The following is a 43,813-nucleotide window of genomic DNA, read 5'->3' as shown; positions in this document are numbered from 1 at the left end:
CCTCCGTCGTTGCATTCCCGCTCTCCAGTCCCGTTGATCACCTTATCTCGGTGTCCACGAAACCGGCAGCAGGCCACATCCGCCATTTCGCGAGGTTCCGAACCAACCGGAAGCGCTGAGGCAAGGTCGATCAGTTTCTCTACCGCTTGAAAGATCGGACTGCTGCGCCGAATACTCTTGCTGATATTGGAATCCCATGGCTGCCCCTGGGGAAATCCAGGGGAATCCAGAATGCTTGCGTTTGTTATCGTTCATATTTTGTTCTATGAAAAGACCTATGACTGACTCAAACGCATCGATGACGTTACCGGCACCCGCACCACCGGAGTTGGCGGGAGGGGCCGGATACTCATTTGAAGACGCAGTTGCGGCATTCTATCTCGTAGCGTTGCTCGGCGAGCAATCCAGCCCTGGATTGCTGCATTTCACCGTTACGCGGGTAGCCGTTCAGCAAACGACTCAGGGTGAGCCGCTCGACGATCTTGTTGTCGATGGCGTTCGCACCGACGGCATGCAGGCTCGCCTGCGCTTGCAGACCAAGCGCTCTCTTACCGTTGGTGCCACCGCAGGGGGTGATTTCCGCGATATTGTTTTGCGCGCTTGGGCGACGGTGGAAAAGCCGGACTTCCGCGAGGATGTCGATCGTGTGGGCGCGGCGACAGGGTCTATCACCGAGAGTACAAGGCGAGCCCTGGTTGAGATCTGCGAGTGGGCGCGGGCAAGTGAGTCGGCAGCAACCTTCTTTGCGCGGTTCGCCGCGAAAGGGGTTGCGGGTGCTGATCGCCAGCGGGTCCTGAAGGTTTTTCGCGACATTCTCGACGGTGGACATGACGTTGCCCCTTCCACCTAATCCAGCTTGAAGTTCGTTCTGGCCCAATGAGAGGACCAGAACATGAGGCGCAGCCGCTTCACCGAGGAGCAGATCATCGGGATCCTGAAGGAGCACGAGGCCGGGGTGCCGGTCTCGGACCTGTGTCGCAAGCACGGGGTCAGCGACGCCAGCATCTACAAGTGGAAGGCCAGCTTCGGCGGCATGGAGGTGTCCGAGGCCAAGCGGCTGCGGGCGCTGGAGGATGAGAATGCCAAGCTGAAGCGCATGCTCGCTGATGCCATGCTGGACAACGTGGCGCTGAAGGATCTCTTGGGAAAGAAGTGGTGACGCCCGCTGCCGAGCGCATCCGCGCAGGTTACAGCCGGCGAACCGCGCGCCAGATGGGAGCCGAGAACCTGTCAAAACCTTACATCGCTCAGGCGATCGCCGAAGCGATGGAACGCCGAGCGGAGGCAGCGGGGGGTGGAAGCGATCCGCGTCTTGCGGGAACTGGCCCGCATCGCGTTTGCGGATATCGGGCAGCTCTTTGACGCAGAAGGGAAATTGAAACCCTTAAACCTGCTCGATCCCGATGACCGTGCAGCTATCCGCTCCCTGCAAATCACGATGCGCGAGGCGGACGACGGAACGCTCGAGCGCAAGATCGCGGTGCAGATCTGGGACAAGCTCTCCGCCCTCGAAAAACTGGCGCGGCACTTGGGATTGTTCTCGACACATGCGCGAGACCAAGAGAAATCAGCCAATCCCGTGCAGGTATTGCTCTCGGAATTTCAGAACCATGACCGATAAGGGGCCCCATATGGGCCTTCGCGGAATTCGGACCTATTGCGCATCACTCTGAGGTTGGCCACCGCTTCGATCCTCTAGGCGGCAAGCGATAGGCCCCAGGGCGTCGGCATCCAGTTCGGAAGAGCCCATTGAACGCATGATTGAGGCATTATGGGCTCTCCGCACCCTCGGGTCGCAGAGGCATGAAATCTAACTCCAATCCAGTTTGCGGGGATCAGATCAATTCTCTACTGTCTTCCGCTAGGAACGATCGGGGCGCAGCGTTGTCGGTGAACTTCGACCATTTACGGGAGATCAGCCCCGAGCTGCATCGCCTCGGAATTCTCGCCGAGCGCTTTTTTGCTGAGGACGCCAACACCTCCCTGATCAAGAGCCGTCAGTTCGGCGAATATATGGTCAAGGAGATCGCGGCGCGCGCAGGCGTCTATGACCCCACCGCGCGGGAGACAACGAACGATCTTCTACGGCACCTGACGACGCAGCAAATTGTGCCGCGCGAGGTCGCGGACGTTTTCCATGCCGTGCGCAAAAGGGGTAACGCGGCCGCCCATAGCCTAGCCGGTTCGCCTGCGGAGGCGCTGTCCGCGCTCAAATTCTGCCGCGCTCTTGGCGTTTGGTATCGGCGCACCTATGGGCGTGATCCGGGTTTCAAGCCAGGTCCTTTTGTCCCGCCACGGGCATCTGCGGAAGTCGATAAGGCCACGCAGGCCGAGCTAGCCGCGTTAAGGGCAGAGGCCCAGGAAGCGGCGGAAAAGCTAGCCGCCGCCCATGCTTCCGCCGATGAACTGGCAAAGGCCCGGGCTGCCGCCGAGGAGCTGGCGAGGCAGGCGGCGGCAGATAGCGCGATCTGGGAAAGGACGGCCGTCGAGGCGGAGGCTAATCAAGCGGCCTTGGCGCGGAAGCTTGCCGAACTGCAGAAGGCGGCCGAGGCCCAGCCTGAACTGGTGCAGATGCAGTTCAGGCAGGCAGGCCAGCACGCCGCAAGCCGGCTGGAGCTTGATGAACGCCAGACGCGCCGCCTGATCGATGTCCAGCTTGGAGAGGCCGGCTGGGAGGCGGACAGTGATGACCTGACCTACCAGAAGGGCGCGCGACCCGAAGAGAACCGCAACCGGGCCATCGCCGAATGGCCCGCCGAGGGCGGCCGTGCGGATTATGCCCTCTTCATCGGTCTGACCTGTGTCGGCGTCATCGAGGCGAAGCGCGAGAGCGCTGACGTACCATCAACGCTCCATCAGGCCGAACGCTATGCCCGCAAGCTTGTGCTGGAGCACGACCATATCCACCGGCACGGCCCGTGGAAGCACGGTTTGGACGATCCGTTCCGCGTGCCTTTCGTCTTCGCCACCAACGGACGGCCTTATGTGCGCCAGTGGCTCACGAAATCCGGGATCTGGTACCGCGACGTCCGGCGAGCGACGAACCACGCCATTGCCATGACCAGTTGGTTTTCACCGAAGGACCTTCTGGCGAAGCTGGCGACGGACGTCGACACCGCGGCGGAAGGGCTCGCCGAGGAAGGCTTCGGCAAGGGCAAGATGCGCCCCTATCAGGAAGATGCGATCGCAGAGATCGAAGATGCCGTGGTTGCAGGGCAGCGGGACATTCTCGTGTCCATGGCCACCGGCACCGGCAAGACGCGCACGGCTATCGCGCTGATGTATCGCCTGCTGAAGCACAAGCGCTTCCGCCGCATCCTCTTCCTCGTCGATCGCAAGGCGCTCGGCAAGCAGACGAGCGATGCCCTGGAAACCACCGAGATCGAGGGCATGCTCAACTTCGCCCAGATCTATAAGGTGGCGGGGCTGGAGCAGAAGCTGCCAGAGGACGAGGATCAGGTGCAGGTCGCGACCGTCCAGTCGCTCATCGCCCGCGTCCTCAACGAGCCGGACCCTGCCAAGCGGCCGACGCCGGGAACCTTCGACTGCATCATCGTGGACGAGGCCCATCGTGGCTACACGCTGGATGCGGAGCTGCGCGAGAGCGACATCGGTTTCCGAAACATCGACGACTACCAGTCCGCCTACCGCCAGATCCTCGACTACTTTGATGCCGTGAAGGTGGCGCTCACGGCGACGCCCGCGCTGCACACCCGCGAGATCTTCGGCCATCCAGTTTTCCATTATGGCTATCGACAGGCGGTGGTCGAAGGCTATCTGAACGATCACCTGCCTCCGAAGCGCATCACCACTGCACTGTCTGAAGCCGGGATCCATTTCGATGGCGGTGAGGAAGTGGAGATCATCGATCGCCGAACGGGCCAGGTGGATCTCTTCGAGCTCCCCGACGATGTCTCGCTGGATTACGACCTCGCCGATTTCAACAAACGCGTCTATTCAGAATCCTTCAACCGCATTGTCTGCCGGGCCATCGCCACCGAGATCCCCCCGTCCAAGCCGGGCAAGACGCTGATCTTCGCGGCGCGCGACACCCATGCAGATGACATCGTGCGCCTGCTCGAGAACGAACTGAAGGAGGAGTACGGCGCGGAAGCTGTGCCCCACGGCATGGTCATGAAGATCACCGGTACCGTCGAAAAGGCCGATGACCTGATCCTCAAGTTCAAGAACGACCCTTATCCGAAATATGTCGTCACCGTGGATCTGCTCACCACCGGGGTGGACATCCCCTCCATCTGCAATCTCGTCTTCGTCCGCCGGGTGAAAAGTCGCATCCTCTATGACCAGATGATCGGCCGAGCCACGCGTCTTTGCCCGGAGATTGGCAAGGAGCATTTCCGCATCTTCGATGCCGTCAATCTCTATGCCGAATTGCAGGAGATGACGGACATGCGCCCCGTCGTCGTCAAGCCGGACATCGCGCTGGGCCAGCTTGTTACCGATCTGCAGAAGGCAGAAACGGAGGAGGACAAGAGCTGGGTCGCCGGCCAGGTGGTCGTGCGCATGCGGGCGATGGTGAAGCGCATGGATGCCGAGACGCGCGAAAGCTTCGAGCGTCACACCGGCGAAAGCCCGGACATGGCCCTGCAGCGGCTCTCCACCCGCTCCGGCGCCGAGCTCCAGGCCTGGCTCGCCGCCCATCCGCGCGCCGTGGACCTGTTGGAGCGCCGCCCGGCGCGCGCCAACAGGAATGATGGCGTCGTCATCTCCAACCATGAGGACGAGCTGCTCCGCATCGAGGAGATCTTCGGCAAGAACACGACGCCGGAGGACTACATCACCGGCTTCGAGCGTTTCGTGCGCGAGAACATGAACCGCGTGCCGGCGTTGATTGCCGTGACCCAACGCCCGCGGGATCTCACCCGCAAGGAATTGTCGGAGCTGGCGGGGCTGCTGGACGAAGAGAATTATTCCGAAGCCATGCTGCGGGCCGCCTATGGCCGCGCGCGCAATGCGGACATCGCCGCCCATATCATCGGCTTCGTCCGACAGGCCGCCCTTGGCGATCCGCTGGTGCCCTATGCCACCCGCGTGGACAAGGCGATCGCCAAGATGGAGGCATCCCGGCCCTGGACGCAGAAGCAGAAGGAATGGCTGCGCCGCATCGGCCGGGCGCTCAAGGACAAGCCCGTGGCCGACCCCACCTTGCTCGACCAGGGCGCGTTTGCCGACAAGGGAGGCTTCCAGCGCATCTCGCAGGAATTTGACGGCGCGCTCGATGAGGTTCTGCACGCCTTCAACGAGGCCATCTGGGCACCGCCGGCCGCCTGAGACGCCCCGCACATTGACCAACACCCTGCGCCCGCTACAAGCGCAGTCACGATCCCTGATCCTCAGAGACTCATGCCATGAACGCCAATGCCATCGTCCAGAAACTCTGGCGCCTCTGCACGGTCTTGCGCAAGGATGGCATCACCTACCAGCAATATGTCACCGAACTGACCTACCTCTTGTTCCTCAAGATGATGGCCGAGCGCAACCGCGAGACGGGCACCTTGCCGAAGGGCATGCGCTGGGCGGATCTGGTGGCGGCGAACGGGCTCTCCAAGCTGGAGCATTATCGCAACGTCCTCGTGACCCTCGGCGCCACCAGCACGCGCATCGGCAAGGAGGATGCGCTGGTGCGACCGCCGGGCGAGACCGCGACGCCGGAGGAGCGCAAGCGCTATGCCGATGCCCGGCCGCTGCCGGACATGGTGCAGAAGATTTTCGACAGCGCCTCAACCATCATCCGCGAGCCGCAGAACCTGACCACGCTGGTCACGGCCATCGACGAGCTGGACTGGTTCTCCGAGGAGCGCGACCAGTTCGGCGATCTCTATGAAGGCCTGCTGCAGAAGAACGCGGAGGAAACCAAGCGCGGCGCGGGGCAATATTTCACCCCCCGCGTGCTCATCGAGCTTCTGGTGCGCCTTATGCAGCCGCAGCCTGGCGAGGTGATCCAGGATCCCGCCGCCGGCACCGGCGGCTTCCTCATCGCCGCCGACCGCTACATGCGCGCCAACACGGGCGATTATTTCGACCTGAGCGAGAAGGAACAGGCCTTCCAGAAGCGCGAGGCCATTCACGGCATGGAGAACGTGGCGGGCACGCTGCGCCTGCTGCTGATGAATCTCTATCTGCACAATATCGACGGGGACCATGTGGACCTCGGCGATACGCTCTCCGACAAGGGCAAGACACTGGGCCGGGCCAACCTCATCCTCACCAATCCGCCCTTCGGCCCGGCGGGCGGGGCGCCCACGCGGGATGACCTGTCCGTCACCGCCACCGTCTCGTCCTATCAGCTTCCCTTCGTTGAACATTGCATCCGCGCGCTGCAGCCCGGTGGCCGCGCCGCCATCGTGGTGCCGGACAATGTGCTGTTCGAGGATGGGCGCGGCCGGGAATTGCGCCGGATGATGATGGACTGGTGCGACCTGCACACCATCCTGCGCCTGCCCACCGGCATCTTCTATGCGCAGGGCGTGAAGACCAACGTCATTTTCCTGACGCGGGCCAAGACCGAGACGGGCAACACCAAGGCCGTCTGGATCTACGACCTGCGCGCCCAGATGCCCAAATTCGGCAAGACCACGCCGCTGACGGCGGCCCATTTCGAAGGCTTTGAACGGGCCTTCGGCACGAGCCCCCATGGCGCGAAGCGCGGCCCAGATGAAGGCGAGGCCGGCCGCTGGCGCAAATTCACCCGCGCCGAGATCGCCGCCCGCAGCGACAATCTCGACCTCTCCTGGCTGCGCGAGGCGGAGGACGAGGCGGAAGAAGGCTTGATCGAACTTGACGATATCGCTGCCGCCATCCTCGGCCATCTGCAGGCCGCGACGCTGGAGATCGAGGCGCTGATGGCGGAACTGGGGGATGAGCTTGTGGAGGCGGCGGAATGAGTGGGCTGCCGAAGGGATGGGTTGAGGCGACGCTTGGGGAAATCACGACAAAAATCGGGAGCGGCGCCACTCCAACAGGAGGTGAACAATCATATAAGCCTTCAGGCATCCCGCTTGTCCGCTCCCTCAACGTTCACTTTGATGGAGTTCGATCGGAAGGTCTGGCTTTCCTGGACGAACGGCAGGCTGCAAAGCTGGATAACGTTATCGTTGAGGCAGAGGATGTTCTGCTCAACATCACGGGCGCCTCCATCGGACGCGTGGCGGTTGCGCCAAATGCATACGCCGGTGCAAGGGTCAATCAACACGTCAGCATTATTCGCCTCGCTCAAGGCGTTCTGCCGCGATACGTCCGTGGTTTCCTGGCATCCCCTGTCGCGCAAGAATTCATAACGCGCGAAAATTACGGTGCTACACGGCAGGCGCTTACCAAGTCGATGATTGAGGATTTTGCGTTTCCCCTCCCCCCCTTGGCCGAGCAAAAGCGCATCGTGGCCAAGCTGGATGCGCTGAACGCGAAATCCGCCCGCGCCCGCACCGAACTCGCCCGCATCGAAACCCTCGTCTCCCGCTACAAACAGGCCATGCTCAGCAAGGCGTTTAGCGGGGAGTTGGGCCGCAAGGAGTTGAGTGAACTTGTGGTTCGCATCAAAGCCGGAAAGAACCTGCGTTGCGAAGAAAGACCGCCACATTCCGATGAAAAAGGCGTTGTGAAGGTGAGCGCGGTAACATGGGGGGAATTTCGCCCAGATCAGTCGAAGACGCTTCCGTCAGATTTTGACCCCGAAGAGGACACCCGCATAAAGTCGGGGGATTTTCTGTTTTCCCGAGCGAACACCATCGATTTGGTAGGCGCTGTGGTCATCGTGGCAGATACACCGGACAACCTGTACCTGAGCGACAAAATCCTCAGACTTGAGTTCCGCGAGCCGGTGGACACGTGGCTACTATGGTATTTTCGATCGCCCATGGGGCGTGAGGCCCTTATGAACATTTCGTCTGGCAATCAGCTTTCCATGCGAAACATCGGTCAGAAAAGTCTCCTGTCCCTTTCCATTCCGTATGCGGACTTTGAATTGCGTGACGAAATCGTCCGCCGCATCGAATCCGCCTTCGCCAAGATTGACCGGTTGGCGAAAGAGGCGAAGCGCGCGCTGGAACTGGTGGGCAAGCTGGAGGAGGCGATCCTCACCAAGGCCTTCCGCGGCGAACTGGTGCCGCAAGATGAGACCGACGAGCCCGCCGACCGCCTGCTCGCTCGGATCCGCGCCGAACGGGAGGCGGCACCGAAGGCCCGGCGCGGGCGGCGCGCAAAGGCATGAGGGTATCTCTGCGCGCCCTGCGGGGTGGACTGCAAACCGCGTTCTCTTTGGGGAAGCCCCCCCCTATCATCGCAGCCTGTTGCTCAAGAAAGGCGCGGGGAGGATGACCACAGCATGAAACCCGTCAGCGAATGGGACAACAAGCAACTGGCCACCCTGATTGAGAATTATCAACGCCAGGGCAAGGTGGGCGACGCCTATTATCTGGACCTCCTCTCCGAGATGGCCCGCCGCAAGGGAAGCGGGCTTAATTTCGACAAGACCTTCCGCGCGGTGCTGAAGGCCGCGAGGGAACGCCGGTTCCTGTCGTATAAGCAGCTTGCGGATGAAAGCGGAGTGGAATGGTCCAAGGTGCGCTATGCGGCCGGCCAGCACCTGGGGGATCTCCTCGAATTCGCGCATCGCAAGGGCTGGCCGCTGCTCAGCGCCATCGTCGTGAACCAGCAGAACCTGGAACACGGCCATATGGAGCCTTCGACCCTCAAGGGCTTCTGCGAGGCGGCCCGCGCGCTGGGCTACGTGGTCACCGACCAGGAAACGTTTCTGAAGGACCAGCAGAACCGGGTCTTCGAATGGGCCGCGACATCTGCGGGGGACCGATGACCATTCCCGACTACCAGACCCTCATGCTTCCCGTCCTGCGCCTCGCCGCCGAGAGCGAGACACGGGTGGCCGACGTTGCGGAGCGCATCGCCGATGATCTGGGCCTGACGCAGGAGGAGCGCGAGGAGCTTCTGCCAAGCGGCCGCCAGCGCGTGCTGCACAATCGCATCCATTGGGCAAAGTTCTACATGGGCAAGGCCGGGCTCATTGGCTCGCCTGCCCGCGGCAGGTTTGTGGCGACCGCCAAGGGCAAGGCCTTGCTGGCAACGGCGCCGGAGCGGATCGACGTGGCGCGCCTGATGCAGGAGCCGGAGTTCCGCGAGTTCTACAGAAATGAGGGCACGCCGGCCCAACAGGACGGCACCATCACCACGCTGCCGGACACAGCCTCCCCCCGCACGACGCCGGAAGAACAGATCGATGCCGCCCACGCGGCCCTGCAAGCCGTCCTGCGCGACGAGCTGCTTCAGCGCATCCTCGCCAACAGTCCGGCCTTTTTCGAGCAACTGATCGTCGATCTCTTGGTGGCCATGGGCTATGGCGGCAGCCACAAGGACGCCGCCGCCCAGCTCGGCCGTTCGGGTGATGGCGGTGTCGACGGCATCGTCAACGAAGACCGCCTTGGGCTCGATCGCATCTATGTCCAGGCCAAGCGCTATGCGCCCGGCAACCCCGTTGGTCGCCCGGATGTGAATGGGTTCGTCGGCAGCCTCGTCGGCCTCGGCGCCACCAAGGGCGTCTTCGTCACCACCTCCACCTTCAGCCAACCGGCGCGCGACTATGTTCGGCACCTAGCCCAGCGGGTGATCCTCATCGATGGCCAGGAACTGGCCGAGCTGATGATCGAGCACGGCGTCGGCGTCCGCAGCTATCGCACGGTCGAATTCAAGCGGCTGGATGAGGATTTCTTCAGCGAGGAATAGCAGGGGCTGGGCTGGACGCCGCTCCGTCTACGGGCGCAGTTCGTCTTCTCACGAGCGTATGGAGGCACGCTCGTGCAGACCGGAATAGCGGCCGCCAGTCTCTTTCCAGCGGTCAAGGAACTCCGATCTGCGAAACGGTCGCTCCGGGACTAAGTCGCTTTCACCAAATATGGTCCACTCCTCGCGAAATCGTCGCGGATCACCATCGTGGCAGGAGAGCCAGGCCCTGTAGATGGAGCGAACCAGCGCCAACCTGGGAAGCACGACATCAAGTTCCCGATGCGATGCGTCTGGCCACCGCCTGACAACGCCGAGCCGGACAAACTCCTGGTCTGGATATTCCAGGTATCCGAGCTCTTTAAGTTGATCACAGGGCTCCACCTGGAACTCTTTCCACAGCTGCTCTTCAGCGAAGGTGATCGTCGGATATCCTCCACGCGCGACCTCCTCCAACCAAGGCACGATGTGAGGCTCGGGACCCCAGAAGTTGCTGATCCAGAAATCTGCCATGATGCCGGGATGGGCGACAGCAACCACTCCTTTGATCCAGCCGGATTCCGGGGGCGCAAAGGACACCGCCAAGGCTTCACAGACTTCTGGACCGGAAGGCTCCCCCAGAAGAGAGGAGGGGCGCTGGTGCCACATCCCAGTACGGAGATTCTTGTGCCAGCCCAGCTCAAGCGCGATCCGCTCAGCAACGCAGGGATTGGCTTTGGCCATGGGCCTACCGAGTTGGCGCGCCTCGATGACAACCTCGCCAGCCAGGGCATGCCAGGGCCTGACGTCGTCGATCTTTCCTCTCAAGGCTCCAATGCGCCAGCCTGGCCTCTTACGGATACGGGCGGCGTAGATGATGAAAGGTCGGTGTGATACGTTCCGAAGTACGGTTGCGAAGGCAGCTTCTCCTGTGTGAGGGCGCGCTCTCTACCACAAGCGCCGCGCCTGCCGGATCGGATTTTTTCACCGACGGGTTCGAATTCCGAAAACAAAACCGGGTGAAAACCCGGGTATGATCCCGGGTATAATATCGCATATATTTTTAATAATCGCGTTTTAATTCAATGCATTGTCTGGCCCAGATCGACCTCCTCTCTCTCCGGCAATTTCTCAGCTTTTCGCTTCGCTGCGATGGGATGCGCTCGAATGCGGTACTTTCCGGAATTCCGCTTGGTCTGACCAAGTCAATTTTCGGGCGATTGTTGCAGCTACATTGCGAGCTTGTCGGCACCAACCAAGAGATCCCGCAACGAAGCCGCCACTGGAAAGCCGTAGCCCTTTTCGTTGTCGTAGGCACGCAATCGCCCTTCTCGATGATAGGCGCTCGAGTAAATCTCGGCACCAATCATCTGAAGCGCCAAGACCAGCGCCTGAAGTGCGTCAAGGCCGACTGCTGAAAACACCCGCGCTCCCTCCGGCCAGCCGATTTCATAGCGACAGGCCCACACCTTCCCTTGCTTTTCAGGCTTGTAAATCTTGATAGCGATCACGACCTCATGATCCCCGGTACGAAGAAATAGTTCATGCGAGATAATGAGCATATGCAACCTCAGTAGTTGAGCGGTGGGATGGGGTGACCGGACAGACAGTTCGAGTAGCGCAACATGGCTTGAGCATGGCAACTGCGCAGGCCAATAATCTTGCAATGAAATGTATCGCGCCGATATTGGTCCTCGCAGAATTGCACATGTGCGAGCGACATGCGGCGGACTGCAAGTTGGCTGCGATTCATTCGCGGCGATGCCGGGGAAGATCCTGCCCCTGCTGAGTCAGAAACGCCCGTCCAGCGACCACCATCTGGCTTTCCGGCCGGCACGCGTGGCTGATCCGGACTGTATTTTCGAATCAATAACGCTCGTTTGAGGAGAAAGACTTCAAGAGTAATGCTCTGCAATATTGCGTTTACTTTATTAACATCGCTGCGTCCTGTCTCCGGGTATTGCATACTTTCCCTCGCCGAATATCGGCTATAGAAATATAATCAGATTACAGGAAATCTATCAAACCATTCTCTGCTGCTCAACTATGCTCAGGACTCATTGATAAGAGCCAGAAGATCACGGTTGCTGCGATGCAGATGGCGGAGAAGAAGGTGTGGGCGCATCGGTTGTAGCGAGTGGCGATGCGCCTCCAGTCCTTGAGTTTGGCGAACAGGTTCTCGACCTTGTGGCGCTGGCGGTAGAGGTTCTTATCGTAGTGATCCTCCCCCGTTTTGGTGGACACCCATGTTAGCTTTTGCGAGCTTCACAGGAGTGTTCGATGGGCCCACAGAGCGGCTTAACCCCGTCCACTTTTTCGGGGGAAGATCGGTCAGGCTGGAGCGATAGCCCACGGTGAGCGCATGCTCGCACCAGATCCAGTCGAAGCCTTCCTTGGCCATGCCCAGCGCGATGATGATGTCCACATGGTCGCGATTGGTCTTCTGCGCCGGGTCCTTCAGCGCGGCGGAAACGCGGTCGCGCTTGGCGCCGTCGTCATCCGCGAGGTCGGCGATGCGCAGCACGCGGCCATCGGGCCGCTTCACGAGCTGGAAGCCGGTGGCCGGGTCGGTGCCCTGCCATTGGCCCAGCGCTTCCACGATGTGCTCCACCTCCTTGATCTTGTCCTTCGTGCTTTCGCGCGAGTTGACCGAGGGGATGTGGACGATCGTCTTCTCGCTGGGGTCGAGAACCTTCAGGATGTCGTCGGCATAGTCGCCGGAATAGAAGAAATAGCCGATATCGAGCGATTTCAGATGCTCGTAGCCGTTGAGCTGCTCATAATAGGTGTAGGTGACCGTATCGAACTTGGCTTCGTCCTGCGGGCTCAGGACGGCTTCCGCGTCGCCCCGGAAATAGGAGCCGGTCATCGCCACCACATGCACCTTGCCGCGCGCCACGAAGGCGCCGAGATGCAGGCCGAGCTTGTTGTCCGGGTTGGCGGAGACGTGGTGGAATTCGTCGATGGCGACGAGCCGGTCGTCGAATGCCTCCACGCCGAAGCCGTCCACGGCGAAGCGGAAGGTGGCGTGGGTGCAGACCAGCACCTTGTCGTCTCTGGCGAGGAAGTCGCCCACCGCATTCACCTTGCCGCCGCCATCGCCGCCCGGCGCGTTGCAGAGGTTCCAGCGGGGCGCCACCACCCAGTCCGCCCAGAAGCCGTGGCGGGTCAGCGCCTCGTCGTGGAAGCTGGAGCCGATGGACTTTTCCGGCACCACGATGATGGCCTGCCGGATGCCCTGATTGTGCAGCTTGTCCAGCGCGATGAACAGGAGCGCGCGGCTCTTGCCGGAGGCCGGCGGCGACTTGATGAGCAGATATTGCTCGCCCCGCCGCTCATAGGCGCGCTCCTGCATGGGCCGCATGCCCAGGGCGTTCGCCTTGGTGGAGCTGCCATTGCTCAGATAGGAGACGGAGACGGAGGGGATGAGCGCTGGCCATATCAACCCGCCTTTCTTTGATTAAACCGCCGAAGGAAAAGGCGGGCGGTTATCAGCGTTATCTGAAGCCGGAAGGTCGCATCTTCCTCTTCGGAGAGCCCCGGATGCCCACCATGCGGGTGCATCCGGCTCATCAACCCTTGCACATATTGGGGTTTTTGATTGTTTACATTCCACTCGTTGTAATCAGCGAGCAAGAATGGTGGCTGCACCTGATTGCCCAGAAAATCTCGTTGCGCCTTGGCGTCATCGGCGCCCCCATAACCAAGCGCGACAGCAATCTCGCTCAGGTAGTTCTCAAAGAACTTACGCAACTCTCCGTTAGCCGGAGACCACTCGCCTCTCTGAAAAGCCGATAATGCTAATTTTAGATGCTCTTTGGCTACGGCAAATCCGCTGCGGTCTAAGAGGGCAACAACTTCGCTCTCAGCTTCGCGGAAATCGACGCCAGGAATATCGCCCGGGAGCATACGCACAAGTCGTGTAATTTTCTCGGCGGCTTTTTTCCGCCAAGTATATTTGGCAGCAACATTGATTTCCGTTTCGACGATCTCGAAGCCATCGAACCGCAGGCCAGCAACCAGTTTCTTCCATGAATTAGAATCCCGGCATGTTTCGGGAGCGGTGATGGCGATTTCGATAATCGCTCGGGGAAGAGAGACCTGGCCGTTCTCAGTCATCACGGTGCGTTCTTCGTCACAGGCCAGCTTCGCCCAACTCGCAATGCGAGCAGATTTGCTGCTGGTAATGCACTGCTCATCAATGCCCCATTGAGTCTCCAATACTTGCATATCGCCGTGCGAATGGAAGGCGCTCACTACCTCCACTCCGGCAACCACCGTCATTCGATTGAATTCGCTCATGGGCGTGTACCAGCTCTACGTTTTTTATCCGCTCTTTCAACAGCCGGGATACCGCGCGAAGACCGATTCCGCCCAGTCCTCCCCACCCGTCTGCGCATCATGAAGATCGCGGGCGAGGTCGGCGATGAGGTCGGCGCATTCCACTTGGCGTGACCAGGGATGCTGGAAGACCTGTTCTGAAAAGAGCAGGCCGAACATATTGCCGGCGATCGCCCCCGTGCTGTCGCTGTCGCCGCCATGCATCACGGCCATCCTCAATCCGCTCTCAAGATCCTCCGCCGCTAGGCTGCAATAAAGCGCGATAGAGAGCGCCTCCTCCGCGACCCATCCGCCACCAAGGCTTTCCACAGTCTCCGGCCTGCCATCGCGGGAGGCATTCAAGGCCGCCTGGATGGCGGCGGCGGTTTCCGTGCCGCCGTCCAGGGCAAGACACCGCTGGGCAAGGTCGCGAGCCGCCGCTTCCAGCGCCGCGCCCGCCATCACGTTGGAAAGCAGCAGCGCCCAGGCGGCGGCGGCGATCTGCCCGGTGGGATGGCCATGGGTGAGCGCCGACGTTTCCATGGCGAGATCAAAGACCGCGTCCGGGCGTGCGATGAAAGCGACCGGCGCGACGCGCATGATCGTGCCGCAGCCCTTGCTCGCGTTCCGGGCTGGCTGCCCAAACGCGCGCGCCTCTCGCAGCGCATGGAGGCACGTGTTGCCGGGCGCTCGGACGGCATGCAGCCGCTCAACGCGAACCAATCCCACATCGTCGGTGTCTACCGCCGGTTGGCCACCCTGGGTGCGATACCAGCGCAGCAGCGCATGGTGCACCACGGATGGCGGATGGCAGATGCCGCGCAGCGTGCCCCTGACCACCGCCCGAATCAGGCCCTCCGCAGTGAACAGGGTCATCTGCGTGTCGTCTGTTACGGCGCCCGTGATCCCGTCATGGGGCGGCAGCACCGTCAGTCCTTCGGGGAAGCGCCGCCGGATCTGCGCGAGGGAGAGAAACTCGATGTCGGCACCGAGGCTGTCGCCCATAGCCCCCGCCAGCAGCGAGGCATGGCTGCGGCGCCAGGAGGCAAGGCCGTCGTTGATAAAGGTTGGCATTGAAGCGCTCCCCTGAGGAGCAGGATGACACATCCTTATGTCACCGGCCCAGGGGGCCAGACAGCGGGGAGGTGCGTCGGCATCGGCGCGCATCTCGCAGCGGCTTTTGAGCGGAGCGTTGGAGCGAGCATCTCCACCCGCCTGCACCTCCCGTCCTCACCTTTCCCCCACCCTGGCAGGACCAATCGATGCCGGCGCTCGCGCGCCTTCACGGCCGACGGTTCGCCATGCCGGGGCACCGGATGGTCGCCCGGCCCCCTGGGGTCTCGGGGGAGCGGGCCGATGGGTCACTCCCTCGCCATCCCTGCGCACCTGGCCAATTTGTAGACGGGTACCCACCCCCACTTGACGTAAGAGTGTCATACCTATGCGGAAATAATCCAGGGAAACGCATTGGTTTTCAATTTGCGTATAGCCTGATTTTCAAAGGTTTCAGCGCGCCTGCGGGATGGTCATGACAGTTTCATGGGTCATTTTTGCGCAAGCCTGATCCAATTGGCGGGACATGATGATGAACAATAGCTTGCGTCTGGAACGGACCATTCTAGCTTCGTTCCGAGCGGCGCTCCTGGCCTCTGTGGCTCTGGGGGCCTTGAGCGTCCAAGCGACCGCGCAGACGCCATCCGTCGCAAGCCCTTATGCCAGCCTCCACTTCACTGCGGACGGCGGCAAGGACGGAAAGGACGCAAGCTCCAGCGACTTGTGCGCCGATAAGCCCTCCGATGGATATGGTGGCGATACGGGAGAGTATATCAGTGGGGCCTGGCCCTATGGCGGCAGTGCCGGCTCGACCTATAACGGCACCTACGGATATTTCAGCTCCGTCGGTGGAGAGGGCGGCAACGGCGGGTCTGCGGGCAGTTGTGCCTATGGGGGCCGGGGCGGCGGCAACGGCGGCATCGGCGGCGACATTAGTCTTGGATTGCAGACGAACGGCTATGTCTTCCCGAACGCACCGTCTGCCGCTTACTATTTCACAACTTCAGGCATCGTCGCCTATTCCCAGGGCGGGAAGGGCGGCAATGGCGGCGATACCGGCTCCACCAGCTATAACGGCGGCAATGGTGGGAACGGGGGACCGGGGGGCAATGTCCTGGTCCAGAATGCCCAACCGATCTCGGCGACCGGCTCCGGCGCCTATGGCATCTGGCTGCAAAGCATCGGCGGCCAGGGCGGCAATGGCGGCAATGAGGACAGTTCCTTAAGTTCCGGCAATGGCGGCAAGGCGGGCACCGGCGGAACGGGCGGAAAAGTCCAGCTCCTGAATTACGCCTCGGTCTCCTCGGCCACGACCACCGCCGTCTTCGTCCAGAGCATCGGCGGCAATGGCGGCAATGGCGGCTCCGCCTCCGGCTGGTTCGGCGGGGTCAGCGGCGGCGGCGGATATGGCGGAAACAGCTCCGGCGTCAGCATCAATACGCTGGGACCCAACCACACATCGCACACGGCGACGATCACCACATGGGCGGCCGGCGCCCATGGCGTCTTTGCCCAGTCCGTGGGTGGCGGCGGCGGCGATGCCGGCGTGGCGGCGGGCCTCGTCGCGCTCGGCGGCTCGGGCGGGCCGGCGGGCAATGCCGGGCAAGTGGAAGTCATCAATTACGACGACATCACAGCCACGGGCGCCTCATCCAGCGGCATCGTGGCGCAGTCGGTGGGCGGTGCGGGCGGCGCCGGCGGCATGGCCTTCAGCGGCGCGCCCGGATTGGCCGTCTCCATCGGCGGCACCGGCGGCGGCGGCGGCACCAGCGGCCAGGTGCTGGTGGTCAATGAAGGCAATATCTGCACGGGAAGCTGCAACGGCAGCGCCGCGCCGGCAACGACGGCGGGCGGCGCCTATGCCATCCTCGCCCAATCGCTCGGCGGGGGTGGTGGCAATGGCGGCTTCGGCCTGTCCGGCTCGGCCTCCGCCATCGCGGGGGCGGCGCTGGCGCTGGGCGGCGCCGGCGGCGGTGGCGGCAGCGCCGAGGCGGTGGTGGTGGGCAATGTGGGCTCCCTCTCGACGGCGGAGATCAATTCGGCCGCCATCCTCGCCCAATCCATCGGTGGCGGCGGCGGCAATGCCGGCGGCGCGGTGGCGTTCAACATGACGGTGGCCGGCGCCGCCACATCCATCAGCCAGGGCGGTTCCGGCGGCTCCGGTGGCTCCGGCGGCGCGGTGGGCACCAATTGCAACACCTATACGGGCCATGCCTACACCAACAACGCCTGCTCCTCGCTGACCTTTGCCGATCCCACCATTGGCGGCCCGTTTCCATCGACCACCATCACCACCCTCGGCTCCAGCTCGCCGGGCATTCTCCTGCAATCCATCGGCGGTGGCGGCGGCAATGGCGGCTATGCGGTGAGCCTGTCCGCTTCGGCCTTCGGTGAGTTCAACATGGCGATCGGCGCCTCCAACGGCGGATCGGGGGGCACCGGCGGGCCGGCCGGGCAGGTCTATGCCGGCACCAACGGGGTGCAAATCCTCACCTATGGCGATGATTCGGCCGGCATCATGGGCCAGTCCATCGGTGGCGGTGGTGGCGCGGCGGGCGCGGCGATCAGCGGCAGCTTGTCCAGCGGCGGCACGATCGGGCTGGCCATCGGCGGATCCGGTGGCACGGGGGGATACGGCGGATATGTGGTCGCCGACAATCCCGGTGGCGTCATCACCACCTATGGCCAGCGCGCGCATGGCCTGGTGGCGCAATCCATCGGCGGCGGTGGCGGCTCCGGCGGTCAGTCCATCGCCGCCACGGCCGGCGGAGAAGATTATTCGGTGAGCCTGGCCATCGGCGGCTCCGGCGGGTCGGGCGGCACGGGCGCCCCGGTCCTTGTCTACAACGAGAACAGCGCGGTGAACGCGGCCTATGGCGCAGCGAACATCACCACCTATGGCTATGGGGCCAGCGCGCTGATCGCCCAGTCCATCGGCGGCGGCGGCGGCGTGGGCGGATACTCGGTGGACACCGACGTGTCGCTCACGTCGGGCGCGGCGGTGTCCATTGGCGGCACGGGCGGCGGGGGCGGCGTCGCAGGCACCGTCAACGTCTATAATTATGGTCAGCTTGCCGCCCATGGCGGTGGGGCGCCCGTGCTGCTGGCCCAGTCCGTCGGCGGCGGCGGTGGTGCGGGCGGCTTCGCCATTGCCGGCAACATCTCCGATTCCAATGGCGCGAGCCTCGCCATTGGCGGAGGTGGGGGCGCAGGCTCTGTCGGCAACGAGGTGGGCGTTATCAGTTATGGCGCCATCACCTCGGCGGCGGGCACGGCGGGCAATGCACCGGGTGTGGTGGCGCAGGCGCTCGGCGGCTCGGGTGGCAACGGGGGGTTCGCGATCAGCGGGTCCATGGCGAGCGGCAGCCTTTCGCTGGCGCTCGGCGGCGGCGCCGGGGCGGGCGGAACCAGTGGGTTCGCCTATGCCTATTCTTACGGGTCGATCACCACCGCCGGCGCCCTTTCAGCCGGCATCATCAACCAGAGCATCGGCGGGGCGGGCGGCAATGGCGGCGTCGCCCTGGCCGGCGGCCTGGCCAAAGGGACGGCCGCGTCCGTCAGCATCGGCGCCGGCGGCGGCGCCGGCGGCGATTCCTATGGCATCGGCGTGATCGCGGCCGCGGTCAGCACGGCCGGCGACCAGTCTCCCGGTGTGCTCGCCCAGGCCATCGGCGGGGCGGGCGGCAATGGCGGCTGGGACGTGGCGGCGCAGGTGGGCGATGACGCGGCCCTCTCGCTTGCCGTCGGCGGCAATGGCGGCGCCGGCGGGAGGGTCACCGGTGCCAGCACGGTTGCGGTCTCCGGGCCTGTGACCACCGATGGCCTGCTGTCGCCCGGCGTGGTCGTGCAATCCATTGGCGGCAATGGCGGCACCGGCGGTTTCAGCGCCGGCGCGACGCTGGGCATGCAGACGGCGACCAGCTTTGCCGTCGGCGGGGGCGGCGGGACCGGCGGGGCATCCAACACCGTCTCGGTCACCCTCAACGGGGTGATCACCACCGCGCAGGACCAGTCCATCGGCGTGCTCGCCCAGTCCATTGGCGGCTCCGGCGGTTCAGGCGGCTTTGCGCTCGCCGGGGCTTATGGCGTGGGTGATGGCGGCTCCATGAGCATCGGCGATGCCGCCGCCTTGGGCGGCAATGGCGGCTCCGGGCAGAATGCCGGGAGTGTCAGCGTGACCACAAGCAGCAACATCTTCACGCAAGGCCTGCTCTCCGCCGGCATCGTCGCGCAGTCCGTCGGCGGGGCGGGCGGCAATGGCGGCCAGAGTCGTGCGGAAAGCCTCTCCAGCGTGGGGATTCCAGATTCCGCCTACACGCCCAGCGCCTCCGGCTATTCCATGTCGCTCACCCTGGGCGGCACCGGTGCGTCGGGCGGGAACGCCGGCAACGTGACGGTAACGGTGGCGCCGACCGCCGCCGGCAATGGCTATATCCAGACCGGCACCGCGCCCACCTCGGCCAGCACCACCCTGACCTCTCTTGCGCCCGGCATCCTCGCCCAATCGATCGGCGGCTCGGGCGGCAATGGCGGCTCCGCGGATTCCATGTCCACGGCGAACGAAGTGTCCTTGTCCCTCGCCATTGGCGGCTCGGGCGGCACGGGTGGGAACGGTGGCGCGGTTCTTGTCGCCTTCACCCTGGGAACGACCACGGGCGGCATCACCACCTATGGCGATCAGTCAGCGGCAATCGTCGCCCAGTCGGTGGGCGGCGGCGGCGGCAATGGCGGCGCTTCGGAGGCTTATAGCCAGTACAAGAAATATACGTCGAATTACACGGCACGGATCGCCATCGGCGGGGACGGCGCCGGCGGCGGCAGTGCGGGCACCGTGGAAGTGGACCAGGCCAATCCCGCCATCACCTACGGCGACTATTCCCCCGGTATCATCGCCCAATCCATCGGCGGCGGTGGCGGCAACGGCGGGACCAGCACGACCGATGCCAACAGCCTGCTGACCAGCGCCGCTGCCCAGACCGTTTTCACGGCGGCGGGGTCGGCCGGGACCGAAGCTGCGCAAGACTATGCCTATTGGATCGCCTCCAGCTATATCGGCGCGACGCCCACACAGAGCACCAGCAAGTCCAAGAATGTCACGGCCGCCTCGCTCTCCATCGGCGGCACTGCGGGCGCTGGCGGCGATGGCAATGCGGTCACCATCAATGCCATGGCCATCCAGACGTCGGGCGAAATGTCACCGGCGGTGTTCGCCCAGTCGGTGGGCGGCGGCGGCGGCAATGGCGGCAACGGCGTCGGAAAAGCGGAGGGCAAGACCTATGGGGCGTCGCTGACCATTGGCGGGTCGGGCGGCGATGGCGGCGATGGCGGCTCGGTCTATGTGCATTCTGCCGGCGACATCCAGACGCTGGGCACCCAGTCGGCCGGCATCATCGCTCAATCGGTGGGCGGCGGCGGCGGCAATGGCGGCTCGGCCTTCAGCACCGTGAAGGGCGGCAACTCCAATAGCGAATCCTCGCGCCAGCGGGGCGTCGCGGCCATAGCGATCGGTGGCACCGGGGGAAATGGCGGTGGCGGTGGCGCGGTCACCGTGGTGTCGGGCGGAGACAGCTTCTATTCCTACATCAACACCCTCGGCGCCTCGGCCCCAGGCATCTTCGCGCAGTCAGTGGGCGGCGGTGGCGGCAATGGCGGCTCAAGCAGCGTATCGACCATCACCCCCATCAAGGTGACCCTCTCCACCACCCAGTCCCAAGCCTATACGGCGCTGGCCCTGAACCTTTCCGGTCAGCTCGCAGGCGTTGCGTCCTCATCCGGTGTGACCTTCGACGACAAGAAAGGCAAGGGATCGCAGAGCTACATCGAGTCCACCGGCGATGCGTTGGCGCTCAGTATGGGCGGCTCTGGCGGCGGCGCCGGGTCCGGCGGGGCGGTGAGCGTCACCAATGATGCGGTGATCGTGACCGGGACGCCGCTGACCAGCGGCACGGCCGCGGCGGTGGAAGACCCCGACAATTCCCCGGCCATGGTCGCCCAGTCGGTGGGCGGCGGCGGCGGCAATGGCGGCTCTACGCGATATCATTCGTCCGCCAACGAATTCAGCACCTCCATGTCCCTCGGCGGCGACGGGGGCAGCGCGGCCCCCGGCGGCGCTGTCGACCTGGACACGCAGGGCACGCTGGTGACCTTGGGCAACAATTCAGCGGCCATCCTCGCCCAGTCCATCGGCGGCGGCGGCGGCAATGGCGGCAATGCCGCCTCCTCCCTGGGCGGAGTGACCACCGCATCCCTCGCCCTGGGGCTCGGCGGCTCGGGCACCGGCGGCGGCGACGGCGGCGCCGTGACGGTGAATGTGACGGCAGGGGTGGACGCCTTCGGCGTGACGCCGGGCATCTGGACGTCCGGTGCCCAGTCCTACGGCGTGGTCGCGCAATCCGTGGGCGGGGGCGGCGGCTCTGCGGGCTCCTTCGTCACCTCGACGGCCAATACCTATCAATATGTCACCGGCACGGGCGGCCAAACCTATTCGTCCACCGTCGGGAACAGCGTCATCACCGATGCCGGCATTGGCCTCGCCATTGCTCAGGGCGCGTCGGGCACGGGCGGCTCAGGCGGGCGCGTGACGGTCGTGTCGGCGACGCCCATCACCACATGGGGCGCGCAGGCGGCGGGCATGATCGCCCAGTCCGTAGGGGGCGGCGGCGGCATCAGCGGCTCCGGCACGACCAACACCGCCAATGCCGCCTATCTGGTGAGCTTCACGCTCGGCACCTCATCCGCCACGCAGGGCACGGGCAATGGGGTCACGGTCACCCAGAGCGGCGCCATTTCCACCGCGGGCGCCCTGGCGCATGGCCTGCTGGCGCAGTCCGTCGGCGGCGGCGGCGGCCTGACCGGGGACGTCAGCTCGACCACGGCCACCAGCGGAGATGCCTCCGTTCAGATGGCCCTGGGGGCCTCGGGCGGCAGCCAATTGAACGCGGGTCTCGTCTCCGCCACCGCCTCGGGCAATGTGACCACCACCGGCGCCGGAGCCAACGGCATCCTCGCGCAATCGGTGGGCGGCGGCGGTGGCGTGGCCGGCTCCGCCTTTTCCAGCGGGTCCAACGGAAGCGTGACGACGACGCTGGCCTTGGGGGGCGCCGGCGGAGGAGGCGATGGCGGCAACGCCTCGGCGACCATGCTCGCCAGCCTCGCGACGGTGGGCGCCAATGCCGCAGGCATGGTGGTCCAGTCGGTGGGCGGGGGCGGTGGCATCGCCTCAGTGGCCACCAGCACCAGCGCGGCCCTGGGGCCGGTGGCGGCAACCCTGGCCCTCGGGGCCGGCGGCTTCGTCGGCGGCAATGGCGGCGGGGTCTCCGCGAGTTTCAGCGAAAGCCCGGATGGCGGCCCGAACCTTGTCACCACGGGCGTGAATGCGCACGGCCTTGTGGCGCAATCCGTTGGCGGCGGCGGCGGCATGGCCGGCGTGAGCAATGCCGGCGCCACCGGCGCGGGCACCGTCACCATGGATGTCACGCTCGGCGGGGGCGGCGGGGCGGGCGGGACTGTCAGCGTGTTGACCAATGACGCGGCGGTTGCCACCTCGGGCGCAGGCGCCATCGCGCTGCTGGCGCAGTCCATCGGCGGGGGCGGCGGGGCCGCCGGCAGCAGCGTCACCATGGCGTCGACGGCCAATGGGACCGGCAGCGCCGCCTATGGCGCCGCCCTCCTCTTGGGCGGAGGCCATGGCGGGGCGGGCGGCGCGGTCAGCGTCGAAGACTGGGTCACCACCTCCACCATGGCTGACTTTGCTCCGGCGGTCCTGGCCCAATCCATTGCCGGAGGCGGCGGACTTGCGACCGGCGTGGCCGCGGTGACCGGCACCCTGGCCAGCCGGACCGTGACCCTGACCCTCGGCGGAACAAGCGCTGGCGCGACCGACGGTATGTCCGCCAATGCCGGGCTGGTGAGCGTGGACATCTACAGGTCGGTGACCACCGCAGGCGCGGAATCCCATGGCGTGGTCGCCCAGTCCATCGCTGGCGGCGGCGGCTTCGCGGGCATGCTGGTGATCGGCGACGGCACCACCTCGGTCAGCACCCAAAATACCACCGTGCTGGGCGCCAGCGGCGGCATCAGCGGCGCGAGCGGCGACGGCGGCGCGGTGACGCTGAACGTCAGCACCAACGTTGCCACCAGCGGCAATCTCGCCATGGGCATGGTCGCCCAATCCATCGGCGGCGGCGGCGGCATGGCGGGCCTGCCGACAGCCAATCAGGCCGATCTTTCCTTCGCTGGCGGGGTGACGCTCGGCGGTTCGGCCGGCGGCAACGGCTCCACGGTCTCCGTATCGGCCGCCAATGGCGGGACCATCTCCACCGCCGGCAATGCTGGCTATGGCATCGTCGCGCAGTCCATCGGCGGCGGTGGCGGCATCGCCACCATGAAGGGTGACACTCTGGTGCTCGGCGGGAGCTCCGGCGGCGACGGCGGAAACGTCAGCGTGTCCAGCGCGAGCCAAGTCATCACCGCCGGCCCGTCCGCGATTGGCATCATCGCGCAGTCCATTGGCGGCGGCGGCGGCATTGGTCGCCCCACATCCAGCGTGGTCTTCGCGGGCTCGGGCGCCTCGGGAGATGGCGGGAGCGTCTCCGTGGACGTGGCCGCGCCGGTCAGCACCAGCGGGACCAATGCGGTGGGCATCCTGGCGCAGTCCATCGGCGGCGGCGGCGGCGTGGCGGTGACGAACAACACGCCCCTCACCACGAGCGGTCCCTCCGGCGCCACCGGCATGGGCGGAGCCGTCACTGTCACGGTCAACGCGCCCATTTCCACCACCGGCACCGGGGCCTATGGCATCTTCGCCCAATCGGTGAGCAATGGCGGCGGCCTAGTCATGAACGGCACCACCATGCAGGCGGTGAACGGCAGCGCGGGAACCTCAGGCAAGGTGGTGGTGAACATCCAGACCGGCGGCTCGGTGTCCGCGCTCGGCGCGGGGGCAACGGCCATCTATGCCCAGGGCAATGGCGATCCCATCATCACCGTGGCTGAAGGGGCCGTCCTCATCGGCGGCGCGGGCGGCAGCGCCATCACCAGCGACGGCAGCGAGACCCACATTCAAAATCGCGGCACCCTCTCCACCCTGGACGGGGCGGAGGGGCGCGCCATCCACACGCTCACCGGCTTCGCCGAAATCGACAATTGGGGCACGCTGGTCGGCACTGTCGCCTTGACCCCGGGGGCCGCGAACCGCCTGACCAACCAGATCGGCGGCACGCTCTGGGCCGGCTCCGCGCTCGATCTGGGCGGCACCGGGCAACTCATCAACGCAGGGACGCTGCGCGGCGCCGCCACCGCGCTGGGCACCACCACCGTGAACGGGGCGCTGGTCCAGACGTCGACCGGTGTGCTCGCCGTCCGGGCAGACCAGATCACCGGCCAGGCCGACCACTTCCATGTCACCGGCGATGCCCATCTGTCGGGCGGCGTGCGCGGCATGGTCTATACCCCGTCCCTGGCCAAGCCCGGCCATTTCGACACCCCCATCCTCACGGCGGGCGGCACGCTTGAGACCGACAATCTCGTGGCCTATGGCGACACCGCCATGCTCGACTTCTCCCTCGCGCCGCGCGCGGGCGGGCTCAGCCTCGGCACCACCATCAGTTTCGCGCCAGCCGGCCTGACGGCAGACCACGCGGTGGTCGGCACGCTGGTCGGCGAGATCCAGGCCCGCGGCTCGTCGCCATTGTACCAGGCCATCGTGCCGCGCCTGCTGGAGGTGCCGACGCTCTCCGGGCTCGACGAGGCCTATGAGAGCGTGGGCGGCGGCGCCGTCTCCCTGGTGCCCACCACCCTGATCAATGCCGGCTCCGCGGCGATCTCTGGCATCACCTCCCAGATGGATCTCTGGCGCACCGGCCTGCGGTCGCCCTCCACCGCGCCCGGCGCCTCCACCTCCGATGGTACCGGCGGAACCGAGGCGGCCGGCGGAACCGGACGCTACTTCTGGGCCGCGCCCATGGCCAGCCTCTCCACCGGAGGCGGTTTGTCCGGCACCATGACCGGCGCCATCGTCGGCCTTGACGGGGAACTGACGAGCGCACCGGCCCTGATCGGCGCTGCGGTCAATTTCTCCACCGCCCAGATGCAGGAGAACACCACCTCGGCGCAGGCGGTGAGCAGCTTCGGCAGCTTGAGCCTCTACGGCATCTACCAGGCCGGCCCGGCCTATGTGTCGGCGATTGCCCTTGCGGGCTATGGCAGCTCCAATTTCGACCGCAACCTCTATGGGCTCGGCCTGGCGCTTTCGACGGATACCGGCCTCGACGGGTGGATGCTGGGCGGCCGGCTGGAGGCGGGCTACGGCTTTGCGCTGGGCGCCACGGGCGTCACCCTCACCCCGTTTGCAGCCTTCCAGCCGCTCGGGCTGCGACTGGGCACGGGCGCGGAGAGCTTCGGATCGCTGGGCGCCGGGCTGAGCTATGGCGGCAACACCATCACCGCCTTGCCCACCTATCTCGGCGTGCAGGTGGACGGCATCTGGACGGCAAGCGACGGGCGGACCTATGCGCCCTTCCTGCGCGCCGCCTGGATGCACGATTTCAGCCCCAGCCGAGAGGTCACGCGCAGTTTCGCAGAACTGCCGGGCTTCACCTTTTCCGGCAGCGCAATCCCGACGGTTGCTGATGCGCTGGACCTGCATGCGGGCCTGCGTTTCAAGGCCGGCCCGGGCCTGACGCTGAGCGCCGGCCTCGATGCGCAACTCGGCGATGGCTATTCCACCATCGGTGCCACCGGCGCCCTGCGGATCAGCTGGTGATGACCGATGGGCGCGGAGGGCGAACCTTCCCCCGCGCCTGAATGGCAGGGGGAGGCCGGCGCGTCATCCACTCCCTGCCCGCGACCGGGGCGGGCGGCGGGGGTCAGCGGGCGTTGGGGTTGGGGATGTCCCCGCGCTGTTCCTTCAGCCTGGCGCGTTCGGCCCGGATGGGCGCGAAGGGGCCGTAGCGGTGCTGCTCCGCAGGGAAGCTGTCCGCAAAGGGCGGATAGGCCGCGTCCACCGGCTTCAGCAGCAGGTCGGGGAAGTCGCGCTCAAGGCCCGCCAGCCGGGGCCGGGGTTGGGAAATCACGAACGCGGCCACATCCCAGGCCTCGTCCGGGGCGAGGGTGGGGGCGACCCAGGAGGTGCCGTTCGGCATGTTGTCATGGACGAAATTGGCGAGGGTGATGAGCCGGGCGGCGCCCGCGCCATCATTGAAGCTGTCCGGTCCCCACAGGGGCGGGACGGCATAGCCCATCTCCGGCAAGACCGCGTTGCGCCGGACGCCGAGGCCGTCGCGGCGATGGCATTGCGCGCACTGGCGGGCATAGATTCCCGCGCCCCGCGCCGGGTCCGCCGGCCGATCCAGCTCGACCATGGTGCCCGCAGCGGCGCCGATGATGGTTCCGCCCGCCGGAATATTGGTCGACAGAACGCGCAGATACGTGAGGATCGCCTGCATCGGCCGCGCGCTCCCCGGCATCGGCCGCCCGTTCATGCTCCGCTTCAGGCATTGGTTGACGCGGTCGAAGATGGAGATGGCGGCGTCGGTGCGGGCGCTATAGGCGGGATAGTCGGCGGACGCTGTGACCAAGGGCAGGCCGAACTTCTTCAGGCCACCGCGCAGATGGCAATTGGCGCAGGCCAGATTGTTGCCGGCATAGCGGTCCTCGGGCGCCGGGGCGGCGGGACCGATGTGGGCATAGGTCGCCTCGATGAGGGAACGGCCATAGCGGGCAAGGCGGCCCGTCTCGTCGTCCGGCAAGGCGTCGATGGCCGGCACATCCCACAGCACGATGTCCGTGCGCGGGGGCGAGGCGTCGGTCTGGGCGAGGGCCAACAGGCTCGAGGAGGCCAGCAGCGCGCCGAAACCCGCGATAACCGTGAGACCACGAACGCCGTAACGTGCCATTTTTCCAGCCAAAGCTCTGCCGGCCTTAATCATTTCAGACCCGCAAACCCGAAGCAACCGAAGGGGGCGCCGGCCAAGACGGCCGCCGATGGCTTGGCCTCATTCCGTCCTAGGCGCGCGATGCCAGGGTGCGCCGACCGACCATCAAGGCGGCCATGGCCATGACCAGAGGGACAAGGGAGAGCGCCAGCAGCGTGTTCCAGCCGAAGGCCGACAACAATCCACCCGACAGGAACGAGCCGACCGCCATGGTGCCGAACACGGCGAAATCGTTGAAGGACTGCACGCGGGCCTTCTCCTCGGGTCGATGGCAGTCGAGCACCATGGCCGATGCCCCCACGAAGCCGAAGTTCCAACCGACGCCGAGCAGGATGAGCATGGCCCAGAAATGCCCGACCTCGATGCCGAACAGCCCGGCGACCGCCGCAAGGCCGATGAGCGCGAGCCCCGTCGCAACCACGCGGGACGCGCCGAAGCGGCTGATGAGGCGGCCGGTCCAGAAGCTCGGGCCGTACATGGCGATGACGTGCCATTGCAGGCCGAGGTTCGCCGCTTCCTGCGAATGGCCGCACAGCCGCATGGCCAGGGGCGCGGCGGTCATGAGGAAGTTCATGAGAAGATAGGAGACCACGCCGCAGGTGACGGCCAGGATGAAGCGCGGCTGTTGGATGATGACGCCCAAAGGCCGCCCGCCCTTCCGGTCGGCGATGCCGGGCATGGGGAGCTTGACCCCGATGAGCACCAGAGCGGAAAGGCCCGCCGCCACCGCCTGCCCCAGATAGGTGGCCGCGAACAGATAGGGCGGGGAGAGGTTCATCGTATAGGTGACAAGCTGCGGCCCGAGAATGCCCGCGAACACACCGCCCGCCATGACGGCCGACAGGGCTCGCGGCCGGCGCTCGGGGGCGGCGCAGTCGGTGGCGGCAAACCGGAAGCTCAGAACGACGGCGGCATAGACCCCGGCCAGGAAGGTCGACACGCAGAACAGCCAGAATGCCCCCTGGACCATGGCCAGGGAGGCCAGAAGCCCGGCCACCCCGCCGCAGCCCGTGCCCAGCATGAAGACGGCCCGGCGGCCCCGGCGCTGCGCGATGGCGCCCGCCGGCAAGGTGCAGACCGCCATGCCCACCACGAAGATGGAGATGGGCAAGGTCGCCAGCGCCTTGCTGGGCGCCAGCATGTGGCCGACGATGGCACCGGTGGCAAACACCACGGTGGCATTCATGCCCGCCAGCGCCTGGGCGATGGCGAGGCGCAGAACGTTGGCGCGCTCCAGACGCAGCGCGGCGGACAGGTTCTGCTGGGGAGACAAGGTGGTGCTCACGCCGCAACGGCCCTTCTTGACGCAGGCTGTGCGGCGCGGAACCGGGGCAGCCCTGGCGGACCTTCTCATCTGGGGCCCGCTTCATCCCCACGCATGTGCGCCTGTGGCGGCCGTTTGTCGACCGCCTCCCGCGTGTGGGCCGTCGTAACCTTCCACCCGCGGCCGGCGCCTCAGGCGAGGCCGCCCATGTGGAAGGCCTTCACTTCCAGATATTCCTCCATGCCGAGGTGGGAGCCCTCGCGGCCCAGGCCCGATTGCTTGACCCCGCCGAAGGGCGCGACTTCCATGGAGATGGCACCGGTGTTGAGGCCCACCATGCCGAATTCCAGCGCCTCGCCCACGCGCCATGAGCGGCGCAGGTCCTGCGTGAAAAAATAGGCGGCGAGCCCGAAGGGCGTGCCATTGGCGATACTGAGGGCCTCGTCCTCGCCACCGAAGCGGAACAGAGGCGCGACCGGGCCGAACGTCTCCTCGTTCGCCAGCAGCATGTGGGTGGCGGCATCGCCGAGCACGGTCGGGGTCGCATAGTGCCCGCCGTGCGGCACGCCCGGCGCTTGTGCCAGGCACCGGGCGCCCTTGGAGAGGGCGTCGTCCACGTGGCGCTCGATCTTTTCCAGCGCGGCGGTGTTGATCATCGGGCCGATGTCGGTCTGCGCCTGCGTCCCCGGGCCGACCTTCAGCGCGGCGACGCGCGAGGAGAGCGCCTGCGCGAAGCGGTCGTAGATGCCGTCCTGCACGAGAATGCGGTTGGCGCACACGCAGGTCTGCCCGCCATTGCGGAATTTGGAGGCCATCACCCCCTCCACCGCCAGATCGAGGTCGGCGTCGTCGAAGACGATGAAGGGCGCGTTGCCGCCCAGCTCCAGGCTCAGCCGCTTGATGCTGTCGGCCGCCTGCCGCATGAGCAGGGCACCGACGCGGGTCGACCCCGTGAAGGAGATCTTGCGCACCGTCAGATTGCCGGTGAGCTCGGCGCCGATGTCGGCCGGCAGGCCAGTGACGATGTTGATGACGCCGGCCGGAATCCCCGCCCGCTCGGCCAGCACGCCGAGCGCCAGGGCCGAGAGGGGAGTGAGTTCCGAGGGCTTGATGACCACCGTGCAGCCGGCGGCCAGGGCCGGAGCAACTTTGCGGGTAATCATGGCGTTGGGAAAATTCCAGGGCGTGACGATGCCGCACACGCCGACAGGCTGCTTCAGCACCAGGATGCGCCGGTCTGCCGTCGGTGCGGGGATGGTCGCCCCATAGACGCGTCGCGCTTCTTCCGCGAACCATTTCACGAAGGAGGCGCCATAGCGGATCTCGCCGCGCGCCTCCGACAGGGGCTTGCCCTGCTCATGGGTCAGGATCAGCGCGAGATCCTCCAGATGCTCCAGCATCAGGCCGTGCCAGGCGTCCAGGAGCGCAGCCCGCTCGGCCGCCGTGCGAGCCCGCCACGGTCCGAAGGCATCGGAGGCGGCCTCAATAGCGGCGCGGGTTTCCGCGCGGCCGGCATCGGGCACCGTTCCCAGCACCGCCTGCGTGGCGGGATCGATCACATCCAGCGTGCGACCGCTCGCGGCGGCGCTCCACCGGCCGCCGATGAGGCAGGCCTCCTGCACAAGCGCGGGGTCACGCAGGCCCTTGATGGTCATGGGTGTCATCTCCTTGAACGCAATTCACAAAGCAGGACGGCGAGTGCCGGCCTCGGGACGCGCCCAGGCAAGGGCGGACGCTCCGGCCGGGCGCGCGCGTCACGCCGCAGCCGCGGGGAAGCGGCCGATGCGGAAATCATGGATCGGGGTTTCGGTCCGCCCGGTGGCGATCAGCTCCGCCATGACGTCGCCGACACCGGGGCCGAGCTGGAAGCCATGGCCGGAAAAGCCAAAGGCATGATAGAGGCCCGGCGTCGTCGCCGAGGCCCCCATCACCGGCAGCATGTCGGCCACATAGCCCTCGCAGCCGGACCAGGTGCGGATCACCGACACCTTGGCGAGCGCCGGCAGCAGCCGCTGCAGCGCCTGCAACTGGCGCGGCAGCTTGGTGGGGTCCGGCTTGGCGTGGCCGGGGTCGAGATCCACATGGCCCCGCTCCACCGCGCCGCCGAAGACGATGTTGCCGCGCTCCACCTGGCGCAGATAGGCGTCCGTGCCCGGACGGCGGGTCCAAAGCCCGACCACGGGCAGGATGCGATGCGGGAGGGGCTCGGTCACCCCCATCTGCGGCGCGCGCGGGGTCAGCGGCACCGTCTCGCCAAAGCCGGCCGCGATGCGCGCGCCCCAGGCGCCGGCGGTATTGAGGAGGCGCGGGGCCTGAAAAATGCCCTGGGAGGTCACCACGCGGAAGTCGGCCCCCGCCCGCTCCACGGCGCCGACGCTGCACGCTTCGATGATCTGCGCGCCGAGGCGGCTGGCCGCCGCCGCAAAAGCCGCCGCGATCAGCCGGGGATTGCCGCAGCCATCCTGCGGCGAATAGGAGGCTGCGATGGCGCCAGGCGCGAGGCCGGGAAAGCGCGTCCGGATCTCATTGGCCCCCAGTTCTTCCAGATGGAGCCCCCAGGGCCGCGCCGCCGACACGAAGGTGCGCATGTCCTCCAGGCTCTCCTCCTCGAAGACGAAGCGCACATGGCCGGTGACGCGGAATTCCACGTCCCGCCCCAGCAGCGTTTCGGCCTCGCCCCACAGGGCGCGGGAGCGGTGGGCGAGCGGCAGCTGCGGCAGATAGCGGCCCGTGCGGCGGATATTACCGAAGGAGGCGACGGTGGCGCCGGTGCCCACGCGATTGCGCTCGATCAAGGCCACCCGCAGCCCCCGGCGGGCGAGGAAGAAGGTCGCCGCCGTTCCCATCAGGCCCCCGCCGACCACGATCACGTCCATCACCGCCTCCCTCCGCCGGCCCGGCACCGGCCTTCGCCCCAGGCTGTAAGGCGGGCCGGGCCGGGTCCAAGACGTTCTGGCGCGCAAGCCATAAGTTGGATCTATGGGCGGGCGGTGGCCCCGACGCATAAGCCGGGCTTATATGCTTCCCCCGCTTGTCTCTTGGATCTTTGCTGAAGGGCTGTGCCAGCCTCTGGGCCAGAAGGCGGAGAGACAGCACATGAGCGGCAAGACCGGGCCGGGTACGGGTGAATGCAGCGCGGCCGATTGGAAGATCGGCGTCGACATCGGCGGCACCTTCATCGATTTCTGCGCGCTCGAAACCCGCTCGGGCCGCATGGCCTCCCTCAAGGTCCTGACCACCCCCGGAGACCCCGGCGCGGAACTGCTGACCGGCCTGTCGCTGCTGAAGGAGCGCGAGGGCCTGGAGCCCGAGACCGTGTCGCGCTTCGTGCACGGCACCACGGTGGGCATGAACACCATCATCCAGCGCAAGGGCGCGCCTTTGGCTCTGTTCACCAATGCCGGCTTCGAGGACGTGATCGAACTGGCCCGGCTGCGCATGCCGGAGACCTATTCGCTGTTCTGCGCGCGGCCCGATCAGCTGATTGCCCGGGACATGGTGTTCGGCATTCCCGCCCGCATGCGGGCGGACGGCAGCGAGGCGAAGAAACCCGATCCCGCGGCGGTCGCCGCAGCGGTCGAGGCGGCGACCGCCAAGGGGGCGGCCGGCATCGTCGTCTCCTTCCTCCATGCCTGGCGCAACGAGGCGCATGAAGCCGAGGTCAAGGCGCAGATCGTGCGCCTCGCGCCCGACCTGTTCGTCTTCACCTCCGCCGAGGTGTGGCCGGTCATCCGCGAATATGAGCGCACCATGACCGCCGTCCTCAACGGCTATGTCCATCCCCGCATTGCCGGCTACCTGTCGGCGCTGGAGGCCCGCCTCGCCTCGCGCGGGGTGCCGGCCCGGCCCATGCTGACCAAGTCCAATGGCGGGGTCATGGACGCTGCGGAAGGCAAGCGCGCGTGCGTCAGCATGCTGCTGTCCGGCGCCGCCTCCGGCGTGATCGGCGCCGCCTGGCTGGCGCGGCAGGCCGGCGAACGGCGCATCCTGACCCTGGACATCGGCGGCACGTCCGCCGACTTCGCCCTGATCGTGGACGGCGAGGCGCAGTTCGGCACCGGCGAGATGATCGGGGAGTTCCCGCTCTACATCCCCTCCGTCTCGGTCAGCTCCATCGGCATCGGTGGTGGCTCCATCGCCAGCGTGGACGCGCAGGGCGTGCTGCGGGTGGGACCGGAATCGGCCGGCTCGACGCCCGGCCCCGCCTGCTATGGCCGTGGCGGCGACCGGGCGACGGTCACCGACGCCATGGTGGTGTGCGGCTGGCTGGGCCACAGCCAGATGGCCTATGGCCAGCTTCGCATGGACGCATCGCTGGCGCGGGCGGCGGTAGGCGAACTGGCGGAACGCCTTGGCCGTTCGGTCGAAGCGACGGCGCAGGCCATCCTCGACATCGCCATTTCCGAGATGTTCGTGGAGGTCGAGAAGATGGCGTCCCGCGCCGGCGTCGACCTTCAGGACTATGCGCTGATGCCGTTCGGCGGCGGCGGGCCCATGCTGGGCGCGTTCCTGGCCCGCGAGCTGCGCATGAAGCGCGTGCTGGTGCCCCGGCGGCCGGGCGTGGTCTCGGCGCTCGGCGGGCTGGTGGCGGATCTGCGCGGCGATTTCATCCGCACCCTCTTTGCGGAATTCACCGGGGACCTGATGCCGGAGCTGCGCCGCGCCTTCGCGGACATGGCGGCGGAAGGCCAGGAGTGGCTGAAGGCCCAAGGCCATGCCGGCCCGGTGGACCTGCGCCTGTTCGCCGACATGCGCTATGCCGGGCAGAGCTATGAGATCGAGACGCCGCTTCAGCCGGCCTGGATCGCCAACAGCGATTTTGCGGCCATGGCCCGGGCCTTCCACGACACCCATGCGCGCCTTTATGACTTCGATGATCCCCACGGGCGCATGGAGATCGTCAACCTCCGCCTGTCCGCCATCGGCGCGGGACCAGCCCTTGCCCTTCCGGCGGAAGACGAGGTGGACGCGGCCGTCGCGCCGGAGCGCCAGACCCCGGTCTATCTCGGCTCGGCCCTGGCTCCGGTCGGGCTCTATCGGCGCGAGGACCTGCGCCCGGGTGGCCATTTTGAGGGACCCGCCGTGGTGGCCCAGGAGGACACCACCTTCGCGATCCCGGCCGGCGCGCAGGCGCGCATCGACCGCCATTTCAACCTGCACCTGACCTTCGCGGAGTGAGAAGCATGTTCGATCGAATGAACCTGCGGGTGCTGGCCAACCATGCCCGCGCCGCCGCGGAGAACATGGCCCACACGCTCCAGCGCACCGCCCATTCCGCCTTCGTCAAGGAGACGGAGGACTTCACGGTCATGCTGATGAACCGGAAGGGCGAGACCTTCGGCGTTCCCATGGATCTCGGCGCCACCTGGTATCCCGGCCTGACCTATGGCCGGGCCATCGACATGATCGAGGACTACCGGCCCGGCGACGTGGGCTTCACCAACGATCCCTATGCCTGCTACGTGGCCACCCACGCCCCCGACACGCACCTGTGGAAGCCGGTCTTCTACGAAGGCGAGATCATTGCCTGGACCGGAGGGCACATCCACAACACCGACATGGGCGGCGCGGTGCCGGCCTCGCTCTCGCGCGCCTTGACCGAGATCCACCAGGAAGGCATCCGCTTCTCGCCCATGAAGCTGGTGCGGGAAGGCGTGTTCGACGCCCAGATCCTGAACATCATGACCACCAATGTGCGCAAGCCCGACCTGAACATCGGCGACATCAAGGCGCTGGTCGGGGCCCTGAACACGGGTGAGCGCAAGGTCATCGCCATGGCCGAGAAGTTCGGCAAGCAGGCGTTCCTGGCCGGTGTCGAGGCGCTGCTGGACCACGGCGAGGCACAGGCCCGCGAGATGCTGCGCGCCATGCCCGACGGCACCTGGGAATTCGCGGATTATGCGGACGAGGATTCGGTCGAGGCCAATCCCTGCCGGCTGAAGCTGACGCTCACCATCCGGGGCGACGAGGCGGTGCTGGATTTCACCGGCTCCGACCCGCAGCTTGCCTCCTCGCTCAACGTGCCCTCGGGCGGGGACCCGCGCCACACCATCCTTCTGGTCGGCGTCTATTATGTCCTCTACACCCTGAACCCGAAGATCCTTCTGAACACGGGGCTGACGCGGCCCTTCACCTGCATCACGCCGCAAGGCACCGTGCTCAATCCGGTGTTCCCGGCGGCGGTGGGCATGCGCTCGCTCACCTGCGCGCGGCTGCGCTCCGTCATCTTCGGCGCCTTCTCGCAGGTGGTGCCCGACCGCCTGCCCGCCGCGCCGGCGGGCAACAACTGCATCGTCAACGTCATGACCACGGACGAGCGCACCCACCGCACGGTGATCGCGGCGGTCAATCCGGTGGTGGGCGGCGGCGGCGGCATGCCCCATCGGGACGGCACCAACGGCTCGGGGGCCGACGCCGCCTATCTTAAGAACACGCCCATCGAGATCACCGAGACCGAGACGCCGGTGGAGTTCATCAAATACGGCCTCGCCCGGGACAGCGGCGGCGCCGGACGCTGGCGGGGCGGACTGGCCACCGAGATGGCCTTCCGCGTCTTCGCGCCCGACAGCCGCATCACCGCACGCAACCGAGATCGCAGCTTCTTCCGCCCCTGGGGTGTGCTTGGGGGACGAGCGGCCGGCCTGTCCGACATGGTGGTGAACCCCAAGACGCCGGGAGAGCGCCGCCTCGGCAATATCGACACCGCCGTGCTGCAGCCCGGCGACGTGCTGGAGATCCGCTCGGCGGGCGGCGGCGGGCGGGGAAACCCGCTTGACCGCGAGCCCTGGCGGGTGGCGCAGGATGTGGCGCGCGGCTATGTCTCGCTGGAAGCGGCGGAACGGGACTATGGCGTCATCCTCCGCGACGGGCAGGTGGACGAAGCCGCCACCCGGGCGCTGCGCGCCGCCCGCCCCGCCCCGACCGGCCATTTCCACTTCGGCCCCGAGCGCGACGGCTATGAGGCCCAGTGGACGCCGGAGGCCTACGACCTTTTGACCGACATCCTCGCCGGCCTGCCCATTCACTGGCGCTTCTTCGCCAAGACCGAGATTTTCCGCCGCATGGAAGGCCGGGCCGGGCGGCGCGGCGTGGAAGAGGCGCTGGCGCTGGTGCGTGCCCGCTTTCCGGAAATGCCCGGCACCGGTCTAGAAGCACGGGAGGCTGCGGAATGAGCGCCGCTGCCGCCTCCGGCCGGCTGGTCCGGCTCGCCGACACCGAGCGCGCGCCCGTGCGCTTCACGCTGGACGGGATCGCCCGGACGGGGCTGTCCGGCGACACGGTGCTGAGCGCCATTCTCGCCGTTGCCCCGGCGCTGCGCCGCGCGGAATTCGGGCCGGAGGGCCGGGCGGGCTTCTGCCTCATGGGCGCCTGCCAGGACTGCTGGGTGTGGCAGGCGGAGGGGCCTCGGTTGCGGGCCTGCTCCACGCCCCTGTCCGACGGGATGCACCTCCTTACCGAGGCTCCGGGAGACTGGCTGTGACGCACGCCCAAACGCCCAGGATCGCCGTGGTCGGCGCCGGCCCGGCCGGCATCCGCGCCGCTCAGACGCTGGCGGCCGCCGGCCTCGTCCCGGTGGTGATCGATGAGGGCGCGCGGGCCGGTGGACAGATCTATCGCCGCCCGCCCGAGACCTTCGTGCGCCCGCCGGAAAGCCTTTATGGCTCGGAAGCCGCAAAGGCCGTCGCGCTTCACGCCACGTTCGATGCCATGGTGCGCGACGGGCAGGTGGTCCATCTGCCGCGCAGCTCGGTGCTCGCCATCGGCGACGGGCGGTTGCAGGTGCTCGGAGAGGACGGCTGCCATTGGGTGGCCTATGACCGGCTCATCCTCGCCACCGGCGCCACCGACCGGGTCGCCCCGGTGCCGGGCTGGGAGAGCGCGGGCGTCTACACACTGGGCGCCATGCAGATCGCCCTGAAGGCGCAGGCGGCGGCGCTGGGACGGCGGATCGTGCTGGCCGGTTCGGGGCCGCTGCTCACCTTGCTGGCCACCCAATTGCTGAAGATGGGTGCCGGCGTCGCCGCCGTGCTCGACACCGCCTCCCTGACCCAGCAGGCGGCGGGACTGCCCGGCTTGATGGCCCGCCCCGCCTTCGCCGCGCGGGGTGTCGCCATGCGAGCGCGCCTCGGCCGGCTTTACCGGGCAGGGGCCACCCTGGAGCGGATCGAAACCGATGCAACCGGCCCGGTCGCCGTGCACTGGCGTAACGGGCGCGGTCGCGCGCAGCGGACCCCCTGCGATGCGGTGGGCCTCGGCTGGCACTTGCGGGCCGAGACGCAGCTCGCGGACCTGGCGGGCTGCCCCTTCACCTATGACGCGGCCTGGCAGCAATGGTTGCCGCGCACGGATGACCTGGGACGCGCCGGAAACGGCGTCTATCTCGCCGGCGACGGGCTGCGCCTGCTGGGGGCCGATGGGGCGGAGGTGTCCGGCCGGCTGGCGGCGGCGGCGTGCCTCGCGGACCTCGGCCGTCCCAGCCCCGACACCACGGCGGACCTGCGCCGGCGTGCCACCCTCGGCCGCTTCGCCGCCGGTATCGCACGGGCCTTTCCCTGGCCGGCCGACATGGTGCGCCGCCTGCCCGGCGAGACGGTGGTCTGCCGCTGTGAATCCATCACGGCGGCCCAGTTGCGCGAGGTCGTCACCTATGGCGGGGCGGAGGCAAACCGGGCCAAGTCCCTTGGCCGGGTGGGCATGGGGCGCTGCCAGGGGCGCTATTGCCAGCTTGCCGGCGCCGAGATCGTGGCCGCCGCGGGCGGCTTGGAGGCGGTGGCCGCGGCGGGCCGCCTGCGCAGCCAGGCCCCGGTGCGGCCGGCGCCCATCGGCGCCTTCCTGGGCGAGGAGGCCATTGCCAAATGAGGCGGCGTCACGCCCCAGCGGGGCTTCACCCGCCGGGACCTGGGTGGCGCGCACCGCCAGGCGCACGGGCACGCAATGAAATCGAAGGATCCTGAATCCTGACAGCGCTGCGTGCCAAAGTCAGTTCGGATAGAACATCGGCAAAGTGTCGTGCCGATGAAAAATAATCCAAGACACACGGAGAGGGATGACGATGAAAATCAATGCCATTGCAGGCGTTATCGCGCTTGTGTCCGTTGTCTGTGGCCCGTTGCATGCACAGACCCTGACCATCGGGGTTCGCGGTGGGCCGGAATCCATGGACCCCCATTATTCATCGCTCGGCACCCAGGCCGAGGCGGTGAACCACATCTTCGACACGCTGGTGGCGGCCGATGAAAACCTCCAGATCAAGCCGGGCCTTGCCGTCTCTTGGAAGCCCATCGCCGACGATGTGTGGGAGTTCAAGCTGCGGCAGGGCGTGAAATTCCACGACGGGTCGGATTTCGACGCGCAGGACGTGAAATTCTCCCTGGAGCGGGTTCCGGTGGTGACCGGGCCGAGTTCCATGACCATCTTCGTGCGCCGCGTGAAGGATGTGCAGATCATCGATCCCTACACCGTTCACATCCGCACCGATGGCCCGGCCCCCGTGCTGCCCTATGACTTCGTGCGGCTCTATATCGTCAGCTCGCGGGCGGCCAAGGATTATTCGACCCGGGAAACGGCAGCGCAGGGCTTCAACAGCGGCAAGGCGGCCATCGGCACCGGGCCCTTCAAGTTCGTCAGCTGGGAGCCCAAGGGCGACCTGGTGCTCGAACGGTTCGATGGCTATTGGGGCGGCCCCGCCGCCTGGAAGAAGGTGGTGCGCAAGGAAATCCAGAACGATTCCTCGCGGCTCGCCGCCCTCAAGGCCGGCCAGGTGGACCTGATCAACGACGTGTCGTCCATCGACTATCTCAAGCTGGGCAAGGACAGCGCGGTCAAGACGTTCGTCGGCGAGAGCGCCTATGTCATGAACCTCCAGCTCGACCAGCGGCCGGACGTGATGCCCGGCATCCGCGCCAAGGACGGCTCACGCCTGGCCAAGAACCCGCTGACCGACATCCGGGTGCGCGAAGCCATCGATGCCGCCATCGATCGCAAGACCATGGTGGAGATCGTGCTCGAAGGCCTCGGCAAGCCCGCCAAGGAAGTGCTGCCGCCCGGTTTCTTCGGCTATAGCAAGGCGGTCCCCGATCCCGTCTATGATCCGGCCAAAGCCCGCAAGCTGCTCGCCGAAGCCGGCTATCCCAACGGCTTCCAGATGGATCTCTACTGCACCTCGGACCGCCTGCCCGGCGATGCCGCCATCTGCCAGGGGCTGGGCCAGATGCTCAGCGCGGTCGGCATCAAGACCAATGTGAACGCCGTGTCCAAGACCGTCTACTTCCCCGCCCAGGCCCGCGGAGAATACAGCGTCGCGATGAATGGCTGGGGCACGCTGACGGGCGAAGCCTCCAACATGCTCGGCTCGCTCTACCACACCAAGGACGATGCCAAGGGGCTCGGCGCCTACAACCGCATCAGCTATTCCGATCCCAAGCTCGATGCGCTCATCGAGCAGGGCATCATGGAAATGGACGAGGGCAAGCGCCGGGCGATCTTCGAGGAAGCGGTGACCAAGGCGACCGCCTCCAAGGTGCTGATCCCCATCGTTCAGCTGGAATCGGTGTGGGCGGCCAAGGCCGGTCTCCTGAACTTCAAGCCCCGCACCGACCAGAACACCCTGGCGCAGTCCATCACCCCGGCGCGCTGAACCCGCCGCCAGGCAGCCGGGACGGCCGGGCCCGCGCCCGCCGGCCCGCCGTCAAGGAGACCTTACCGGATGCTCGGCTTCGTCATCCAACGCCTGATGCAGGCCCTCGCCGTAATGGCCGTCATGTCGGTGATCGTCTTCATCGGCATCCACGCCGTGGGCAATCCCGTGGACATCGTCCTTCCGCCCGAGGCCTCCCAGGCGATCCGGGCGGAGACGATCCAGCGCCTCGGCCTCGACCGACCGCTGTGGGAGCAGTACGGCATCTTCGTCTGGAACCTGCTGCACGGCGATTTCGGGCGATCCTTCGTCTACAACATCCCGGTCCTCGACCTGATCGGCAGCCGCCTGCCCGCCACCACGGAACTGGTGGTGATCGCCATCACTTTCGCCACCGTGGTCGGGGTGTCGCTGGGGGTCTATGCCGGCGTCAAGCCCGCCAGCTTCGGGGCGCGGGCGGTGATGGGCGTGTCCATTCTGGGCTTTTCCGTCCCCTCATTCTGGGTGGGGCTGATCCTCATCCTGATCTTCGCGGTCTGGCTCGGCTGGCTGCCGCCCGGGGGGCGAGGTGAGACGGTCACCGTGTTCGGCGTGCCGTGGAGCTTCCTGACCCTGGACGGGCTGGATCACCTCGTCCTGCCGGCGCTCAACCTCGCCTTGTTCAAGATGGCCATGATGATCCGCCTCGCCCGCGCCGGCACCCGGGAGACCATGCTGTCGGACACGGTCAAGTTCGCGCGCGCCGCCGGCATCTCGGAGGCGACCATCCTGCGCCGGCACGTGCTGAAGCTGATCTCCATCCCCATCATCACGGTGTTCGGGCTGGAGCTTGGCTCAACCCTCGCCTTCGCGGTGGTGACTGAGACGATCTTCTCCTGGCCGGGGGTGGGCAAGCTGATCATCGATTCCATCGCCGTGCTCGATCGGCCGGTGATCGTCGCCTATCTCGTGCTCACCGCGCTCCTGTTCGTGACCATCAATCTGACCGTGGATCTCGTCTTTGCGGCGATCGATCCCAGAATCCGCAGCGGGAGGCAGCTGGCGTGACCGACCTTCTCGAAGCCACTGCGCCGCCCCGGCCGGCGCGGCCACCCAAGTCGCCGTTCGTGATGTTCTGGCTGGAGTTCCAGCGCAACCGCATCGCCACGGCGGCACTGGCCATCGCCCTCCTGCTGGCGCTGCTCGCCCTGTTCGCCGGGCTCGTCGCACCGCAGGACCCCTATGACATGACCCAGCTTTCGCTGGCGGACGCTCGCCGCCCGCCGGGCTTCGTCGGCAGCGGCGGCTATACCCATATCCTCGGCACGGACCCGCAGGGCCGCGACCTGCTCTCCGCGATCCTGTTCGGCCTGCGCATCTCCATCGAGATCGGGCTGGCGGCGGGGCTGCTGGCCCTGACCATCGGCGCGGTGATCGGCACGCTGGCCGCCTTCGTGGGCGGCTGGACCGAGACGCTCATCATGCGGGCGGTGGACCTCCAGCTGTCCTTTCCCGCCATGCTCTTGGCGCTGGTGCTCTCGGCGCTCCTCGGGCAGGGCAAGCTCCAGCTGATCGCGGCGCTGGTGGCCGCCCAATATGCCTATTTCGCCCGCACCGCCTATGGGGCGGCCACCGCCGAGCGGCGCAAGGACTATATCGAGGCCTCGCTCGCCACGCCGCTTTCGGCGCGGCGGGTCATGTTCCGGCACCTGCTCCCCAATTGCGCGCCGCCGCTGATCGTGGTGGCGACCGTGCAGGTGGCCTCCTCCATCTCGCTGGAAGCGACCTTGTCCTTTCTGGGCCTCGGCCTGCCGGTGACGGAGCCCTCCCTCGGCATGCTCATCGCCAACGGCTTTCCCTACATGATGAGCGGCCGCTACTGGATTTCCCTTTATCCCGGCCTCGTCCTGATCCTGCTCATCATGACCATCAATATCGTCGGCGATCAGATCCGCGATCAGTTGAACCCGAGGCTGCGGCGATGAACCCGGTGCTGGAAGTCCGCGACCTGCAAACCAGCTTCGCCACGCACGCCGGCACGGTGAAGGCGGTGGACGGCGTCTCCTTCTCCCTCGCGGCGGGGGAGATCATCGGCCTTGTGGGCGAATCCGGCTCGGGCAAGAGCGTCACCGGCTTCTCGCTTCTCGGCCTCATCGAGGCACCCGGGCGGATCGTCGGCGGATCGGTGCGCCTGAAGGGGGAAGAGCTGGTCGGGATGCCGGCCCGCGCGCTGCGCCAGCGCCGCGGCCGCGACATGGCGATGATTTTTCAGGATCCGATCGCCACCCTCAATCCGCTGCTGACCATCGGCACGCAGATGGAAATGGCGCTCGCGGCCCATGAGAAGCTCTCCGGGCGCGCCGGGCGCGCGCGCTGTGCGGAGGCCTTGGCGCAGGTGGGCATCCCCTCCCCCCGCGACCGTCTGTCCGCCTATCCCCATCAGTTCTCCGGCGGCATGCGCCAGCGCGTGGCGATTGCCATCGCCTTGTTGCACCGGCCAGCGGTCATCATCGCGGACGAGCCGACCACCGCGCTGGACGTGTCGATCCAGGCCCAGATCGTCTCCCAGATGAAGCAGTTGGCGCGGGAGTTCGGCGTCGGCCTCATCTGGATCAGCCATGACCTTGCCGTGGTGTCGGCCATCGCCTCGCGCATCCTGGTGATGTATGCGGGACGGCTGGTGGAACAGGGGCCGACCGCCTCGGTGCTCCACGATCCCCGCCATCCCTATACGCGGGGCCTGCTGGACTCCCTGCCCTCCTCTACGCGCCCGGGAAGCCGGCTGCGCCAGATCCCCGGCGGCATGCCCTCGCTGCTCGACCTGCCGCCGGGCTGTGCCTTCCTGGCCCGCTGCGACCACGCCAGCCCCGCCTGCCAAGCTCCCGTTCCCATGGAACACACCGGTGACCGCGCCTGGCGCTGCCGCCATCCCCTCGGACCTCTCGCCGAGCGCAGGGCCTCATGACCAGCCATCACGCGCATTATCTCAAGACCGAGGCCGTCTCGAAGATCTTCGGCATGCGCCCGACCCCCGCCGACCGGCTGGCCCGTCTTCTCGGCCGCTCCCCCACGGCGCGGACGCTGCATGCGGTCTGCGACGTGAACCTCACCCTCGCCAAGGGGGAGACGCTCGGCCTGGTCGGTGAATCCGGCTGCGGCAAGAGCACGCTGGGCCGCATCATCTCGGGCATCTATGCGCCCACCAGCGGCACCGTCCTGCTGGACGGGCTGCCGGTCATGGCCAACGGGCGGAAGGTGACCACCGACGTCCAGACCGTGTTCCAGGATCCGTTCGCATCCCTTGATCCGCGCATGCCCGTCGGCGATGCGGTGGGCGAGGGGCCGATCGCCCACGGACTGATCTCCCGCGCCGGCGCGCGCAAATATGTGGCCGACTGGTTCGCCCGGGTGGGCCTTAATCCAGACCTGGCAGGGCGCTATCCGCACCAATTCTCCGGCGGCCAGCGCCAGCGCATCGCCATTGCCCGGGCGCTGGCCATGCAGCCCAAGCTCCTCATCTGCGACGAGCCGGTGGCTTCCCTCGACGTGTCCATCCAGGCGCAGGTCATCAATCTCTTTCTCGACCTGCGCCGTGAACTGAACCTGACCTGCATCTTCATCAGCCACGATCTGTCCGTGGTGCAGCATGTCAGCGACCAGGTGGCGGTGATGTATCTGGGCCGCATCGTCGAGCAGGGCGAGACCGAAGCGGTGTTTCGCCGTCCCGCCCATCCCTACACGGCCGCCTTGCTGGACAGCGTGCCCCGCATCGTGGGCGAGGGCCAGGGGCCGGTGGAACTGCGCCCCATCGAAGGCGAGATCCCCTCGCCCCTCAACCCGCCACCCGGCTGCCATTTCGCGCCCCGCTGCGTCCGCGCGGTGCCGGGCTGCACCGCGGAGGCCCCGCCGCTGCGGCCCGTGGATGGGGGCCGCAGCGCCGCCTGCCATTTGGCAGCCGCCCAGCTTGGCGCGCCCGAGCGGCAGGCGGTGGCGTGAGGCCGAAGGCCGCTTCAGGCAGGACGCCGGGCTTCATCCGGCCAGGCCGGTGGACAGGTCGAGGTCCTGGCAGGCCGTGCGCAGATAGTCCCGCATCAGCTCATGGCTGGGGGACAAGGGCCGGTCCTTGCTGGTGAGAATGGCGATGGGAACCAGCGTCTGCGGGGCGAAGCGTCGCTTCACCACGCCCGGAAACTGCTCCCAGGGCAGCAGGCCATCGACGATGGCAATCCCCAGCCCGTCGCGCACGAAGGGCAAGGCGGTGATGGACAGGTCGATCTCGATCGCCGGCGCATAGGCGGCATCCTCCGCTTCGGCGGCCCCCGCGAGCAGCCGCGCGGGCAAGGTGTCGGCGCGATAGGAGATGAGCGTCTCGTCGCGAATGTCGGAAAAGCCAATCACATCCTTCTGCGCCAGCCGATGCCCCTCCGGCAGGACGCAGACCAGCTCGGCATGGCCGACCGTCTCCACGTTCAGGTCGTGATACGGCAGGTTGTTCATGACCATGCCGAGGGACACCGTGCCATTGCGCAGCATCTCGACGATGTTCAGCATGGGCGCGATCAGGGAACGCACGACAATGTCGGGATGTGCTTCGCGGAAGTGAATGAGCGCTCTTGAGACAATGGACATGGAGGGGGGTGCGGACGCTGCGAGCTGCACGAGGCCTGTGCGTCCGTGTTTCATGTCTGCGGTGCGTCGGCGCATGGCGCCGAGCTGGGAGAAGATGTGCTCCGCCTGGGGATAGAGCTCCTCGGCCTGCTGGGTCGGGACCAATCGTCCCCGCACGCGGTCGAACAGCTTGAAACCGAGTTGGTCCTCGGCGTGGAGGAGGATCTGGCTGAGGGCGGGCTGTGAGATGTTGAGCATGGCGGCCGCCCGGGTGACGGTGCCGCAGCGCAT

General features: G+C 66.6%; 27 protein-coding genes and 3 pseudogenes. 17 read left to right on the top strand and 13 right to left on the bottom strand.

Going from position 1 to position 43,813, the window contains the following annotated elements:
* Nucleotides 1–349: 349 nt before the first annotated feature.
* On the bottom strand, nt 350–829 hold the full coding sequence (locus tag ACT54L_RS24665; protein ID WP_476088313.1) for a hypothetical protein: 480 nt from the start codon (nt 827–829) through the stop codon (nt 350–352).
* Nucleotides 830–892: 63 nt separating this feature from the next.
* Here ACT54L_RS24665 and ACT54L_RS24660 point away from each other — a divergent pair.
* The 7 genes and pseudogenes from ACT54L_RS24660 to ACT54L_RS24630 form a co-directional block, all read left to right on the top strand.
* Nucleotides 893–1,236: pseudogene (locus ACT54L_RS24660) on the top strand (transposase); the annotation flags it as partial.
* A 58-nt stretch (nt 1,237–1,294) separates the two neighbouring features.
* Nucleotides 1,295–1,621, top strand: coding sequence for a terminase small subunit (locus tag ACT54L_RS24655; RefSeq protein WP_476088312.1), 327 nt, complete (start codon nt 1,295–1,297; stop codon nt 1,619–1,621).
* 269 nt (nt 1,622–1,890) lie between these two features.
* Nucleotides 1,891–5,292 (top strand): type I restriction-modification system endonuclease, encoded by a 3,402-nt coding sequence (gene hsdR, locus ACT54L_RS24650; RefSeq protein WP_476088311.1) that lies wholly within the window; start codon nt 1,891–1,893, stop codon nt 5,290–5,292.
* 77 nt (nt 5,293–5,369) lie between these two features.
* Nucleotides 5,370–6,905, top strand: coding sequence for a class I SAM-dependent DNA methyltransferase (locus tag ACT54L_RS24645; protein WP_476088310.1), 1,536 nt, complete (start codon nt 5,370–5,372; stop codon nt 6,903–6,905).
* Nucleotides 6,902–8,227, top strand: a complete 1,326-nt coding sequence (locus ACT54L_RS24640; RefSeq protein ID WP_476088309.1) for a restriction endonuclease subunit S — start codon at nt 6,902–6,904, stop codon at nt 8,225–8,227. Before ACT54L_RS24645 ends, ACT54L_RS24640 begins: the two co-directional genes overlap by 4 nt.
* 114 nt (nt 8,228–8,341) lie before the next feature.
* Nucleotides 8,342–8,830: a hypothetical protein gene (locus ACT54L_RS24635; protein ID WP_476088308.1), complete on the top strand. Its 489-nt coding sequence runs from the start codon at nt 8,342–8,344 to the stop codon at nt 8,828–8,830.
* Entirely contained in the window at nt 8,827–9,753 is a 927-nt protein-coding gene (locus tag ACT54L_RS24630; RefSeq protein WP_476088307.1) for a restriction endonuclease, read from the top strand. The genes ACT54L_RS24635 and ACT54L_RS24630 overlap by 4 nt, the downstream gene beginning before the upstream one ends.
* A gap of 48 nt (nt 9,754–9,801) precedes the next feature.
* On the opposite strand, the gene ACT54L_RS24625 is transcribed toward ACT54L_RS24630, so the two are convergent.
* The 7 genes and pseudogenes from ACT54L_RS24625 to ACT54L_RS24595 form a co-directional block, all read right to left on the bottom strand.
* Entirely contained in the window at nt 9,802–10,473 is a 672-nt protein-coding gene (locus ACT54L_RS24625) for a hypothetical protein (protein WP_476088306.1), read from the bottom strand.
* A gap of 485 nt (nt 10,474–10,958) precedes the next feature.
* Entirely contained in the window at nt 10,959–11,291 is a 333-nt protein-coding gene (locus ACT54L_RS24620; protein ID WP_476088305.1) for a DUF6968 family protein, read from the bottom strand.
* Nucleotides 11,292–11,299: 8 nt separating this feature from the next.
* Entirely contained in the window at nt 11,300–11,695 is a 396-nt protein-coding gene (locus tag ACT54L_RS24615; RefSeq protein WP_476088304.1) for a hypothetical protein, read from the bottom strand.
* Nucleotides 11,696–11,769: 74 nt separating this feature from the next.
* Nucleotides 11,770–11,946, bottom strand: a pseudogene (locus tag ACT54L_RS24610) (transposase); the annotation flags it as partial.
* Between the two features lie 106 nt (nt 11,947–12,052).
* Nucleotides 12,053–13,171: pseudogene (locus ACT54L_RS24605) on the bottom strand (DEAD/DEAH box helicase); the annotation flags it as partial.
* Nucleotides 13,171–14,031, bottom strand: a complete 861-nt coding sequence (locus ACT54L_RS24600) for a hypothetical protein (protein WP_476088303.1) — start codon at nt 14,029–14,031, stop codon at nt 13,171–13,173. The gene ACT54L_RS24600 and the pseudogene ACT54L_RS24605, both read right to left, overlap by 1 nt.
* A gap of 36 nt (nt 14,032–14,067) precedes the next feature.
* Nucleotides 14,068–15,216, bottom strand: a complete 1,149-nt coding sequence (locus ACT54L_RS24595; protein WP_476088302.1) for an ADP-ribosylglycohydrolase family protein — start codon at nt 15,214–15,216, stop codon at nt 14,068–14,070.
* A gap of 499 nt (nt 15,217–15,715) precedes the next feature.
* On the opposite strand from ACT54L_RS24595, the gene ACT54L_RS24590 reads away from it, so the two are divergent.
* Nucleotides 15,716–25,864, top strand: coding sequence for an autotransporter outer membrane beta-barrel domain-containing protein (locus ACT54L_RS24590; protein WP_476088301.1), 10,149 nt, complete (start codon nt 15,716–15,718; stop codon nt 25,862–25,864).
* Between the two features lie 103 nt (nt 25,865–25,967).
* Here the strand turns inward: ACT54L_RS24590 and ACT54L_RS24585 are convergent, their stop codons facing one another.
* From ACT54L_RS24585 to ACT54L_RS24570, 4 genes are all read right to left on the bottom strand, one after another.
* The gene (locus ACT54L_RS24585) at nt 25,968–26,996 is read right to left on the bottom strand and encodes a c-type cytochrome (protein ID WP_476088300.1); all 1,029 of its coding nucleotides are present in this window, start codon (nt 26,994–26,996) and stop codon (nt 25,968–25,970) included.
* Between the two features lie 109 nt (nt 26,997–27,105).
* Nucleotides 27,106–28,320 carry an MFS transporter gene (locus tag ACT54L_RS24580; RefSeq protein WP_476088299.1) on the bottom strand — a complete coding sequence of 405 codons (1,215 nt, stop codon included), beginning with the start codon at nt 28,318–28,320 and terminating at the stop codon, nt 27,106–27,108.
* A 170-nt stretch (nt 28,321–28,490) separates the two neighbouring features.
* A complete protein-coding gene (locus ACT54L_RS24575) occupies nt 28,491–29,948 on the bottom strand; it encodes an NAD-dependent succinate-semialdehyde dehydrogenase (RefSeq protein ID WP_476088314.1) in 1,458 nt (485 codons plus the stop codon).
* A gap of 105 nt (nt 29,949–30,053) precedes the next feature.
* A complete protein-coding gene (locus tag ACT54L_RS24570) occupies nt 30,054–31,175 on the bottom strand; it encodes an NAD(P)/FAD-dependent oxidoreductase (RefSeq protein ID WP_476088298.1) in 1,122 nt (373 codons plus the stop codon).
* Nucleotides 31,176–31,395: 220 nt separating this feature from the next.
* Here ACT54L_RS24570 and ACT54L_RS24565 point away from each other — a divergent pair, with 220 nt between their 5' ends.
* From ACT54L_RS24565 to ACT54L_RS24525, 9 genes are all read left to right on the top strand, one after another.
* Nucleotides 31,396–33,477, top strand: coding sequence for a hydantoinase/oxoprolinase family protein (locus ACT54L_RS24565; RefSeq protein WP_476088297.1), 2,082 nt, complete (start codon nt 31,396–31,398; stop codon nt 33,475–33,477).
* A gap of 5 nt (nt 33,478–33,482) precedes the next feature.
* Entirely contained in the window at nt 33,483–35,471 is a 1,989-nt protein-coding gene (locus ACT54L_RS24560; protein ID WP_476088296.1) for a hydantoinase B/oxoprolinase family protein, read from the top strand.
* A complete protein-coding gene (locus tag ACT54L_RS24555) occupies nt 35,468–35,779 on the top strand; it encodes a (2Fe-2S)-binding protein (protein ID WP_476088295.1) in 312 nt (103 codons plus the stop codon). Before ACT54L_RS24560 ends, ACT54L_RS24555 begins: the two co-directional genes overlap by 4 nt.
* The gene (locus ACT54L_RS24550) at nt 35,776–37,158 is read left to right on the top strand and encodes an FAD/NAD(P)-dependent oxidoreductase (RefSeq protein WP_476088294.1); all 1,383 of its coding nucleotides are present in this window, start codon (nt 35,776–35,778) and stop codon (nt 37,156–37,158) included. The genes ACT54L_RS24555 and ACT54L_RS24550 overlap by 4 nt, the downstream gene beginning before the upstream one ends.
* Nucleotides 37,159–37,456: 298 nt before the next feature.
* Nucleotides 37,457–38,935, top strand: a complete 1,479-nt coding sequence (locus tag ACT54L_RS24545; protein WP_476088293.1) for an ABC transporter substrate-binding protein — start codon at nt 37,457–37,459, stop codon at nt 38,933–38,935.
* 69 nt (nt 38,936–39,004) lie between these two features.
* Complete coding sequence (locus ACT54L_RS24540; RefSeq protein WP_476088292.1) at nt 39,005–39,982, top strand: ABC transporter permease; 978 nt, start codon at nt 39,005–39,007, stop codon at nt 39,980–39,982.
* On the top strand, nt 39,979–40,899 hold the full coding sequence (locus tag ACT54L_RS24535; protein WP_476088291.1) for an ABC transporter permease: 921 nt from the start codon (nt 39,979–39,981) through the stop codon (nt 40,897–40,899). The genes ACT54L_RS24540 and ACT54L_RS24535 overlap by 4 nt, the downstream gene beginning before the upstream one ends.
* On the top strand, nt 40,896–41,879 hold the full coding sequence (locus ACT54L_RS24530; RefSeq protein ID WP_476088290.1) for an ABC transporter ATP-binding protein: 984 nt from the start codon (nt 40,896–40,898) through the stop codon (nt 41,877–41,879). Before ACT54L_RS24535 ends, ACT54L_RS24530 begins: the two co-directional genes overlap by 4 nt.
* Nucleotides 41,876–42,910, top strand: a complete 1,035-nt coding sequence (locus ACT54L_RS24525) for an ABC transporter ATP-binding protein (protein ID WP_476088289.1) — start codon at nt 41,876–41,878, stop codon at nt 42,908–42,910. The genes ACT54L_RS24530 and ACT54L_RS24525 overlap by 4 nt, the downstream gene beginning before the upstream one ends.
* Nucleotides 42,911–42,943: 33 nt before the next feature.
* On the opposite strand, the gene ACT54L_RS24520 is transcribed toward ACT54L_RS24525, so the two are convergent.
* Nucleotides 42,944–43,813 (bottom strand): LysR family transcriptional regulator (locus ACT54L_RS24520; RefSeq protein ID WP_476088288.1); only part of this gene is annotated, 870 nt, incomplete at its 5' end.

The organism is Aquabacter sp. DMC10 (assembly GCF_056314145.1).
This window is presented reverse-complemented; position numbering and strand designations above follow the sequence as displayed.

Bases quoted from the DNA above. Each gene is read 5' to 3' on its own strand.
- ACT54L_RS24555 (WP_476088295.1), top strand. From the start codon at position 35,468: ATGAGCGCCGCTGCCGCCTCCGGCCGGCTGGTCCGGCTCGCCGACACC.
- ACT54L_RS24540 (WP_476088292.1), top strand. From the start codon at position 39,005: ATGCTCGGCTTCGTCATCCAACGCCTGATGCAGGCCCTCGCCGTAATG.
- ACT54L_RS24630 (WP_476088307.1), top strand. From the start codon at position 8,827: ATGACCATTCCCGACTACCAGACCCTCATGCTTCCCGTCCTGCGCCTC.
- ACT54L_RS24545 (WP_476088293.1), top strand. From the start codon at position 37,457: ATGGACCCCCATTATTCATCGCTCGGCACCCAGGCCGAGGCGGTGAAC.
- ACT54L_RS24620 (WP_476088305.1), bottom strand. From the start codon at position 11,291: ATGCTCATTATCTCGCATGAACTATTTCTTCGTACCGGGGATCATGAG.
- ACT54L_RS24570 (WP_476088298.1), bottom strand. From the start codon at position 31,175: ATGGACGTGATCGTGGTCGGCGGGGGCCTGATGGGAACGGCGGCGACC.
- ACT54L_RS24585 (WP_476088300.1), bottom strand. From the start codon at position 26,996: ATGGCACGTTACGGCGTTCGTGGTCTCACGGTTATCGCGGGTTTCGGC.
- ACT54L_RS24565 (WP_476088297.1), top strand. From the start codon at position 31,396: ATGAGCGGCAAGACCGGGCCGGGTACGGGTGAATGCAGCGCGGCCGAT.
- ACT54L_RS24600 (WP_476088303.1), bottom strand. From the start codon at position 14,031: ATGAGCGAATTCAATCGAATGACGGTGGTTGCCGGAGTGGAGGTAGTG.
- ACT54L_RS24640 (WP_476088309.1), top strand. From the start codon at position 6,902: ATGAGTGGGCTGCCGAAGGGATGGGTTGAGGCGACGCTTGGGGAAATC.
- ACT54L_RS24595 (WP_476088302.1), bottom strand. From the start codon at position 15,216: ATGCGCGCCGATGCCGACGCACCTCCCCGCTGTCTGGCCCCCTGGGCC.
- ACT54L_RS24615 (WP_476088304.1), bottom strand. From the start codon at position 11,695: ATGCAATACCCGGAGACAGGACGCAGCGATGTTAATAAAGTAAACGCA.
- ACT54L_RS24560 (WP_476088296.1), top strand. From the start codon at position 33,483: ATGTTCGATCGAATGAACCTGCGGGTGCTGGCCAACCATGCCCGCGCC.
- ACT54L_RS24645 (WP_476088310.1), top strand. From the start codon at position 5,370: ATGAACGCCAATGCCATCGTCCAGAAACTCTGGCGCCTCTGCACGGTC.
- ACT54L_RS24665 (WP_476088313.1), bottom strand. From the start codon at position 829: ATGTCCACCGTCGAGAATGTCGCGAAAAACCTTCAGGACCCGCTGGCG.
- ACT54L_RS24530 (WP_476088290.1), top strand. From the start codon at position 40,896: ATGAACCCGGTGCTGGAAGTCCGCGACCTGCAAACCAGCTTCGCCACG.
- ACT54L_RS24635 (WP_476088308.1), top strand. From the start codon at position 8,342: ATGAAACCCGTCAGCGAATGGGACAACAAGCAACTGGCCACCCTGATT.
- ACT54L_RS24625 (WP_476088306.1), bottom strand. From the start codon at position 10,473: ATGGCCAAAGCCAATCCCTGCGTTGCTGAGCGGATCGCGCTTGAGCTG.
- ACT54L_RS24525 (WP_476088289.1), top strand. From the start codon at position 41,876: ATGACCAGCCATCACGCGCATTATCTCAAGACCGAGGCCGTCTCGAAG.